The organism is Sphingomonas sp. Leaf21, from assembly GCF_916858675.1.
In the GTDB taxonomy this organism is placed as follows: Bacteria; Pseudomonadota; Alphaproteobacteria; order Sphingomonadales; family Sphingomonadaceae; genus Sphingomonas.
Map to the genome: position 1 here is coordinate 169052 of NZ_CAKASM010000004.1, position 48185 is coordinate 217236.

Annotated in this window: 42 protein-coding genes and 1 pseudogene (1 of these 43 cut by a window edge); 21 read left to right on the forward strand and 22 right to left on the reverse strand. The window is 67.0% G+C overall.

Annotated features, from left to right (window positions below; genetic code table 11):
- Positions 1–2659, forward strand: the 3' portion of a protein-coding gene (locus tag LRP66_RS06050; RefSeq protein ID WP_230481613.1) for an ATP-dependent DNA helicase. 77 nt of this gene lie to the left of the window's left edge; only the last 2659 of its 2736 coding nucleotides appear in the window; the start codon falls outside the window, past its left edge; its stop codon occupies positions 2657–2659.
- A complete protein-coding gene (locus tag LRP66_RS06055) occupies positions 2656–3189 on the forward strand; it encodes a SixA phosphatase family protein (RefSeq protein WP_230481614.1) in 534 nt (177 codons plus the stop codon). Before LRP66_RS06050 ends, LRP66_RS06055 begins: the two co-directional genes overlap by 4 nt.
- A gap of 30 nt (positions 3190–3219) precedes the next feature.
- On the opposite strand, the gene LRP66_RS06060 is transcribed toward LRP66_RS06055, so the two are convergent.
- Complete coding sequence (locus LRP66_RS06060) at positions 3220–3744, reverse strand: YceD family protein (RefSeq protein WP_230481615.1); 525 nt, start codon at positions 3742–3744, stop codon at positions 3220–3222.
- Positions 3741–4286 carry a ubiquinol-cytochrome C chaperone family protein gene (locus LRP66_RS06065; RefSeq protein ID WP_230481616.1) on the reverse strand — a complete coding sequence of 182 codons (546 nt, stop codon included), beginning with the start codon at positions 4284–4286 and terminating at the stop codon, positions 3741–3743. The genes LRP66_RS06060 and LRP66_RS06065 overlap by 4 nt, the downstream gene beginning before the upstream one ends.
- Positions 4287–4429: 143 nt before the next feature.
- On the opposite strand from LRP66_RS06065, the gene LRP66_RS06070 reads away from it, so the two are divergent.
- A complete protein-coding gene (locus LRP66_RS06070) occupies positions 4430–4933 on the forward strand; it encodes an outer membrane protein assembly factor BamE (RefSeq protein WP_230481617.1) in 504 nt (167 codons plus the stop codon).
- Positions 4934–5325: 392 nt separating this feature from the next.
- Here LRP66_RS06070 and rho read toward each other — a convergent pair whose 3' ends face one another.
- From rho to hemE, 3 genes are all read right to left on the reverse strand, one after another.
- Entirely contained in the window at positions 5326–6582 is a 1257-nt protein-coding gene (rho, locus tag LRP66_RS06075; protein WP_042486922.1) for a transcription termination factor Rho, read from the reverse strand.
- Between the two features lie 360 nt (positions 6583–6942).
- A complete protein-coding gene (locus LRP66_RS06080; RefSeq protein WP_230481618.1) occupies positions 6943–7404 on the reverse strand; it encodes a CopD family protein in 462 nt (153 codons plus the stop codon).
- The gene (gene hemE / locus LRP66_RS06085) at positions 7404–8423 is read right to left on the reverse strand and encodes a uroporphyrinogen decarboxylase (protein ID WP_268992437.1); all 1020 of its coding nucleotides are present in this window, start codon (positions 8421–8423) and stop codon (positions 7404–7406) included. The genes LRP66_RS06080 and hemE overlap by 1 nt, the downstream gene beginning before the upstream one ends.
- A gap of 319 nt (positions 8424–8742) precedes the next feature.
- On the opposite strand from hemE, the gene LRP66_RS06090 reads away from it, so the two are divergent.
- From LRP66_RS06090 to LRP66_RS06140, 11 genes are all read left to right on the forward strand, one after another.
- Positions 8743–9561: a pyruvate, water dikinase regulatory protein gene (locus LRP66_RS06090; protein WP_230481620.1), complete on the forward strand. Its 819-nt coding sequence runs from the start codon at positions 8743–8745 to the stop codon at positions 9559–9561.
- Positions 9558–10145 carry a Maf family protein gene (locus LRP66_RS06095; protein ID WP_230481621.1) on the forward strand — a complete coding sequence of 196 codons (588 nt, stop codon included), beginning with the start codon at positions 9558–9560 and terminating at the stop codon, positions 10143–10145. The genes LRP66_RS06090 and LRP66_RS06095 overlap by 4 nt, the downstream gene beginning before the upstream one ends.
- Complete coding sequence (gene aroE / locus LRP66_RS06100; RefSeq protein ID WP_230481622.1) at positions 10145–10957, forward strand: shikimate dehydrogenase; 813 nt, start codon at positions 10145–10147, stop codon at positions 10955–10957. Before LRP66_RS06095 ends, aroE begins: the two co-directional genes overlap by 1 nt.
- Positions 10954–11547 (forward strand): dephospho-CoA kinase, encoded by a 594-nt coding sequence (coaE, locus tag LRP66_RS06105; RefSeq protein WP_230481623.1) that lies wholly within the window; start codon positions 10954–10956, stop codon positions 11545–11547. Before aroE ends, coaE begins: the two co-directional genes overlap by 4 nt.
- Positions 11548–11555: 8 nt before the next feature.
- Complete coding sequence (dnaQ, locus tag LRP66_RS06110; RefSeq protein ID WP_230481624.1) at positions 11556–12251, forward strand: DNA polymerase III subunit epsilon; 696 nt, start codon at positions 11556–11558, stop codon at positions 12249–12251.
- Positions 12252–12308: 57 nt separating this feature from the next.
- Positions 12309–12899 (forward strand): ribosome hibernation-promoting factor, HPF/YfiA family, encoded by a 591-nt coding sequence (hpf, locus tag LRP66_RS06115; protein ID WP_230481625.1) that lies wholly within the window; start codon positions 12309–12311, stop codon positions 12897–12899.
- A 65-nt stretch (positions 12900–12964) separates the two neighbouring features.
- Positions 12965–13435 carry a PTS sugar transporter subunit IIA gene (locus LRP66_RS06120; RefSeq protein ID WP_230481626.1) on the forward strand — a complete coding sequence of 157 codons (471 nt, stop codon included), beginning with the start codon at positions 12965–12967 and terminating at the stop codon, positions 13433–13435.
- On the forward strand, positions 13419–13877 hold the full coding sequence (locus LRP66_RS06125) for a PaaI family thioesterase (RefSeq protein ID WP_230481627.1): 459 nt from the start codon (positions 13419–13421) through the stop codon (positions 13875–13877). The genes LRP66_RS06120 and LRP66_RS06125 overlap by 17 nt, the downstream gene beginning before the upstream one ends.
- 3 nt (positions 13878–13880) lie before the next feature.
- A complete protein-coding gene (locus tag LRP66_RS06130; RefSeq protein ID WP_230481628.1) occupies positions 13881–14207 on the forward strand; it encodes a DUF1491 family protein in 327 nt (108 codons plus the stop codon).
- A 155-nt stretch (positions 14208–14362) separates the two neighbouring features.
- A complete protein-coding gene (locus LRP66_RS06135; RefSeq protein WP_230481629.1) occupies positions 14363–15028 on the forward strand; it encodes a cell wall hydrolase in 666 nt (221 codons plus the stop codon).
- A gap of 57 nt (positions 15029–15085) precedes the next feature.
- Positions 15086–15574: an MmcB family DNA repair protein gene (locus tag LRP66_RS06140; RefSeq protein ID WP_230481630.1), complete on the forward strand. Its 489-nt coding sequence runs from the start codon at positions 15086–15088 to the stop codon at positions 15572–15574.
- 67 nt (positions 15575–15641) lie between these two features.
- Here LRP66_RS06140 and LRP66_RS06145 read toward each other — a convergent pair whose 3' ends face one another.
- A complete protein-coding gene (locus LRP66_RS06145; protein WP_230481631.1) occupies positions 15642–17144 on the reverse strand; it encodes a glycoside hydrolase in 1503 nt (500 codons plus the stop codon).
- A 207-nt stretch (positions 17145–17351) separates the two neighbouring features.
- On the opposite strand from LRP66_RS06145, the gene LRP66_RS06150 reads away from it, so the two are divergent.
- From LRP66_RS06150 to LRP66_RS06160, 3 genes are read left to right on the forward strand one after another with little or no spacing between them, the layout of a single operon-like run.
- Positions 17352–20561 carry a glycoside hydrolase family 2 TIM barrel-domain containing protein gene (locus tag LRP66_RS06150; protein ID WP_230481632.1) on the forward strand — a complete coding sequence of 1070 codons (3210 nt, stop codon included), beginning with the start codon at positions 17352–17354 and terminating at the stop codon, positions 20559–20561.
- A gap of 57 nt (positions 20562–20618) precedes the next feature.
- Positions 20619–22184, forward strand: a complete 1566-nt coding sequence (locus LRP66_RS06155; RefSeq protein WP_329959242.1) for an alpha-N-arabinofuranosidase — start codon at positions 20619–20621, stop codon at positions 22182–22184.
- Entirely contained in the window at positions 22184–23533 is a 1350-nt protein-coding gene (locus LRP66_RS06160; protein ID WP_230481633.1) for a family 43 glycosylhydrolase, read from the forward strand. The genes LRP66_RS06155 and LRP66_RS06160 overlap by 1 nt, the downstream gene beginning before the upstream one ends.
- Positions 23534–23626: 93 nt before the next feature.
- Here the strand turns inward: LRP66_RS06160 and LRP66_RS06165 are convergent, their stop codons facing one another.
- A complete protein-coding gene (locus LRP66_RS06165; RefSeq protein WP_230481634.1) occupies positions 23627–25993 on the reverse strand; it encodes a membrane-bound PQQ-dependent dehydrogenase, glucose/quinate/shikimate family in 2367 nt (788 codons plus the stop codon).
- A 142-nt stretch (positions 25994–26135) separates the two neighbouring features.
- Here LRP66_RS06165 and LRP66_RS06170 point away from each other — a divergent pair, with 142 nt between their 5' ends.
- Positions 26136–27098: an alpha/beta fold hydrolase gene (locus LRP66_RS06170; RefSeq protein ID WP_230481635.1), complete on the forward strand. Its 963-nt coding sequence runs from the start codon at positions 26136–26138 to the stop codon at positions 27096–27098.
- A gap of 9 nt (positions 27099–27107) precedes the next feature.
- Here the strand turns inward: LRP66_RS06170 and LRP66_RS06175 are convergent, their stop codons facing one another.
- The 6 genes from LRP66_RS06175 to LRP66_RS06200 form a co-directional block, all read right to left on the reverse strand.
- Entirely contained in the window at positions 27108–27839 is a 732-nt protein-coding gene (locus tag LRP66_RS06175) for a GIN domain-containing protein (protein WP_230481636.1), read from the reverse strand.
- Between the two features lie 241 nt (positions 27840–28080).
- Positions 28081–28833, reverse strand: coding sequence for a head GIN domain-containing protein (locus LRP66_RS06180; RefSeq protein ID WP_230481637.1), 753 nt, complete (start codon positions 28831–28833; stop codon positions 28081–28083).
- A 121-nt stretch (positions 28834–28954) separates the two neighbouring features.
- Positions 28955–29488 carry a CarD family transcriptional regulator gene (locus tag LRP66_RS06185; protein WP_042486954.1) on the reverse strand — a complete coding sequence of 178 codons (534 nt, stop codon included), beginning with the start codon at positions 29486–29488 and terminating at the stop codon, positions 28955–28957.
- A gap of 354 nt (positions 29489–29842) precedes the next feature.
- Positions 29843–30184, reverse strand: coding sequence for a ferredoxin FdxA (gene fdxA / locus LRP66_RS06190; RefSeq protein ID WP_230481638.1), 342 nt, complete (start codon positions 30182–30184; stop codon positions 29843–29845).
- Positions 30185–30213: 29 nt separating this feature from the next.
- Positions 30214–30537, reverse strand: a complete 324-nt coding sequence (locus LRP66_RS06195; RefSeq protein WP_230481639.1) for a S4 domain-containing protein — start codon at positions 30535–30537, stop codon at positions 30214–30216.
- A gap of 187 nt (positions 30538–30724) precedes the next feature.
- Positions 30725–33220: a helicase-related protein gene (locus tag LRP66_RS06200; RefSeq protein WP_230481640.1), complete on the reverse strand. Its 2496-nt coding sequence runs from the start codon at positions 33218–33220 to the stop codon at positions 30725–30727.
- 229 nt (positions 33221–33449) lie between these two features.
- Between LRP66_RS06200 and LRP66_RS06205 the strand changes: the two genes are divergently transcribed.
- Positions 33450–34925, forward strand: coding sequence for a M23 family metallopeptidase (locus tag LRP66_RS06205; protein ID WP_230481641.1), 1476 nt, complete (start codon positions 33450–33452; stop codon positions 34923–34925).
- Here LRP66_RS06205 and LRP66_RS06210 read toward each other — a convergent pair.
- A complete protein-coding gene (locus LRP66_RS06210) occupies positions 34922–35191 on the reverse strand; it encodes a hypothetical protein (protein WP_230481642.1) in 270 nt (89 codons plus the stop codon). The genes LRP66_RS06205 and LRP66_RS06210 overlap by 4 nt on opposite strands.
- A 128-nt stretch (positions 35192–35319) precedes the next feature.
- On the opposite strand from LRP66_RS06210, the gene LRP66_RS06215 reads away from it, so the two are divergent.
- Entirely contained in the window at positions 35320–38355 is a 3036-nt protein-coding gene (locus tag LRP66_RS06215; RefSeq protein WP_230481643.1) for a TonB-dependent receptor domain-containing protein, read from the forward strand.
- Between the two features lie 56 nt (positions 38356–38411).
- Here the strand turns inward: LRP66_RS06215 and LRP66_RS06220 are convergent, their stop codons facing one another.
- From LRP66_RS06220 to LRP66_RS06245, 6 genes and pseudogenes are all read right to left on the reverse strand, one after another.
- On the reverse strand, positions 38412–40049 hold the full coding sequence (locus LRP66_RS06220) for an ATP-binding protein (RefSeq protein ID WP_230481644.1): 1638 nt from the start codon (positions 40047–40049) through the stop codon (positions 38412–38414).
- A 126-nt stretch (positions 40050–40175) separates the two neighbouring features.
- Positions 40176–40940, reverse strand: coding sequence for a TIGR02186 family protein (locus tag LRP66_RS06225; RefSeq protein WP_230481645.1), 765 nt, complete (start codon positions 40938–40940; stop codon positions 40176–40178).
- Positions 40937–41851, reverse strand: a complete 915-nt coding sequence (locus LRP66_RS06230; protein WP_230481646.1) for a sulfite exporter TauE/SafE family protein — start codon at positions 41849–41851, stop codon at positions 40937–40939. The genes LRP66_RS06225 and LRP66_RS06230 overlap by 4 nt, the downstream gene beginning before the upstream one ends.
- 45 nt (positions 41852–41896) lie before the next feature.
- Entirely contained in the window at positions 41897–42427 is a 531-nt protein-coding gene (locus LRP66_RS06235; protein ID WP_230481647.1) for a hypothetical protein, read from the reverse strand.
- Between the two features lie 473 nt (positions 42428–42900).
- Positions 42901–43662, reverse strand: a pseudogene (locus tag LRP66_RS06240) (glycosyltransferase family 2 protein); the annotation flags it as partial.
- Positions 43663–44242: 580 nt separating this feature from the next.
- Positions 44243–44956, reverse strand: coding sequence for a glycosyltransferase (locus tag LRP66_RS06245; RefSeq protein WP_230481649.1), 714 nt, complete (start codon positions 44954–44956; stop codon positions 44243–44245).
- 333 nt (positions 44957–45289) lie between these two features.
- Here LRP66_RS06245 and LRP66_RS06250 point away from each other — a divergent pair, with 333 nt between their 5' ends.
- Entirely contained in the window at positions 45290–46495 is a 1206-nt protein-coding gene (locus LRP66_RS06250) for an MFS transporter (RefSeq protein WP_230481650.1), read from the forward strand.
- On the opposite strand, the gene LRP66_RS06255 is transcribed toward LRP66_RS06250, so the two are convergent.
- Both LRP66_RS06255 and LRP66_RS06260 read right to left on the reverse strand, forming a co-directional pair.
- Positions 46449–47672 carry a dipeptidase gene (locus LRP66_RS06255; RefSeq protein ID WP_230481651.1) on the reverse strand — a complete coding sequence of 408 codons (1224 nt, stop codon included), beginning with the start codon at positions 47670–47672 and terminating at the stop codon, positions 46449–46451. The genes LRP66_RS06250 and LRP66_RS06255 overlap by 47 nt on opposite strands.
- Positions 47666–47944, reverse strand: coding sequence for an acylphosphatase (locus tag LRP66_RS06260; protein ID WP_230481652.1), 279 nt, complete (start codon positions 47942–47944; stop codon positions 47666–47668). The genes LRP66_RS06255 and LRP66_RS06260 overlap by 7 nt, the downstream gene beginning before the upstream one ends.
- Positions 47945–48185 lie beyond the last annotated feature (241 nt).

The window sequence follows — 48185 nt, forward strand, 5'->3', positions numbered from 1 at the left end:
CGTCTCGCGCGGCGAGGCGATCGGCCTTGCCTCCGAGACCCCGGTCATCCTGCTGAACGCTCTGCTGATCGGCCAGCGGCTGGGCTATGCCGAGCTGTCGGGGCTCGACATCCTCGAACTCTTCGCCTTCCTCCGCCCCGCGCGTTTCGCTGTCCCGACGCCGCACGGGCTGGCGCGCGCCTGTGGACTGGAGCCACCGGAAACCGACGCCGATGTCGCGGCCTTCCTGCTACACGCCACGACGACGCTCCTCGCCATGCCCGATGGCGCCTGGCCCGAACGGGAAGGCGCATGGACCGCCGCACAAAGCCTTGCGCGGATACGCTGGCCCTGGGCGCCGCTGATCGGGCCGCGCCTGACGCGTCCCGAGCGCAACGAGCGCTGGCTTTTCAGCGCGCTGCCCGAATGGGAGGAGGACGCCCCCCGCCCCGCCCCCCGCACCATCGAACTGCCGCCGCAGGATGCCGAGGACCGGCTTCGTCACCTGACCGGCGAGGGCGCGGAAGAGCGTCCCGGCCAGCGCGCCTATGCCGCCGCGGTGACCGCCGCCTTCGCACCGCGCGCCGTCCGCGACACGCCCAATATGGTGCTGGCTGAGGCGGGGACCGGCATCGGCAAGACGCTCGGCTATCTCGCCCCGGCCAGCCTCTGGGCCGAGCGGGCGGGCGGCGCGGTGTGGATATCCACCTATACCAAGGCTTTGCAACGTCAGCTGAGTGGCGAGACCGCGCGCATCTTTCCCGACCCCGTGCTGCGCAAGGAACGCGTGGTTACCCGCAAGGGGCGTGAGAATTACCTCTGCCTGCTCAACCTGGAGGACGCGTTGCAAGGCGGATTCGCGGGGCGCGCGGCGGTGCTGGCGCAACTGGTCGCGCGTTGGGCGGCCTATAGCAGCGATGGCGACATGGTTGGCGGCGACCTGCCCGGCTGGCTGACCACGCTGTTCCGCCGCAACGGCTCGGCCGCGCTGACCGACCGACGTGGCGAGTGCGTCTATGCGGGCTGCCCGCATTATCGGAAGTGCTTCATCGAACGTGCCGCGCGCGCGTCGGTCCAGGCCGACATCGTCATCGCCAATCACGCGCTGGTCATGGTCAATGCCGCGCGCGGGCGTGAGACGCAGACACGGCCGACCCGCTATGTGTTCGACGAGGGCCATCACCTGTTCGACGCGGCGGATTCGATGTTCGCCACCGCGCTGACCGGTGCCGAGACGATCGAATTGCGCCGCTGGATCCTCGGCCCCGAAGCGGGCTCGCGCGGGCGACGGCGTGGCCTTGCCGCGCGGCTGTCGGACGTCGCCAGCTATGACGAGGGCGGCAATCGCGCGATCGGCGATGCGGTGCAGGCGGCCCAGGCGCTGGCGAGCGAGGGCTGGCTGGGGCGGCTGGCGGAGGGCCAGCCCTTCGGCCCGATCGAGACGCTGTTGGCGGCGGTGCGCGGCCTGGCTTTCGCGCGTGCCGACCAGCCGGGCGATGCCGGCTATGGGCTGGAAACCGAACTCGCCGATCCGTCGCCCGAGCTGATCGATGCCGCCGGGCCCGCCGCCCATGCGCTCGACGCGCTGTTGCGACCGCTCGTCACCCTGGGCCAGCGACTGGAAGCGGTCCTCCACGAAGCCCCCGACTGGCTTGACGGACCGGCCCGCGCGCGAGTGGAGGGCGCGATCGCCTCGATCGCATGGCGGGCGGAGACGGTCGCGGCGTGGCTGTCGCTGCTCGCGCGGATCGGCGGGCCGGTCGATCCCGATTTCGTCGACTGGCTGGCGGTCGACCGGGTCGAGGGGCGCGAATATGATATCGGGCTCCACCGTCACTGGCTCGACCCCACCCGCCCCTTTGCCGAGATCGTGCTCAAGCCCGCGCATGGCGCACTCGTCACCTCCGCAACGCTACGGGCTGGCGGCGACTGGGACGTGGCGGAGGCGCGGACCGGCGCACCGCATCTGGCGCGGGGGCCCGCCCATTTCGTCGCGGAAAGCCCGTTCGATTATCCGGGCCGTGCCGAAGTCCTGATCGTCACCGATGTGAAGCGCGGCGATATTCCCCAGCTCGCCAACGCCTATGCGCGCTTGATCGCGGCGGCCGGGGGCGGAACGCTGGGGCTGTTCACCGCGATCCGGCGCCTGCGCGGGGTCCATGGCCGGATCGCCGATCGGCTGGCACGCGACGGGCTAGCGCTCCATGCCCAGCATGTCGATCCGATCGATACGGGCACGCTGGTGGATATCTTCCGCGACGATCCCGCCGCGTCGCTGCTCGGCACCGATGCGCTGCGCGACGGCGTCGACGTGCCGGGCGCCTCGCTCCGACTGGTGGTGATGGAGGGCGTGCCCTGGCCAAAGCCCACCGTCCTCCATGCCGCGCGCAAGCTGGCGGGGGGCGGCAGCGCCTATGACGACCGGATCGTGCGGGCGCGCCTCGCACAGGCGTTCGGCCGGTTGATCCGGCGCGCGGACGATCGAGGCGCGTTCGTCCTGCTGTCCGCCGCCATGCCGTCGCGGCTCCTCGATGCCTTTCCGCCAGGGGTCGCGATCACCCGGGTCACGCTGGATGAAGCGGTCGCGCGCGTGTCGGCGCGGCTTTCCTCAGACGCCGGGATCGGGCATGGGAGGGATGCCATCCTGCCAGCCGCCGCCACGGAGAGCCCGATCCGATGAAGACGCTGACGCTACTTCGCCACGCCAAATCGAGTTGGGACGATCCGGTCACGCGCGATTTCGACCGCCCGCTCAACGCCAAGGGTCGGCGCGCGGCGGCAATGATCGGGCGGCAGTTGCAGTCGCAGGCCTTCGCGTTCGACCATATCCTCGCCTCCCCCGCGATACGCGTGATGGAGACGCTGGACGAGGTCTGGAACGGCTATGGCCGCAGGCTGGACCCGATATGGGACAAGGCGCTCTATCTGGCGTCGGCCGCCAGTCTGCTCGACCTCGTCCACGCGCTCCCCGACGGGGCGGACCATGTGCTGATGGTCGGGCATAACCCGGGTCTGGAGGATCTGGTGCTCGACCTGACGATCGATGGTGAATTGCGCGAGCGGGCGGAGGACAAATATCCGACCGCGACCGTCGCGCAGATGACCCTGCCGATCGACCATTGGGCCGATGCGCAGTCGCACAGCGCGACGCTGGTGGCGTTTATCCGGCCGCGCGATCTGGATCCGACCCTGGGCCCCGATACGCCTTGATCCGCCGCGCCTTCTGACACCGCCTCGCGGTCATTTTCCTTCCAGCTTGGCCTTCAATCCGGCGAGTGCGCCGAAGGGGCCCGCTTCGTCCTCGCTGATGACGCCCGCTTCCTTGAGAACGGTGGCCGCGTCGGGACTACGTGGGAAGGGATCGAGCGACAGCGCCATCGTCTCGGCCGCGGCTTCGCCCAGGTCGATCGCACCACCCTCGATCTCGATCGTGTCGAGCGACTCCTCCGACAGCTCGAGTTCCTCCTCCGCACCGGCGCCGCTGGGTTCGACGAAGCGCAGCGCCACCGGCTCATCGACCTTGGCGGGAACCGGATCGCCGGTCACCGAGCAAGGCTGTACCACCGCGCCCCGAACCTTGCCGGTGACGAGGATTCCCGCCGCATCGCGCCGCACGACGAGCTCGGCCGACAGCGAATCCACCGACAACAACCCGAACCGCCCGGCCAGCGCCCGGCGCTCGTCGGGGGTGGTGTCGATCGACACCGGCTTCTCGCGCTCGCCGATCGTGTCGATCTTTTCGGGGCGGCTCCATTCGGGGGTCACGGCAATTCTCCAAGGGTGAGGCGAGCGAGGGACAGGCCCGCCAGCCGCTCATGTAGGGTGCGAAGCGCCTCCCGAACATGGGGAACCGCGTGCGCGTCGGTCGGTGCCTCCGCGCGATAGAGATTGCGGACCAGCGCGGCGTCCATCGCCGCCGGATCCCCCGCCAGCCCCCCGGCCAGTCCCTCGCGATAGGCGGTCAGGCGGCCGCCGAGCATCGCCATCATCCGGCCGATATGCTTGCCGACGACGATATCGCCGATGCCGAGTTCGCGCAGTTGCCCGTCCATGTCGGTCACGAAGCGCTCGGTGATCCGCGCGGCGGGCCCCGCCCCCTCTGGCTCGCGCTCCAGCCGGATCAGCACGATCGACAGGACGGCCGCGATCATGTCGAACCGGCCATCGACCGTATCGGGCACCGCACCGTCCAGATACCAGTGCGGTTCGCGCGCGCGAAGCGCCACCGCATTATAGAGTGGCAGGGCGTCATCCGCGTCCCGTCCGAAATAGCGCGCGATTCCCCGCTTGAACCAGCCTGAGGCCACCCGCCCCTCCCTTTCCCTGCGCGACCGATGCCAGCGCGAATTGCTTGTATGCGCCTTTCCCTTCGCATATCGAGGGGGCGACGGTCGAGCAGCTCGATCGCCTGTGCCTACCCCGCGTGTGCGGCCGACGATGCGGCCCGGAGATGATGATGAGCGTTTCTTCCACCCGGCTCGCCGCCCTCGGGCTCGGCCTGGCGATGGCCGTGGCCGCGTCCGCCTGTACGCCGCTGCGGTCGCATCAGGGTTATGTGGTCGACGTCGATCTCGTCAACTCGATCCAGCCGGGCGTGGATAATCGCCAGTCGGTGCTCCAGACGCTGGGAACGCCGACGATCAGCAGCCAGTTCGGCGGGACCGACTGGTATTATGTCGCACGCGACAGCCGCAATCTGGGCTATACCCTGCCGCATCCCTCGTCGCAGATCACGCTGCAGATCAGCTTCGACCAGGCGGGCAACGTCACCACGATCCGCCGCGCCGGGATCGACCAGGTCGCCGACATCTCGCCCTATGGCAAGACGACGCCGACCTTGGGTCGCGAGCGCGGCTTCTTCCAGGATCTGTTCGGCAATATCGGCGCGGTCGGTGCTCCGGGTGCTGGCGCCGGTCCCGGTCAGGGTGGCGGCGCGGGGCGTACCCGGCCGTAAGGGCCGGTCGCCACTCACCATATTCGCAGGCACGGAGGACGCTTGGTCAAATGAACAGCGTGCGCTTCGACGTCGCTCAGCGTGGACGGCTGTTCGGGCGCAACGCGGACTGCGATCTGTAAAGTCACCCGGACCTTGGATCCCAAGTCCGTTCAGCCTGAACGCGGTCGAAAGCCAGGGAAATCGGCCGGAATGGTTCCAAGCAGCCACCCCCCGTTTGGCCGCGTCGCGTGATAAGCATCGACGCGGCCGTGCCGTGCTTGGGTCGGCACGATCCCGAAAGGGGGTGGGATCGGGCCTGCTAACGCCCCAAATGCGAAATGGGTTCGCAAACGGGCCTATTTCCCGTCGGCGAACCCATCGATCGTCCGTGTCGGCGGAGCCGAGGCCCCTTACTGGTTCATCGAGTCGAAGAAATCCTCGTTGGTCTTCGAGTTCTTCATCTTGTCGAGCAGGAATTCCATCGAGTCGATCGTGCCCATCTGCATGAGGATGCGGCGCAGCACCCACATCTTGGACAGCTTGTCCTTCTCGACCAGCAGCTCTTCCTTGCGGGTGCCCGACTTGCCGACGTCCATCGCCGGGAAGATGCGCTTGTCCGCCACCTTGCGGTCGAGGACGATTTCCGAGTTGCCGGTGCCCTTGAACTCTTCGAAGATGACTTCGTCCATGCGGCTGCCGGTATCGATCAGCGCGGTGGCGATGATCGAGAGCGAGCCGCCCTCCTCGATATTGCGTGCCGCACCGAAGAAGCGCTTCGGCCGCTGGAGCGCATTGGCGTCGACACCGCCGGTCAGCACCTTGCCTGACGACGGGACCACGGTGTTGTAGGCGCGGCCCAGACGGGTGATCGAGTCGAGCAGGATGACGACATCCTTCTTGTGCTCGACCAGGCGCTTGGCCTTTTCGATCACCATCTCGGCGACCTGGACGTGGCGCTGCGCCGGTTCGTCGAAGGTCGAGGACACGACCTCGCCCCGCACCGAGCGCTGCATGTCGGTGACTTCCTCCGGACGCTCGTCGATGAGGAGGACGATCAGGAAGACTTCGGGATGGTTGTCGGTGATCGCCTTGGCGATGTTCTGCAGCATCACCGTCTTGCCAACGCGCGGGGGCGCGACGATCAGCGTGCGCTGGCCCTTGCCCTGGGGGCTGACGATGTCGATGACGCGCGCCGACTTGTCCTTCTGGGTCGGATCGGCGGGGTCGAGGATCAGCTTCTGCTCGGGGTAGAGCGGGGTGAGGTTATCGAAGTTGACGCGGTGGCGGACCGCTTCGGGATCATCGAAATTGACCGAGGTCAGCTTGGTCAGCGCGAAATAACGCTCGCCGTCCTTGGGCGCGCGGATCTCGCCTTCCACCGTGTCGCCGGTGCGCAGGCCGTGCTTGCGGACCTGATTGGGCGAGACATAGATGTCGTCGGGCCCAGCCAGGTAATTGGCTTCCGGGCTGCGCAGGAAGCCGAAGCCGTCGGGCAGAACCTCGATCGTGCCCAGCCCCATGATCTGGTCGCCCTTCTCCGCCTGCTCCTTCAGGATGGCGAACAGCAGGTCCTGCTTGCGCAGCGTGGACGCGCTCTCGACCCCCAATTCCTCGGCCAGCTGCACGAGGTCGGCGGGGGTTTTCTTCTTGAGGTCTTTCAGATGCATGGTCGGTCCGGATGGTCGGAGGGCGTCGGTCGGCGAGGATCGCGGCGAAACGAGGCTGTCGATAAGGAAGCGTACCCGACGCGAGGACCGCGCCGTACAAGGGCGGAGTTAGGATTGGGGGTGCCTCAAGTCAATGGGGAAAGGCCATCGCTCTTTGTGTCTCACGCCCCTCCCGCAGGCGGGAGGGGATGGGCGAGGGAAAGGCCGCAGGCGACGGTCTCGGTGAGACTCCCTGCCCTCCCCCAACCCCTCCCGCCTGCGGGAGGGGAGTAAGAAAGGAGCCCCTCCCGCCTGCGGGAGGGGAGTAAGAAAGAGGCCCCTCCCGCCTGCGGGAGGGGAGAAGAAGGGGAAAGAAGAGGGTCAGAACGGCTTGATGACCACCAGCACCACGATGATCGTCGCGGCCAGCGCGGGCACCTCGTTGATCATGCGAAGCTGCTTGCCGCTGAGCTTGATCTGTCCCCGCGCCAACCGCTTGGAATAGCCGACCATCCAGCCATGATAGCCGCTGAGCAACAGCACGAAGAACAGCTTCGCGTGCAGCCAGCCCAGCCCCGGCACCCCCGAGAACAGCCCCAGCGAGGCCGCCAGCAACAGTCCCAGCACCCACACCGCGATCATCGCCGGGGTCAGGATGATGCCGCGCAGCTTGCCCTCGCGTTCGACCCAGCGTGCCGCGTCCACCGCATCGCCCGCGACCAGCGCCTCCTGATGATAGACCAGATAGCGCGGCATCATGAACAGCCCCGCCATCCAGAAGATCACGAAGATGATATGCGCCGCCTTCACCCATTCATAGGCGGCCCCCAGCAATCCGGTCATCACGCGCTCCGTACACGGGCGATCAGCCGCTCGACATGCGCGATCGGCGTGTCGGGCAAGATGCCGTGGCCCAGGTTGAAGATATGCGGCCGCTCGCCAAAGGCCGACAGGATGCGATCGACCGCGCCGTCCAGCGCCTCACCGCCCGCGATCAGCGCCAGCGGGTCGAGATTGCCCTGCACCGGCAGGTCCTTCGGCAGACAGGTGTCGGCCCAGACCGGATCGACCGTCTCGTCCAGCCCGACCGCGTCCACGCCCGTTTCGCGGGCATAGGCGGGCAGCTTGCCCCCCGCCCCCTTGGGGAAACCGATCACCGGCACGCCGGGGCAACGCGCCCGGAATCCCGCCACGATGGCGGCATTGGGGGCGATCACCCAGCGTTCGAACTGCGCCGGGGACAGCGAGCCCGCCCAGCTGTCGAACAACTGCACCGCCTCGACGCCGTTCGCCACCTGCCCCGCCAGATAGTCGATGGTCATGGCGACGATCGCATCGATGATCGCCCCGAAACCCGCCGGATCGGCATAGGCGAAACGCCGCGTCTCGCCCTGGTCCTTCGACCCCTGCCCCGCGACCATATAGGTGGCGACCGTCCAGGGAGAGCCCGCAAAGCCCAGGAAGCCGGTTTGTGGCGGCAATTGCGCCTTTACCCGCTCCACGGTGGCATAGACCGGATCGAGGCGCTCGGGGACGCCCCTGAGGGCATCGAGCGCATGATCGACCAGCGCAGGCGACAGGCGTGGTCCCTCCCCCGCGCCGAAGCTCAGATCCTGACCCAATGCCCAGGGGACCATCAATATGTCGGAAAACAGGATCGCGCCGTCGAAGCCGAACCGGCGGATCGGCTGCACCGTCACCTCCGCCGCCGCGACCGGATCGGTGGCGAGGGCCAGGAAGCCCCCCTTCTCCGCCCGGAGCTCGCGATACTCGGGCAGATAGCGTCCGGCCTGCCGCATGAGCCACATCGGCGGCACCGCCTGCCGCTCGCCCCGCAACACGGCGAGCAGGGGTTTTCGAATCGAAACGTCGGTCAGGGAGACCCCCCTTCTTCTAATATAAGAAGATTCAAAGATGGGTTGTTGAAGTGGTTGGCACGTGGGTAGCCGGGATAACCGGGCTCTCCCCGAAAAGCCAACATGTTGACTCGCGGGGAGCGACGGATTCACCGGGATTCGGATTTATCGCCCCCATGACTCACAGGCTGTGGAAAAGTTTCGGGCCTGTGGGATTCGTTGTGAACGAATCATCGCTTATCCACCGCCGAACCGCCGCTTGGCCGGGTGGCCGAGTTACGCTACCGATTCTCGCCATGTTATCCACAGAGTCATTAGCCCGGCCATGACGACGCGGCTCCACCTCCACCTGCTGTCCGATTCCACCGGCGAGACGCTGGAGAACATCGCGAAGGCGGCGCTCGCCCAGTATGACGATGTGGAAACCGTCCGGCACTTCTGGCCGATGGTCCGGACCGAGAGCCATCTGGAGCGTATCCTTCAGGAGATCGCGCAGAATCCGGGGCTGGTGATCTATACGCTGGTCAACCCCACGACCCGGCGCGTGCTCGAGAGCCGCTGCCATGCGCTCGGCCTGCCGACGGTCGCGCCGCTCGATCCGGTCAACGCCGCGCTGTCGGGGCTGCTCGGCGTCGCGGCCAAGATGCGACCCGGTCGCCAGCACGTCCTCGACGCCGCCTATTTCGCGCGGGTCGATGCGATCCAGTTCACCATCGCGCATGACGACGGCATCGCCTGGGAGGAATGGGAGGAGGCGGACATCGTGCTGGCCGGGGTCAGCCGTTCGTCGAAGACGCCGACGTCGATCTATCTCGCCAATCGCGGATACAAGACCGCCAACATCCCGATCGTCGTCGAAAGCCCCCCGCCCCCGTCACTCTTTTCGCTCAAGCGTCCGCTGGTCGTCGGTCTCACCACCAGCGCCGACCGGCTGATCGCGATACGGCGCAACCGGCTGTTGTCGCTCAACCAGGCGCCCGACACCGATTATGTCGAGCAGGAGGCGGTGAACCGCGAACTGACCTTCGCCAGGCGGATGTTCGCCGACAACGACTGGCCGGTGATCGACGTCACCCGACGCTCGATCGAGGAGACCGCGGCGGCAATCATCTCGCTGGTGAATCAAAGAAAGTCCGAAGCATGATCATCCTCGCCTCGCAAAGCGCCTCGCGCCAGGCGATGCTCGACGCCGCCGGGGTGGCCTATGAAGCGCTGCCCGCGCGCGTCGACGAAGCCGGGGTGAAGGCGGCGATGGCGGGTGCCTCGCCTCGCGACCTGTCCGACGCGCTGGCCGAGATGAAGGCGGTGAAGGTGTCGGCGAATGCCGGGCCCGTGCCGGTGCTGGGATCGGACTCGATCGTCGCGCTGGCCGACGGTACGCTGCTCGACAAGCCGGAGAGCCGCGAACAGGCCGCCGGGCATCTCGCGCGGATGAGCGGCGGTAGCCACGAATTGTGGAGCGCGGCGGTCATCGCCGAACAGGGCCGCCCCGTCTGGCGCCATGTCGAGCGCGCCCGGCTGCACGTTCGCCCGCTTTCTCCCGCCTTCATCGACGCCTATCTGGACAGCGAGTGGCCCGAAATCGCCGGCTGCGTCGGCTGTTTCCGGATCGAGGGGCCGGGGGTCCAGCTCTTCTCGCGGATCGAGGGGAGCCATTTCACCATCCTTGGAATGCCGCTGCTGCCCGTGCTCGGCTATTTGCGCGAGCGCGGCTGGATGGCGGCCTGATGGCGAAGCCCTATGCCGAGGTGATCGGCGATCCGATCGGCCATTCCAAATCGCCGCTGATCCACGGATTCTGGTTGAAGGCGCTGGGGATCGACGCCGATTACCGGGCGACGCATGTCACGCCGGACGCGCTGCCCGACTATTTCGCCGAGCGGACGCGCGATCCGGACTGGCGCGGCTGCAACGTCACCGTACCGCACAAGGTCGCTGCCCTGGCGCATGTCGAGGATCGCGGTGACGTTCGTTCGACGATCGGCGCGATCAACACCGTGATCCGTGCCGGGGACGGGGCGCTGATCGGTTCCAACACCGATGCACCCGGCTTCGCGGCGCCGCTAGGCACGCTCGATCTGGCTGGCAAGCCGGTGACGGTGATCGGGGCAGGGGGCGCGGCGCGTGCAATTCTCTATGCGCTCGCACGGCGTGGTGTCGGCGCGGTGACCTTGCTCAACCGCAATGTGGAAAAGGGGGCGGCGCTTCTGTCCGGCTTCGGGCTCGACGGACAGGCGCTGCCGCTCGACGGCGCGGTTCCGGCCTCCGCGCTGGTCGTCAACGCCACCAGCCTGGGGATGACCGGCCAGCCGCCGCTGGCGCTCGACCTGTCGGCATTGCCGGACGACGCGCTGGTCTATGACATCGTCTATGCGCCGCTCGAAACCGGTTTGCTCGCGGCGGCACGGGCGCGGGGGCTGAAGACGATCGACGGCCTGGAGATGCTGATCGGCCAGGCGGCGGTCGCGTTCGAATTGTTCTTCGGCGCCGCCCCGCCGCGCGAGCGGGATGCCGAACTGCGCGGGATGCTGCTCGGATGATCGTCCTCGGGCTGACCGGCTCGATCGGCATGGGAAAGTCGACCGTGGCGCAGATGTTCCGCGACGAGGGTGTGCCCGTGTTCGACGCCGATGCCTGCGTCCACCGGTTACAGGGGCCCGGCGGAAAGCTGGTCTCCGCGATCGAGTTGGCCTTTCCCGGTACGACCGGCCCCGATGGCGTGAATCGCACCGCGCTGGGGCGGGCGGTGCTGGGCGACGACTCGGCGATGCGCCGACTCGAGGGAATCGTGCACCCCGCCGTTCAGGCCGAGCGCGCCGCCTTCCTCGCCGCGCACGATTCGGCGCCTCTCGTCGTGCTCGACATACCGCTGCTCTTCGAGACGGGTGGGGATAAGGCTGTGGATAAGCTGTTGGTTGTATCGGCAGAACCCGCGGTTCAGGAAGCGCGGGTGTTGGCAAGACCCAATATGGATTTGCCCAGGTTTCAAGCGATTGTCGCACGCCAGATGCCCGATGCGGAAAAGCGCGCACGCGCCGATCACGTCATCGCGACCGACATTCCGCTCGCCGAAACGCGCGCGCAGGTTCGGCGGCTGATCGCTTGCATGCGCGCATCGGAAGGCCGATAGTCCCGTTCATGAGAGAGATCGTTTTCGACACCGAAACGACAGGGTTCAAATTTTCGGAAGGTGACCGGCTGGTCGAGATCGGCTGTGTCGAACTGGTCAACCGGGTCGAAACCGGTCGAACCTATCACGCCTATTTCAATCCCGAACGGTCGATGCCCGCCGAGGCGCAGGCCGTCCATGGCCTGTCCGACGCGTTCCTGAAGGACAAACCGGTCTTTGCCGAGGGCGTGGCCGAATTCCTCGACTTCATCGGTGACGCGCCGCTGATCGCGCATAACGCGACCTTCGACTTCGGCTTCATCAATGGCGAGCTGGGCGCACTGGGTTTCCCCCATGTCTGCGAAAAGACGCGGATGGTCGACACGCTGGCGATCGCGCGCAGCAGGCATCCGGGCGCCAAGCACACGCTCGACGCGCTCTGCTCGCGCTATGGCATCGATCGCTCGCACCGCGTGCTGCACGGCGCATTGCTCGACGCGCAGCTTCTGGCGCAGGTCTATGTCGAGCTGATGGGCGGGCGGCAGATCGGCCTGGGTCTGCTCGCCGAAACGGTGGGGGAGGCGGGGCCGGTGATCGTCGCCCGCACGCCGCCCAAGGTCCTGCCGCCGCGCATCTTCCGCCCCAGCGAGGGGGAACTTGCGGCGCATGCGGCGTTTCTTAAGGGGATAACCGATCCGATCTGGGGGGCCGAGGCGTCCGGTTGACGCCATGGGGCAGGCCAAAAGGACCGTCCCGACCAAGTGTGTATCAAGGAGAAGACGATGGATATCCGGATTTCTGGTCATCAGGTCGAAACGGGCGACGCGCTGCGGACCCATGTGACGGACCGGCTTCAGGGTATCGCCGAGAAATATTTCGCCCGCGCCATGTCGTCCGAAGTGACGTTCGGCAAGGGACCGCACGATGTCGGGTTCAAGTGCGACATCGTCATGCATGTGACTCGCGGCCTCGTCATGAAGGGCCGTCACGATGCGCAGGACGCGCATCTCTCGTTCGACGGCGCGGCGGCGAAGATCGAAAAGCAGCTCCGTCGCTATTCGCGCCGCCTGAAGGACCGCAATGCGGGCCAGGCGATTGAGCTGGCCGAGGCGGGCGCCTATGATGCGGGCTATACGCTGTTCGCCGAACAGATCGACGAGGACGATGCGGGCGACGCGCCGCTGATCATCGCCGAAACCCGGGTCGATATCCCCGATGCCAGCGTGTCCGACGCGGTCATGATGCTCGACCTGCGCAATACTGCGGCCCTGTTGTTCAAGAATTCGGGCACGGGGTCGTACAACATGGTCTATCGCCGGGGTGACGGAACCATCGGCTGGGTCGAACCGCAAAGAGCCAATCCGGCGGGATAACCCCTATCGTTCTTCCGCGCGGGCCGCTAATAGGCGGGCCGCGCGGGGGCGCACCGGACATAACCATGAACGATTTCAGCGATCTGTTGCGCCATGACACGGTGCTGGCGGGTGTATCCGCCGCCAACAAGAAGCTCTTGTTCCAAAGCCTGGCGTCCGCGGCCGCCGATGCGGCGGGACAGGATCCCAAGCTCCTGGCCGAGGTGCTGTCCGAACGCGAGAAGCTGGGTTCGACCGGCTTTGGCGGGGGGGTGGCGATACCGCATGGCAAGGTGGTCGGGCTGGATCAGATCGTCGGCGTCTTCGCGCGTCTGGCACAGCCGGTCGATTTCCAGGCGGTGGACGACATGCCGGTCGACCTGGTCTTCGCGATGTTCTCCCCCGCCGATGCGGGATCGGCGCATCTGAAGGCGCTGGCCCGCGTATCGCGTCGGCTGCGCGACAAGAGTTTCGTCGCCAAGCTGCGCGGGGCCGGGTCGCCGGATGCGATCTGGGCGCTGTTGACCCAGGACGAGGCGCGTGACGCCGCGGCCTGAGGGCGAGGCGGCGCATTTTCGGGCGCTGGAAACCCTCTATGCCGAGGCGCCGATCAACCGGCTCTTCGCCTCGACCCTGGAAATTCCCGAGCCCGGCATCGCCCGCATCCGCTTCACCGTGGACGAGCGCCATTATCACGCGGCAGGCGCGGCGCACGGGACGAGCTATTTCAAGATGCTCGACGATGCCGCCTTCTACGCCTGCAACAGCCTGGTCACCGATCGCTTCCTGCTGACGACGCAGTTCAACCTGTTGCTTACACGGCCGATCAAGGCGGGCGAGGTGGTGGCCGAGGGGCGCTGGGTCAGCGGGCGGCGGCGCGTCTTCGTCGCCGATGCGCGGCTGATCGACGCCAGCGGGGAAGAGGTCGCGCGCGGGACCGGCACCTTCATGCGCTCGCAGATCGCGCTGGCGGGCCTGCCCGGCTACCGGACGGCCTGAGCCATGTCGGCGCGCCTGCCGAGCGGTATGCTGGTCACCGCATTGCTTCGCCGGATGAACGACGGCGGCGGCATGGGGATGGTGCTGGCGCGGGGCGATGCCCAGGCCGGCGGCATATTGGTGATCGCCATAGGCCCCGACCGCAGCGAGCGCGTCTGGGAGCGAGGACTGGGTGCCGATGGCCGCCCCACGCTGATCGACGCGACGCCGCGAGAGGATGTGACCGGCTATTGGCGGCGGCGGCGACAGCGCGATCCCGACCTGTGGGTCGTGGAACTGGATGGCGCTGCGGCAGAACGGTTCACCGCTGAAACGATCCTGAACGATTGACGAACGGGTCCGCATCGGCCACGAGCGCCCAGTCTTAATTCGCGTTGTGTCGAACTGGGTGCGATCCGGTCGATTACGCAGTCGGGGGGAAGCCCGGACGAGCGCCATTCGGCAATGCTCGGGTCCGTGATCCAACCGCATGTTTGTTTGAGTGAATGACCGTTCTCAAGCGAGTCGCGGCAACTGCTGCCATGGCTCTTTCCCTGGCGGGCCTGCTCGCCACCAGCACCCCCAGCCTGGCCAGTGTGGCCGTCGACGCTGCGGGCGGTGCTGTTCCAGCCACGGCAATGGCTGTTTCCGGGATCAACGCGGCCGAACTGCCGATGGTTCCGATGAGCGCACGGGCCACCATGTCCGCGCTTCCGAATTTTTCCAAGGTTTCCGAAGCGGATACGGACGAAGACAGCGAGTATGAATCGCTGGCGGACGCCGTCGCGGCCCAGGATGACATGGCGTCGAGCGAAGAGCTCCGCTGCATGGCTGGCGCCATTTACTTCGAATCGCAGGGTGAGCCGCTCAGCGGACAGCTCGCCGTCGCGCAGGTGATCCTCAACCGTACCAAGTCGGGCCGTTTCCCGACCGGCGTGTGCGACGTGATCAAGCAGCGTGGCCAGTTCAGCTTCGTGCGTCACGGCGAAATCCCGTCGGTCAGCCCGTCGCGCAGCGCCTACCGCACCGCCGTCGCCGTCGCGAAGGTCGCCCTCGCCCAGGCGTGGGACAGCACCGCCGGCAAGGCGCTGTACTTCAACACCCCCGGCAATCGTCCGGGCGTGCGGGTTCAGAAGGTCGCCGCGATCGGCAATCACATCTTCTATCGTTGACGACAGGCCCCCGCTCCGGGGCTTTGCTTTGTTCGTCAAATGTTCTAAGCGGGCGGTATGTTGGACATGCCGCCCGCTTCGTGTGTCGAGGATCCCGACTCTCCGCTCTGCGCCGCCGATGTCGCGCGCGGCGTGACGCGGATGCTCCTCCGCCACGACCTGATCGCTATCCCCGAAGTGTCGTTGGACGGCGGCCGCCGCGCCGACCTGATGGCGCTGGACGCGCGCGGCGGCGTGGTCGTCGTCGAGATAAAGGTGTCGCGCGCCGACATGCTGGGCGACGGCAAATGGCCCGATTATCTGGCCCATTGCGACCGGTTCTACTGGGCCGTCCCCGCCGGTTTCGACTGGTCGCCGCTAGAGAGCGCGGCCTTCCTGCCCGAGCGGACCGGGATCATCGTCGCCGACCGCTATGACGCCGCGATCGTCCGGGAAGCGCATAGCGTGCCGCTGCCCGCGCATATCCGCAAAAAAGCGACGCTCAACTTCGCGCGGCGCGCGGGGCGGCGGATGATCGGGCTGGTCGATCCGGATGCGGGGATGTGACCGGGGATGAGGGATTGCCGCTGCCAGACCCTCACCGCGTCAGAATCCCTTACCGGGTCAGAATCCCTTACCGGGTCAGAATCAACGTCACGATCGACTGAGGCGGTGCCACCTCGCCCGCGACCCGAACCGCCTTGTGAGCGGCATCGGTAACGATCAATTCCCTGGTCCACTTCCCCGGCACCGCGACGCTGAGCGGCCGAGGCGACAGCCCCGCATTGACATGCACCAGCACCAGCCGCCGTCCATCCGACGACAGCGCGCCGACCGTGTCCATGTCGTCCACCGGCACCAGCCGGTCGCCGGGCCGGATATAGCGGCTGAACTGCGCCATCGCCCAATATTTGCCGGTGACATGGATCGCATGGGGCTGGTCCGCCGCGCCCATCAGGTCGGCCTTGATGATCCCCCAATTGGAGCCCTTCGCGCCGTTGCGCGTGCTGAGATCCTCGACCGCCTGCCAGAAGACCCAGGCGGCGGGCTCCAGCCGCTTGAGGTCGCCCACGACATGCTCGGCAAAGGCCAAGGGGGTCGTCATGCCGGTCAGGTCCTCGGGATCGCCCGACAGCGGTGTGTCGTTCTCGCTCATCCATAGCCGGATGCCGGACGCGCGGGCGACATCGCGCACCGCCGTCTGGTGGACGGTGCCATAGCTATGGACGTTCAACTGCCCGATCGCCGCGCGCGTGGCCGGTGGGTAGGCGGCCCAGTCGCGCACGAACAGGTTCGACGCGGTCTCGTCAGGCGCGGCGACGACGGTGGACAGGTGGCTGGCCTTCAGCGCGGCGGCGGTCGCGTCGATCATCTGCGCCTGGCGGGCGGGGCTCCAATGCGCGCCTTCCTGCGTGTTGGCGGCGAACCAGTAATTGGTGTTCGGCTCGTTGACCGGCGACAGGGTGCGGAAGGTCAGGTGATGGCGCCGCTGCAATTCGTCGGTGACGCGAACCAGATAGGTGGCGAAGGCGGCCTCCTGACCGGGGCGCAGATTGTCGTCGGTGCCCTTCTCGGCCCCCGATACCCGGCCGCTGACCGTCATGAACCAGGGCGGGGAGTTGGAGAAGGCCTCGAAGATCGGCTGCCTCACGCGGCGGGTGATCGCGTCCAGCCACCAGCGCTGGTTGGCGTCCTGTCCCCAGTCCCACATGGCGGGATCGTCGGCGCGCCACCAGTCCTTCCCCGTCACCCCCGCCGGTTGCCGCCAGAAGCCCGGCACCGCACGCCCGACCTTCATATAGGGCGGCGTGTCGGCCGCATTGCCGCCGCCGATATTGTAGCGCGCGATGGTCCAGCCCAGTCCGTCGGGACCATAGAAGAGATCGGCCAGCCGCGTTCGCTCCGCCTCCGGCCAGCCACCCGTGACATGCGCGAACCAGGCCAGCGCGGTGCCCCAGCCTTCGAACACCGTGGAAGGCCGTTCGATCGCCGGGCGCAAGGTCACGGGAACGGGACGATCGGCGACGGGGCCGGGGCCGGGCTGCGCATCGGCACCGCTCGTGACCGTCGCACCGCAGAAGAGCGCCAGCGAGGCCATGGCGGCGCGGCCGATGCGGCGCATCCGTGCGTTCTTCATCCTATCGTCCCCGCCCGATCGTTTTTCAAACGTCCGACTATAATCGCAATGCCCTCATGCCCGTCAATCCGCTTGGAAAGGGCTGTATCGATCCTGGGTCAGTGCCTTTTCGCTTGTCGGGTCGCTCAACCCTCCATAAAAATCAGACAATATAAGGCGAAATGTCCGGCAGGATGGCATCGCTGAGAGAAGAAAAAGGGGAGTGCTATGAAGTGGCGTTTGGTGGCCGGTGTGGCCACGATGGCTTTGACCGGTCCGGTCGCGGCGCAAGGCGGACCGCAGGTCGCCCCCGTCCAGGTCGATCCCAACCGTCCCGATTGGGAGAATCCCGCCGTCAACGCGCGCGGCACGCGCCCTGCGAGCGCCACCGCCTTCCCCTATGAAAGCCGCGAGCTCGCGCTGGCCAACGACCGGACCAGGTCGAGCCGCTTCCTCAGCCTCGACGGACCATGGTCCTTCGCCTTTTCCCCCTCGGTCGACGCCGCACCCAGGGGGTTCGAGCGGCCCGATTATGACGTGTCGGGCTGGAAGAGCATCAAAGTCCCCGCGATGTGGCAGGCGGAGGGGTACGGCCAGCCCAAATACAACAACATCACCTATCCCTTTCCGGCCAACCGTCCGCTGGTACCGCACGACGACAACGAGACCGGATCGTATCGCCGCGACTTCGACCTGCCACAGGGATGGACCGGCCAGGATGTGATCCTGCAGATCGGCGCGGCGGGATCGGCCTATCGCGTCTGGATCAACGGACAGGAGGTCGGTTACTCCGAGGACTCCAAGCTCCCGACCGAATATGACGTCACCCGTTTCGTGAAGCCGGGGCGCAATGTCGTCGCGATCCGCGTCCATCGCTGGTCGGACGGAAGCTATCTGGAGGATCAGGATTTCTGGCGCGTCTCGGGCATCGAGCGCTCGGTCTTCCTGCGTGCGGTGCCGAAGGCGCGGATCGACGATCTGTTCGTCCATGCCGGGCTGGACAAGGCGTATCGCGACGGCACGCTGTCGACCGAACTGACGCTGCCCGCGCTGCCCCAGGCGATGACCGCGCGGATGACGCTGTTAGACGGCGGCCGGGCGGTGGTGACGCGCGAGGTGCGGGTGGCCAGGGGCGCGACCTCGGCGCGGCTGGAGGCGGGCGTGACCGGCGTCCGCGCCTGGTCGGCGGAGACGCCCAATCTCTATACGCTGCTGGTCGAACTGGTCGACGCGCAGGGCCAGGTCGTTCAGGCGACGCCGCAACGGATCGGGTTTCGCACCGTCGAGATCAGGGACGGGCAGGTCATGGTCAATGGCCGTCGCATCGTCATCCGCGGCGTCAACCGGCACGAGCATGACCCGGTCACCTTCCACGTCATCTCCGAAGAGTCGATGCGCCGCGATCTGGAGCTGATGAAGCGTAACAACTTCAATGCGATCCGGACCTCGCACTATCCCAACGACCCGCGCTTCCTGTCGCTGGTCGACGAATATGGCTTCTACCTGATGGACGAGGCCAATATCGAGAGCCACGCCTATATGGAGGCGGGCAATCGCGACGGTCGGCAACGCGCGAAGTATCAGATCGGCTTCGATCCCGCCTGGGAAAGCGCGCATGTCAGCCGCGTGATGAACATGGTCGAGCGCGACAAGAACCACCCCTCGATCATCTTCTGGTCGCTGGGCAACGAGGCGGGGATCGGCCCCAATTTCGAGAAGGCGGCGGCGGCGATCCGGCGGCGCGACCCGGCGCGGCTGGTATCCTATCTGGGCTGGGGCACGCTCGACTGGAGCCATCAGCCCAATGACTTCGTCGACATCTATGCGCCGATGTACGACGATATCGAGAAGATGGTCGACTGGGCCGAGGACCCGAGCCACACGCAGCCGATGATTCAGTGCGAATATGCCCATATGCAGGGCAATTCGGGCGGCAATTTCAAGGATTATTGGGACACGATCTACGCCCATCGCAAATTGCAGGGCGGCTTCATCTGGGACTGGGTCGACCAGTCCATGTACCGCTATACCAAGGACGGGCGGCGATACTGGGGTGACGGTGGCGAGTACGGCCCCAATCCGGGCGGCGATATCGAGTTCGGCGACGGGCTGAACCAGCCCGACCGGACGCCCAACCCGCAACTCTATGAGGTTCAGAAGGTCCAGTCGCCGATCCAGTTCGAGGGCTTCGATCCAGCGGCCGGGCGGATCGACGTTCGCAACCGGCACGATTTCATCGACCTTTCGGGCTTCGACTTCGACTGGGTGGTCGAGGAGAATGGCGTGCCCGTCGCGACCGGCACGCTGCCCGCACTGACCACCGCCGCCGGACAGGTGCAGACGGTGGTGCTTGCCCCGCAATTCACGCGGCGGCCGGGGGCGGAATATTTCCTGACCGTCCGCGCACGCGCCAAGAACGGCACGATCCGTGCGGTTCCGGCGGGCTATGTCGTCGGCTGGGAGCAGTTCGCGCTCGGCGCGGCACCGGTCGCGACGCAGGCCGACGCTCGGGCAGGGACCGGGCGGGTCACCGTCGCCGATAATGCCGACCGGGTCAGCCTGTCGGCCAGGGGCGCGACGCTGGTCATCGATCGCAAGACCGGCTTGATCGAACGGTACAGTGTCGACGGCACGCTGCTGGCGAAGGGCGGACGACCCAATTTCGTTCGCGCCGAAACCGATAACGACACCGCCGACGGCACGGTGAAGGAGCAGGCCGCCTGGTTCCAGATGAACGATGCGCCGAGATTGCGCGGCGTGACCGTCGATCGGGCGCGCGGCATGGTGATGGTCGATCACGACTATGGCGCGGGTGCGGCACGGTTCGTCACGACCTACACCATGGCGGGGGATGGCGCGGTCGATGTCGAAGGGCAGTTCACCCCGCTCAAGTCCGACCTGCCGCCGCCGGTCCGCATCGGCCTGTGGTACACCATGTTGCCTTCGATGAAGACGGTCGAATGGTATGGCCGCGGCCCGCATGAAAGCTATGTCGACCGCAAGACCTCTGCCGCGATCGGGCTGTGGCGCGGAGCCATCGCCGAGCAGAATCACGATTACATGCGGCCGCAGGACACCGGCAACAAGCTGGACGTGCGCTGGATGGAACTGTCGGGCGCGGGCAACGGCTTGCGGGTCCGTGCGGACAAGCCGCTGATGATGCAGGCGCTCGCCTTCCCCTATGCCGATCTCTACCGCCGTGCGCCGGGGACGTGGAAGTCGACCGACATCGTGCCGCATGGCGAGACGACGCTGATCGTCGATGCCGCGCAATGGGGTGTCGGCGGCGATACGACATGGAGCCATGTCGGCCAGCCGCACATGAAGTACCGGACGAAGCTGGAGCCGACCCGCATCGCCTTCCGGCTGGAGCCGTTCTCCGGCGCGGGCACGACACCCGAAAAAGCGACACCCGCGCGTGCGACCGAGCCGCAATAGGGGCTGTTCTTTACTCGGACAATAAGTCATCATGCCGCATCAGGCAGAGGAGAATCCATGAAAAGGGCAACGAAATTCCTGTTGGCGGCGGCCGTGGCCACGCTGTTCGCGGGCAGTGCGACGGCGCAGACCGCGTCGGCCGCCACCGGCGACACGGTCGAGGTCCATGCCGACCGGATGGGCTCCGTCTATGACCGCCACATCTTCGGCCAGTTCGCCGAGCATCTGGGCACCGGCATCTATCCGGGCATCTGGGTGGGCAAGGGCAGCAAGATCCCCAACATCAACGGCTATCGCCGTGACGTCATCGACGCGCTGAAGGCGATCCGCGTACCCGTCATCCGCTGGCCGGGCGGCTGTTTCGCCGACGAATATCACTGGCGCGAAGGCGTCGGTCCGCAGGCCAAGCGCCTGACCAAGGTCAACACCAACTGGGGCGGCGTGACCGAGGACAACAGCTTCGGCACCAACGAATTCATGAACTATACCGAGCTGGTCGGGGCGGAGGCCTATGTCTCGGGCAATGTCGGCTCGGCAGCGCCGTCCGAAATGGCCGAGTGGGTCGAGTATATGACCTTCCCGTCCAAATCGACCTATGCCGAGGAGCGCCGCAAGAACGGCCGCGACAAGCCGTGGAAGCTCGCCATGTTCGGCATCGGCAACGAGCTTTGGGGTTGCGGCGGCAATATGCGTCCCGAATATGCGGCGGACGTGACCCGCCGCTATTCGACCTTCCTGAAGGTCCCCGCCGGCGAAAAGCTGATGAAGATCGCCAGCGGCGCCAACAGCGACGATTATAACTGGACCGAGGTGATGATGCGCGACGCGGGCTCCGCGTTCGACGGCATCGGCGTCCATTACTACACCATCCCGGGCAATTGGGCACAGAAGGGGGCGGCCACCGGCTTCGACGAGGAAGCCTGGGCGCGTACGCTTTCCAAGACGCTGAAGATGGACGAACTGCTCACCAAGCACTCGGCGATCATGGACAAATATGATCGCGGTCGGCGGGTCGCGCTGCTCGTCGACGAATGGGGCACCTGGTATGACGTCGAACCCGGCACCAATCCGGGCTTCCTGTTCCAGCAGAACTCGCTTCGCGACGCGGTGGTGGCCAGCCTGAACCTCGACATCTTCGCCCGTCACGCCGACCGCGTGCGCGGGGCCAATATCGCGCAGATGGTCAACGTGCTCCAGGCGATGATCCTGGTCGACGGCGCGCGCATGGTGAAGACCCCGACATACTGGGTGTTCGACATGTACAAGGACTATCAGGACGCCACCGTCCTGCCGGTCGACGTCCAGTCGCGCTGGTACAACAAGGACCAGTGGGTGATGAAGGCGATCAGCGCCTCGGCGGTCCGCGACAAGGCGGGGGTCGTCCATGTCGGTTTGACCAATGTGGATCCCAACCAGGCGGCGACCGTCAGCGTGAAGCTGGACGGGCTGAACGCCGCGCAGGTGTCGGGGCGTATCCTGACGGGTGCGACGATGGACGCGCACAACACGTTCGACGCGCCCAACCAGATCGCACCGCAGCCTTTCCAGGGTGCGTCGCTGTCGGGCGGGCTGCTGACCGTGCAGATCCCGGCCAAGTCGGTCGTGATGCTGGACCTGCGCTGATGCGGTTCCGCGCCGGAGCGCTGCTCGCCGCCGCCCTGTTTATCGGGGCGACGGGGTCCGCCGCGCCCCGGCGCGACATGGCCTGGAACAGTCCGGGGGCGGGCAACCCCTTGCTCCCGGGCTATTTCGCCGACCCCTCCATCGTTCGCGATGGGGGGCGTTGGTATATCTTCGCGACGATCGATCCGTGGGGCGACGATCGCCTGGGGCTGTGGACCTCGGACAATGGTCGCGACTGGACCTTCTCCCAGCCGAACTGGCCGACCAAGCAGGCGGCGACCAGCCCGACCTCGGGCGATTCCAAGGTCTGGGCGCCGTCTGTGGTCAAGGCGCCCAATGGCCGCTGGTACATGTACGTCTCGGTCGGCAGCGAGGTATGGGTCGGCTCCGCGCCGTCGCCTGCCGGGCCCTGGGCCGACGCCAATGGCGGCAAGCCGCTGATCGCGCGCGACTTCGCGCCAAAATATCACATGATCGATGCCGAGGCGTTCATCGACACCGACGGCCAGGCCTATCTCTATTGGGGATCGGGGCTGAACTGGGTCAACGGCCATTGCTTCGTGGTGAAGCTGAAGCCCGACATGGTCCATTTCGATGGCGAGCCGAAGGACGTGACCCCGGCAAACTATTTCGAAGGCCCCTTCATGGTGAAGGAGAAGGGGCGCTACCTGCTCACCTATAGCGACGGCAACACGACCAAGGACACCTACAAGGTGCGCTATGCGGTCGGTTCCTCACCAATGGGTCCGTTTACCGAGGCGGCGAACAGCCCGATCCTCCAGACCGACGCCAGCAAACAGATCATCAGCCCCGGCCACCACGCGATCTTCGCGGACCAGGGGCGGTCGTACATCCTCTACCACCGACAGGCGCTGCCCTTCGTGCCGGGGGGCGACCGGGTGCTTCGGCAGGTGTCGATCGACCCGCTGACCGTGAAGGCCGACGGCACGCTGGAAACGGTGGCGCCGAGCCATGATCCGGTCATTCCGGCCTTTGCCGCGCATCGGACGCGGGGATTGCGCTGGACGGGGAAGGGGGCGGATGCGCTGGCGGCCGACGACAATTACGCGACCGCCTGGCGACCGGAGGCCGGGCGGCCGCCGGTGCTGACCGCCGATCTGGGGGTGGTGCGGACGGTCACGGAGAGCCAAATCCGTCCGGCTTTCGCGATCCAGTCGCAGGGTTTGCGGATCGAGGCGTCGGAGGACGGCAAGACCTGGCGGCAGGTCGCGGCGGAGACGGGGGTCAGCGGCTCGCCGATCACGCTGCGCCACGCGGTGAAGGCGCGGTTCCTGCGGATGACGGTGCGGGCGAAGGAGCCCGCGATCCTGGAATGGTCGATCTTCTGACTTGATAAGCCCCTCCCGTTTACGGGAGGGGCGTGCCCGGGGTGCGCTTTACGTCTCGCCACCCCGGTTCGGCCTGCGCGACGTCGAAAGGCCTCACCCCCTCGGCAGCGCAAATGCCATCGTATAATCGCCGTACCGCGTGCCCAGCGCGCCATGCCCCCCGGCGGTGATGACGACATATTGCCGCCCGTCCCGCCCGCGATAGGTCATCGGCGTCGCCTGCGCTCCGGCGGGCAGCCTTGCCTTCCACAGCACCTTTCCGGTCTTCAGATCGAAGGCGCGCAGATACTGGTCGGTCGTCGCGCCGATGAACACCACGCCGGATGCGGTGATGATCGAGCCGCCGAGATTGGGCACGCCCGTCTTGATCGGCACGCCCAGATGGCTGCCGAACAGCCCGGTGTCGCGCGCGGTCCCCAGTACCTTCTTCCACACGACCTGCCGCGTGTTGAGATCGACCGCGGTCAGATGGCCCCAGGGCGGCGCGTTGCACGGCGCGCCGAACACGCCGATCCAGGCCGCGACCACCGCGACATAGGGGGTGTTGTACTGGGTCTGGAGATTGGGCTCGCGCGCATTCTCGCCGCCCTTTTTCTTTTCCATATAATGCTTCACGCGCGGATCGTCGCGACGCATCAGCCAGATCTTGAACGGCATCTCCATCGTGTTGACGGTGAAGATCTGGCGCACCGGGTCGAGCGCGGCGCCGCCCCAGTCGGTGACGCCGTCAAAGGCCGGATGGCCGATGATCGGCTTCAGGCCGGTCGGCTGGTAGATGCCGGTCCCCTGCGCCTGGCGGATGTCGATCCGGCAGAACAGCTGGTCGATCGGCGTCGCGCCCCAGGTCGACGTCTCGGTCGGAGCGGGCGGCGTGAAGGAGGGCAGGCCGACCGACCAAGGCTGGGTCGGCGAAACCTTCACCCCCGGCGTCGCGCCATCCTGCCGCGCGGGACGCTCGACGATCGGGGTGATCGGTGCACCGGTCAGGCGGTTCAGGAAATAGACCTGACCCATCTTGGTCGTCTGGATCAGCGCGGGGATCGTCTCGCCGCCGGGCGCGCGATAGTCGAACAGCGACGGACCGATCGGCAGGTCCATGTCCCACATGTCGCGGTGCACGAGCTGGCGGACCCAGCGCAGCTTGCCGGTGGCGATCTCCAGCGCGACGATCGCGGTGCCGAACCGGTCGTCGAACGGCCGCCGCCAGCCGATCCAGTAATCGGGCGAGGCGTTGCCGGTGCCCAGATAGACCAGTCCATTGGCCGGATCGGCGGTCATCGCGCCCCAGACATTGGGCGTGCCGCGCGTATAGGTTTGCCCCTCGGGCAGCGGCGGGATCGCGTCGGGCGAGCGGCCGACATCCCATGCCCAGATGCCCGCACCGGTGACGGGATCATAGGCGCGGACGACGCCGCTGGGGATGTTGCGGTTGACGTTGTCGACGATCCGCTCACCCACGATCAGCCGACCGTTCGCGACCACGGGGGGCGAGGTGCTGATCTGGTCGGCGGGGCCCGACACGCCCATATTCTGGCGCAGGTCGATGCCGCCATTGGTGCCGAAACCGGGGCAGGGCTTTCCGGTATCCGCATCGAGCGCCATCATCCGCGCGTCGAAGGTCGGCGCGAAGATGCGACGCGGACAGGGCGTGCCCGGAGGCGCCTGATAGAAGGCCACGCCGCGACAGACGAGGTAGCTGTTGCCCTGACGGCTGACCTGATCCTTCCAGCTCCATTTGGTGCGGCCGGTCGTGGCGTCGATCGCCTGGACGATCGAATGCGGGGTGCAGGTGTAGAGCGTGTCGCCGATCTGGATCGGGGTCGCTTCGGAATGATATTCGCGCTTGTGCTCGACCGCCTCCGCGCGGTCGGGCAGATCGCCGGTCCGCTGGGTCCAGGCGAGCTCCAGCCTGCTGACATTTTCGGGCGTGATCTGCGACAGCGCCGAATAGCGCTGGCCCGACAGGGTGCCGCCATAATCGGTCCAGTCGCCCACCGGCGCCTGCGCCGCGATCGGCAGGCTGGCGGGCAGGCCGGGATCCTGCGCCTCGGCCGGGCGGGTCTTCATGACGGGAACGGCGAACAGCAACGCGATGATGCCCAACGCGGCGGGCACCGCGCGCGTCCGTGCCCGGGGCGAGCGCATCGCGTGACCGACCAGGGGTAGCGCGACGAGCAGCAGCAGCACGGTCGGCGCGACGACGCGGGGGACGAGCTGGAGCCAGTCGAGCCCGACTTCCCATATCGCCCAGACCAGGGTGGCGACCCAGATCGCGACATAGAGCCAGCGCCCGCGCGGGTCTCCTCGCCCGATCAGCGCTCCCGACAGGATCATCGCCAGCCCGGTCAGGACGTAATAGGGTGAGCCGCCGATCAGCGCGAGATAGCCACCCGCGACCGCGAAGAAACCACCCAACACGGCCAGGGCCCAGCCCAGAAATTTCGCAAAGGCGCGACCCACCACGGGCTTTCCCCCTCAGACTGTAACGAAAGATTGCTGTTATATGAACGCAAGGATCGCCGCTTGGTTCGGTAGGGGCCTTGCAGGCATGGTATTTTTCGGGCGAAATCGTCTGGTTGCCCGGCACGGAAGGAAGGCAGGGATGGCGTCATCGCCGATCGCATCCATCGACGGTCCCCATTGCCACGGGGCGTCCCACGGGGTATCGCCCTGGCTGTCGCACTGGATCGCGCCCGATGGCTGGGTCCATCGCCGCTTCGATCGGCCGCACATGGAAGACGTCCCACGACGTGGGCGATTGCTGTTCCAGACCGGCCGGGCCGACATGATCGAAAAATATCTGGACGCGATCGATCATTTCCGCGCTCAGGGTTGGGATGTCACCGCGTTCGACTGGCGGGGGCAGGGCGGGTCGGGCCGAATGGCGGCGGACGATACCGGCCATATCGACGATTTCGACCGGCTGACCCGCGACCTGATCGCCTTTCACGCGGACTGGGTGCGACAGGGTGAGGGGCCCAATGTCGTGCTGGGCCATTCGATGGGCGGGTTCTTCACTCTATCCGCGCTGGCGGCAGGCGGAATCGCACCCGACGCGGCGATCCTGGTCGCGCCGATGCTCGCGCTGCGTTCACCGGTCGGCCAATGGGCGGGGGCGCGGTTCGCGCGGTGGCAGGTGGCTCGCGGCGATCCGCGTCGTCCCGCCTGGCAAAGGCTGGAGACCGAGGCCGCGTCCGTCGCGCGGCAGAAGAGGCTGACCCACGATGTGGCGCGCTTCGTCGAGCAACAGGCGTTCCGGCGACGCTCGCCCGAACTCTGCCTGGGCTCGCCGAGCTGGCATTGGGTGGCGGAGGCGTTCCGCGCGACCAGGGCGCTACGTGAGGATCCGGCGCTCCGGCGGATCGAGACGCCGGTGCTGATGCTCGTGGCGCTGGCCGACCGGCTGGTCGATGCACGGGCGGCGGGGCGGGTGGCGGCGCGACTGCCCCGCTGCGAGCTGGTGGCGTTCGGAAGCGGCTGCGCGCATGAAATACTGCGCGAGGCGGAGCCGATGCGGGCCAATGCCTTCGCCGCGATCAACGCGTTTCTCGATCGGCGGCTATGATCCGCTATCCTATCGCCCGCCGCAACGCACCGGGCCGCCGCCGGGATTGACGACGCGGCATTTGGGGCTGCCCTCGATCGAAACGCGACCGAGACCCGAATTGGCGATCGCGGCGGAATAGCGGGCCCGTGCGTCGATTTCGCCGGGACCCTCCAGCGTGACGACCAGATCGCCGGCCTCGAGCCCGGCTGCGGCGATCGTGGCGGGACCGTTGGCGGAAAGACGCGCCTTGCCCACCCGGCCGCCACCGATCGCCAGCCTGCCCGCACCGAGCAGGGTCGCGGTCAACCGCTCGCCATCGGCGCGATCGACGCGCACGTCCCCGGCGCCGCTGAGGTTCAGGGTCAGCGCGTTGCCGCGCATCGCCTGCGCCGTCACCTTCGCGCCGCCCAGCACGGTAATGCTCGATAGCGGCGGCGCGGCGATCGTCAGCGTGACGGGGCCTGTGGAGCCCTGGCCCGTCGTGCCGCCTTCGCGCGTGCGGCGAACCACCAGGGTCGTGCCGCTGATCTGCGCCTCGACCTGGCGGAGGGTTTCGGCGTCGCCGGACACCATGCCGCGTGGCGATGACGCTGTCGTCAGCGTGACGAGGAACGGCCCCTCAACCCGCAACGAGTCAAAGCTGCTCAGGTCGACGCGCCGGTCGGCCGCTCGCACGTTTCCGGGCGACAGGAGTGCGATGGCGAAAAGGGCGCGGGCGAGCATGTCGGTCAGCTTCGCATTCCCCCGGGTCTGCGACAAGCGGGTGAGCGCCCGCCCCTCCAACACCACTTCGCGGCGGTTCTTCTTCCCAAGCAAAGTCAGGCCGGATCGACATTCAGCTTATTCTCCCCTCCACGAGGGGCGAGGGAAGGACAGGCATAGTTGAATGTCGGTCGGCCTTAGAGGAGGAATGGATTTCCCAAATCCTCCTCATCGCCGATGGGGAGGGGGGCCGCCCGGCGACAGTCGGATGGTGGAGGGGCCGGGCGCTACCGCCGGATCACTGCCGTCCGCAGCGCGCGCTGCCCGAGCCCATCTTGCTGACCGTACAGGTCGATTGCGGGCCCAGATCGGCGCTGCCCGAACCCATCAGGCTGACCTTTGCCGGGCCGTTCACCCGCGCCACCACGTCGCCCGACCCGGCGATCGAGACGTCCGCCTGACGCGCCTGCAACCCGGCGCCGCGCAGATTGCCCGATCCGGCGACCGAGACCTTCAACCTGTCCGCCGTGCCGTTGGGCGTGACCGTTCCCGATCCGGCGATACCCAGATCGGCGGTGCCGACCCGCATCGAACCGACCGTCAGATCGCCCGATCCCGCGATACCGGCGTGGAAGCTCGGCCCCTCGACCCGGTCGACCGTCATCTGGCCCGATCCCGCGACGCCGACATCGGTCAGGCGCGGCAGGGTGACGAAGACGCGCGCGCCCTTGCCCGTACTCCAGTGCACGCCCTTCTTGCGACCGACGCGCAGCGTGTCGCCGTCGCGCTCGATGCGCAACTGGTCGAGCGCGTCGGACGGTCCCTCGGCGCGCACCGAAAAGCCGCCGCCGACCCGGACGTCGACCGGGTCGCTGCCGCGCAGGTCGATGCCGGTGAAATCGCGAACCGCAAAGCTGCGCGTCGTACCCGATCCCTGCGCCGGAACCTCCTGCCCGCCGTCGTCGTCGGACCAGCCATAGCTGCACGCCGCGGTCGGGATCGCCAGCGCGAGCAGCGCGACCAGGGGCAGGCGATATGCGGGTGCGGGCATGCGATCCTCCTATTCGTGTATTGCCGATACAATACACGTTCGCACCGGACGCACGCAAATGAAAAAGGGCGACCCCGGATGGAGCCGCCCCTTTTCGGTTCGGTCGAGACCACGTCGCCGATCAGGCGGCGGGCTTTTCCTTGTTGTAGATGGCGGCGGCGGCACGCAGGATCTCGAGGATCTTTTCCTGCGCGCGCGGCTCGTCCACCTCTTCCATCGCGGCGAGTTCGCGGGCGAGGCGGCTGGTCGCCGCTTCGAAGATCTGCCGCTCGGAATAGCTTTGCTCGGGCTGGTCGTCGGCGCGGAACAGGTCGCGGACCACCTCGGCGATCGACACCAGGTCGCCCGAGTTGATCTTGGCTTCATATTCCTGGGCACGGCGCGACCACATGGTGCGCTTCACCTTGGGCTTGCCCTTCAGGGTTTCCATGGCTTCGCGCATGGTCTTGTCCGAGGACAGCTTGCGCATGCCGACGGACTCGGCCTTGTTGGTAGGAACGCGGAGCGTCATGCGCTCCTTTTCGAAGCGCAGCACGTAGAGTTCGAGCTGCATCCCTGCGATTTCCTGCTTTTGCAGCTCGATAACGCGGCCCACGCCATGTTTGGGATACACGACATAGTCACCGACGTCGAAGTGGAGCGCCTTGGCAGCCATTGGGGGCCTTTCCGGATCAAAGGCCTTCGCACGAGCGCCGGACGAGCGGAAATGGGTCCACTGTTCTCATCGGCCTCGGGAAGGAAGGGTCGAACACATCAAGGCGGGCGTCGCGAAAACAGCTAGTCCCGTCGCGGAACCATATAGCATGGTCGCAACAAAATTACCAGCGCGTGTGCGGATAGCGGGAACCATTGAACGCGAACGGCCCAACTCTCCGCCCCTGGAAGGGGAGGGGGACCATGCGAAGCATGGTGGAGGGGGAGTGCCTCTCGGGAATCCCCTTGCGGCGGGCGTCCCTCCGTCACGCCCTCGACCTGCCACCTCCCCATGCCGGGGAGGAGCGATGCCGGCTCAGTCGCCCTTGCCCGGCTCCGGGCTGAAGAACTGGTCGTATTTGTTCTCGACGCCCTTCATCGCATCGGCGTCGGGCGGGGTCTGGTCGAGCTTGCGGGTGACGTTGGGCCACTGCGCCGAGAAGGTGGTGTTCAGCTCCAGCCATTGCTCCAGCCCGCTCTCGGTGTCGGGCAGGATCGCCTCGGCCGGGCATTCGGGCTCGCACACGCCACAGTCGATGCATTCGGACGGATTGATGACGAGCATATTCTCGCCTTCATAGAAGCAGTCGACGGGACACACCTCGACACAGTCCATATACTTGCAGCGAATGCAGGCATCGGTGACGACGTAGGTCATGACAACTCCCAAGGTACGAACGCGTGCTGCTATGCCGCGTGTGGCGATCCGTCAACGCTTGAAACCGGGGAAGTGACCAGATCGCAATAGCAGGCGCGTCCTTCGGCGGGTGGTCCGCGCCGGACGGGCAGCGATTCCACGCGCAGCACGCGGACCTGGCTTCCTTGCGCGAAGGTCAGGATGCTGCCGATCCGCAACGGGGCATGGGCCCGGTCGATCGCGCGGCCGTCCATCCGGAAATGCCCGTCGCACGCCATCGCCTGCGCCCGCTCCCGCGACTTGGCGATCCGCGCCCACCAGAGGAAACGGTCGAGCCGCATCGACTCGGTGGCGGCGGGCGTGCGGGTGGTCATGGGGTGGGACGGTCCTTTCGGGGTGAACGAGGCAAACCTTATTCCTCCCCAAGCTCGGCCTGGGGAGGGGGACCATCCGCAGGATGGTGGAGGGGCTGGGGGCTTGGCGAACCGCGGGACATTGCCCCACCACCACCGGACTTCGTCCGGCGGTCCCCCTCCCCATCGGAGACGGGGAGGAATGGGGTCACGGCGTCCGGCCCCGGTCGGCGAGCGCGGCGAAGGCGTTGCCGGGGCGCGCGGCGACGCGCGGGGCGGGGCGCGCGGGTGGGCGGCCGCGCCAGATCCAGCGGGGCGGCCCGCCTTCGGTCGCGGCGGCGACCTTGCGGAATCCGAGATCGCCCATCAGCCGGTCGAGTGTCGCAGCCTCCAGCCCGATCGAGGTGGCCAGCCCCGCATCCGGCGCAAAGGGACCACGCCCGGCGCGTGCGTCATGCGCGGCGCGTGCGATCCGTTCGACCAGATCGACCCGAACCGCCTGATCGCCCAGCGGCCGGAACCCGGAGGCGACGCTCCGCCCCGGCTCGTCGCGGCGCAAGGTGGTCGCGCCGATCCGTGCCAGCTGGGGGCTCTGCCCCCACAATGTCATCAGCGTCCGCCGCCAGGCCGCCGCCGCTGGCTTGAGCAGGCGCGGGTCGAAAATGTCGAGCGTTCCGATCGTGATGCCCATCGCGCGAAGGCGTCGCCGTTCCTCGACCGACAGCGCGTCGATCATGAGGCGCAGCGGCTGGCGCGGCACGATGCCGCCCGCATCCTCCAGCGCGGCGGCGACGGCGCGCAGCGCGGGAGAGGCCCTGGCCTCGCGCGCCAGTGCGGCCAGCCGGACGAGCGCGGGCACCTGCCGATCGAGCGACCGTGCGACCCAGCCATCGAGCCGCGCCTTGACCCGCTCCCGCATCGACTGGCCCAGGCAGTCCAGATCGCGCTCCAGCCGTACCACCGGCCGCCCCAGTGACGGCCCGGCAACCAGCTTCGCGATGCCGTGCCCGTCCCAGACCAGCCGATCGTCCGCCACCGTGATCGCATCATGCTCCGCGGCGATCAGCATTTCGGCACGCCGGGACCGCTCGGCGCCCAGCCGCTTCTCGGCGGCGGCGAGCAGCAGCCTCTTGTCGTTCGCCCGCGCCCCCGCCTCGACGGTGAAACGGAACCCCTCCAGCCGCCCGATCGGGTGATCCTCGACCAGCACCTCGCCTTCGGGCCCGATGGTTACGGGCAGCGCACCCGCATCCGCGCCGATGCGGCGGATCAGCGCGGTCGTCCGCTTGTCGACGAAACGCTGGGTCAGGCTGGTGTGCAGACCGTCGGACAGCCGCTCCTCGATCTCGCGCGTGCGCTCGGCCCAGTGTTTCGGATCGGCCAGCCAGTCGGCACGCTGCGCGATATAGGCCCAGCTCCGGATCGCGGAGAGCCGACCCGCCAGCGTCTCGACATCGCCCGCCATGCTGTCCAGCCGCGCGATCTCGTCGGCGAACCACTGGTGCGGGACATGACCAAGCCCCTCCGACAGATGCCCGAACACGCGCGACACGAAACGGGCATGGGGGTCGATGCCGACTTTCCGGAAATCGGGAATGCCGCACGCCGCCCAGAGCCGTGCGACCATGGCGGGCCGCCGCACCCGGTCGCGGACCCAGGGTTCGTCGGCGAGGCGTTTCAACACCTGCAGATCGGTGGCGAGCGGCGCGGCGCGGAGCACGCCGGGTTCGGGCTTGCGCTCCAGCGTCCTGATCAGTGTGTCGATGCTCGACAGGTCGGGATCGCCGTCGCGCCAGTAGAGATGGTCGAGTCGGGGGAAGCGATGTTCCTCGATCGCCAGCATCTCCTCGGGCAGGAAGGCGTCGGGGCCTTCCCCCGCCAGCGCGCCGAAGGTGCCGTCGCGGTGGTGCCGCCCCGCGCGTCCGGCGATCTGCGCCATCTCCGCGACGGTCAGGCGACGACGGCGGCGGCCGTCGAACTTGTGAAGCCCGGCAAAGGCGACATGCGCGACATCCATGTTCAGGCCCATGCCGATCGCGTCGGTGGCGACGAGGTAATCCACCTCGCCCGCCTGGAACATCTCCACCTGTGCATTGCGCGTGCGCGGGGACAGTGCGCCCATCACCACCGCCGCGCCGCCACGCAGACGGCGGAGCATCTCGGCGACGGCATAGACCTCCTCCGCCGAGAAGGCGACGATCGCGGATCGCTTGGGCAACCGGCTGATCTTCCTGGCGCCCGCGTAGGAGAGCGTCGAGAAACGCGGCCTGGCGATGATCTCGGCATCCGGCACCAGCGCACGGATCATCGGCTTGAGCGCTTCGGAGCCCAGGATCATCGTCTCGTCGCGCCCGCGCATGTGCAGCAACCGATCGGTAAAGACATGACCGCGCTCGGGATCGGCGCCCAGCTGCGCTTCGTCCAGCGCGACGAAGGCGACGTCGCGATCGGGCATGGATTCGGCGGTACACAGGAACCAGCGTGCGTCGGGCGGCACGATCTTTTCCTCGCCGGTGACCAGCGCGACCTGGCTCGCGCCCTTCAGCGCGACGACGCGGTCATAGACCTCACGCGCCAGCAGCCGCAGGGGGAAGCCGATGATGCCGCTGCTATGCGCGCACATCCGCTCGATCGCGAGGTGCGTCTTGCCGGTGTTGGTCGGCCCGAGAACGGCCGTCACGGCACCCGATACGCGACTGGTCATGAACCCTACATCGGGCTTCGCGCAGTCGGTTGCAACGGCATGAAGCAAGTTGGCGGCAAGTTGATCCCGCCGTGCCGACATTCGGCCCGGTCCGGCCACGTTTTGCCGCAGCAGCGGGGCAGGGGAGCGCGCGGCGTTTGACTTTGATCCCCCGCGCTTTCAACCCGATGGCCGTGCGCCGGGGGGATCGGCGACAGAGATCGACGATAGACGGACGCACCGCTTCACCATGTTCCTGGCCAGTGACGACGCATTCCTCGTATCCGGCGGCACCGCCGCGCGACCGATCGGCGGTGGCTTGCCGCTGGCCCCGATCGGACGACTGGCGCGCTGGCGACTGGCGGCGCGCGGGATCGACTGGGTGCCCGATCTGGGTGCGCGGATCGGCAGCCGCGACTGGTGGCGGGGGCTTGCGACCTGTTCGACGCTCTGCGCCGCGACGATCGCGATGGCGCCCGGCTTCCATCAACGCATTCCGGCCACCGGCCCCGCGCCGCTGACCGGGGAGGCGTGGACGAATGCCCGGGCACAGGCGATCACGCCGCTCGCGCTGGGTGCGGACAGCGGACGCCGCCTGGCGGCGGGCGATCTGGTCGAGCATCTCGCCGAGGCGCCCGAGCGGCCCAGCGTCGAACTGTCCGCCACGGTCGGGGCGGGCGACCAGCTCGCCCGTGTCCTGCAACGCGCGGGTATCGCACGGGATCAGGCACGCGCCGCCGCCGATCTGGTCGACCAGGCAACCGATGGCGAGGCGATCGCCTCCGGCACCCGTGTCGCCCTCACCTTGGGACGACGGCCGAGCCGGACGATGGCGCGCCCACTCGAGGCGATGAAACTGCGCGCGCGGTTCGATCTCGCCGTGACGCTGACCCGCACGCCGCAGGGCTTCGCGATGGCGCGGCAGCCGATCGCGGTCGATCGCACGCCCCTTCGCCTCCAGGGGCTGGTCGGTGCCAGCCTCTATCGCTCGGTTCGCGCCGCCGGGGCACCGGCCAAGGCGGTCGAGGCCTATATCAAGGCGCTGTCCTCGCATGTCTCGGTCGGACGCGACCTGCGTCGATCGGACAGCTTCGACCTGATCATCGAACGCGAACGCGCCGCCACCGGGGAGACCCGGCTGGGCAAGCTGTTGCTCGCGGGGCTCGATCATGGTGGCCGCAAGGTGCAGCTCGCAAGGCTGGCGGGCGATGACGACGACGGTCAATGGTACGACGTCAAGGGCCAGAGCGAGCGGCGCGGCGGCATGGGTATGCCGGTCGCGGGACGAATCACCAGCTCCTATGGCAAGCGGATGCACCCGATCCTGGGCTTCATGCGGATGCACAAGGGCACCGATATCGGCGCGCCCTATGGCTCGCCGATCCACGCGATCATGGACGGCGTCGTCCAGTTCGCGGGGCGCTCGGGCGGCTATGGCAATTTCATCAAGCTGTCGCACGGCGGCGGGGTCGCGAGCGGCTATGGCCATATGAGCCGCTTCGCCGTCCGGTCGGGCGCGCGGGTCAGGCAGGGGCAGGTCATCGGCTATGTCGGCTCGACCGGCATGTCGACCGGCCCGCACCTCCATTGGGAAGTCTGGAAGAACGGGGTGACGGTCAACCCCCGCACGCTGAAGCTGACCAGCGTCGCACTGCTCTCGGGCGCCAAGCTGCGCGCCTTCCGGCACGAGGTGCAAAGCCTGTTGGCGGTTAAGCCCGGGCGTTAATAGCCTCGTCGCCGAGGTCCGCCGACCCCCTGCACGATCATTGCGGAACCGATCGACCCGCGGGCCGCGTCGCCTTCGTTCGTCACCAGCCAGCAGCGGAATGGCACAAGGCCGATCACGCCTTGGGCGGCCGTGAATAGATGGCGGGACGCTCCGATATGCCTGTCGGCGATGACGGTAAATTCGGCGATTGAAGTTAACGATGATGACGTCATCGACATGTTCAGGGTTGTCGTAAAATGGCAACACATGTCATCGATCTGCAATGATGACGTTGTTTTCATTGGTGATGCGGTAACCGGGGACTGATCCTTGCAGCATGTTTTGCTTGCTGAAAGGCCACACCATGTTTCCTGGCTCTCGAAAAATCCTCGGAACGGCGTCGGTCCTCGCCATGGCCTTCGTCGCAGCGACGGCGGCGCAGGCGCAGGAGACCCAGGCGGATACGCCGCCCGCCAACGGCCCGGTGACGACGCCCGACACGCCTAGGCAAGCCGCGCAATCGGGCGATGTCGTCGTCACGGGCACGCGTACCGGCAGCAAGGTGGCGGACCAGCCGATCACCGCGGTCACCGGCGACAGCATCGTCAACCAGGGCTTCACCCAGATCGGCCAGGCGCTGACGCTCCAGCCGCAGTTCGGCGTTCCCGCCAACAGCACGGTCGGGTCGCAGGGCAGCTATGGCGCGGGCCAGTCGTTCAGCAACCTCTACAATCTCGGTGCCCAGCGTACCCTGACGCTGGTCAACGGCTCGCGCTTCGTCTCGGCCGCGACCTCCAGCGTGTTCGGCGCCTCGGTCGGCACCCCGGTCGATCTGGGCCAGATCGCACCCGCCTTGGTCGATCGCATCGACGTGGTGTCGGTCGGTGGCGCGCCCATCTATGGCTCGGACGCGATCGCGGGCACGGTCAACATCATCCTCAAGAAGAACTTCGAGGGGATCGACCTGACCGGCAGCAACGGCATTTCCGAAAAGGGCGATGGCGCGGACAGCAACGTCTCGCTGCTGCTCGGCAAGAATTTCGCCGACGGGCGCGGGAACATCACCTTCAACGCCTATTACGATCATCAGGACGGCATGACCTCCGCCGCCCGGTTCGTGACGAGTGCGGATGCGCCGTTCCTTGGCCGGACGACGAGCTCCACCGGACCGTCCAGAATCGCCTATTTCGGCGGCGATCGCTTCTCGGTGGTCAGCAACACCGGTATCCCGCTCGCCCTGGACAATATTCCGTTCAACGGGACGTCGCCGGGGGGTGCCGCAGACCCGATTTTTGGTGTGCCCTATCAAGCCATCACCAATGGTGCGGGCGCGGCGATGGTATTCAACCGGGCGGGGCAGCTCGTTCCGTTCCAGCATGGAACGGTCGTGGGCAGCCTGACCGACGAGGCGGGCGGTGACGGCTTCCGGGTCGGAGATTATGGTAACCTGCTGACCAACAGCCAGCGTATTCAGGGCGTGTTGCTGGGCCATTATGATTTCAGCGATCACATCCGCTTCCACGCCGAGGCATGGGCTAGTCGCAATATCGCGACCAACACGGCCTCCCAGCCCTTGTACAATACCGCGCTCTTCTCGCTGCCTGGTGGTGCGGGCACGCCCAGCGGGAATTACGTCGTATCGTCGACCAACCCCTATCTGAGCGCGGCCGATCAGGCGACGATCCAGACGTCGCTGGCGGCGGCGGGGCAACCGACAAATCAGTTCTACCTCGCGCGTGCGAATACGGACCTTTACGATGGTGCCTTCACCACGCGGTCCTCGCTGGCCCGCGGCGTGGCTGGCCTCGATGGCGATTTCGCGATCGGCACCCACAATTTCACGTGGGAAGGCACGGTCACCTACGGTCAGGTCAATACCACGTCGAGTCAGCCCGGCCTCGTCTGGCAGAACATCCAGAATGCCGTGAACGCGGTCGTGGGCGCCAATGGGCAGATCACCTGCGCGCCTGGTTATACCAATGCACCGATCGCGACGCTCAGCAGTAGCTGCGCGCCGCTCAACATCTTCGGCACCGGCAATGTCAGTCAGGCGGCGCTCAACTATATCAATGCGCCCGCCATCAGCCGACAGGTCAACAAGCAGTTCGATGCGATCGTCGACATCAAGGGCACCCTCGCGCATCTGCCCGCTGGTGATCTGAACGCCGTGATCGGCGGCGAAATCCGCCGCGAGAGCCAGGCTTTCGATCCGGGTGCTTTTTTCGCCGGGACGTACAGCCAATATGCGGCCGTCGCCCCCGTGCAGGGTTCCTATTATACGCATGAGGCCTTTACCGAGGTCACGGTCCCCGTCCTGTCACCCGACATGCACATCCCACTCTTGCGCGAGCTGACGCTTCATGGTGCGGCCCGCTATACCGACAATTCGCTCAACGGTGGTTTCTGGTCGTATACGGGCGGTGGCAACTGGTCGCCCTTCAAGGGGCTGACCCTGCGCGGCAACTATACCCGGTCGTTCCGCGCACCATCGATCACGGAGGCCTTCGCGCCGATCGCGACGAGCTTCGAATATGGTAACGATCCGTGCGACCCGCAGTTCGTCAACGGCGGATCCAGTCCGGCAACGCGTGCCAAGAACTGCGCGGCGGCCGGGGTGCCCACCGATCCCCAAAAATTCACGTCGCTGATCACCAACGCGACCGTCACCGGACTAGCTGGCGGCAATCCCAATCTCGCCAACGAGGTGGCCAACAGCTGGACCGTGGGCGGCCAATATGAAGCGCCGTTCCTGCCCGGATTCGTGATCAACGCCGACTATATTCACATCGACATCAAGAACGAGATCGTTCAGCCCGGCATCCAGAGCATCATGCAGGCCTGCTACGACTCGCCCAGCTACCCCAACTCGCCATTCTGCTCGTCGTTCACTCGTGATCCGACCAGTCATCAGATCACCGCTTTCACCGACACCTTCCTGAACATCGCGTCGCAAAACTATCGTGCCGCACAGGTTTCGGCCCGCTACACGCTGAAGCTCGATCGCCTCGGCCTGCCGGAGGGGGCGGGCCAGCTGAACCTGAGTTCCAACTATCTGCACGAGTTCAAGAACCAGTCGGTGGTAGGGACCGGCAGCACGCAATATGCGCTGGGTGCGATCGGCGAACCAGCGAATGCGGTGACGTCGATGATCGACTGGCAGACGCCGCGCTTCGACTGGTCCTGGACGGTCGTCTATAACGGACCGACGAAGGTCAATCCCAACAATCCGGCCAGCAACTATCAATATTATGGCGTGTCGCCCTATTGGATGGTCAACACGTCGATGGGCGTGATCGTCAACGATCACTTCCGCTTGCGCGCCATCGTCAACAATCCGTTCAATCTGGGCGTGACCTATGCGGGTCCGGTGCCGGAGTTCAGCACGAACAAGGCATGGGATGCGGTGTTCGGCCGCAGCTATCGCATCAGCGCCGAGGTGAAGTTCTAAGGCGGTTGCTAACTCTTCCCTCTCCCCTCGCAAAGGGGAGAGGGAAGAGCGGGCGGCTATTTCCCCGCCATTCGCCAGCGCGCGACCGTTTCCGTCAGCACGGCCTCGCCGCGTGCCGGGGTGGCCCAGACGGCGGAGATCTTCATGTCGTTGGAGGCGGGGCGGCGGTCCTCCTCCAGATTGTCGAGGCTGGCGCGCATCGGGAACATCACGCCCTCGCCCGACAGGATCGCCTCGCGGTTGCGCAGTGCCGAGATGGTGTCGAGCAGCCCGCGCCCGCCCTCGGGCATCGCCGCGCGCACCATCGCCTGATCGCGTTCGTTGTTGAGTCGCATCGCGATGATCGTGCCGCACTGCGACAACACGCCTTCGGCCAGATCGGACGGCCTCTGGGTCACGAGCCCCAGCGAGACGCCATATTTGCGCCCCTCCTTGGCGATCCGCGACAGGACGCGACCGACCGCCGATTCCTGTTCGGCGCGCGCCGGGATGTAGCGATGCGCCTCTTCGCACACGATCAGGACGGGGCGGCGTTCCTCGGGCGGCGACCAGATGGCATGGTCGAAGATCATCCGTGCGAGCACCGACACCACCACGCTGGTCACGTCGGAGGGCACGCCGGACACGTCGATGATCGAGATGGGACGACCGGCGCCGGGCATGCGCAGGATGCGGCTGAGGAAACTCGCCATCGTGTCGGCGACCAGCATGCCGGAGAACATGAAGGCATAGCGCGGATCGCCCTTCACCTCCTCGATCTTGGCCTTGAGGCGAAGATAGGGGCCGTTGTCGGTGCTGCGGTCCAGCTTGCCCATCTCCTGCGACAACAGCGTGGTCAGGTCCGACAGGAGATAGGGGATCGGCGTATCGACGGTGACGCGCGGCAGGTCCTGCGCGGCGCGGTTGCGCATACGCGCGGCGACCAGACAGCGGGCGAGGACATCGGCATCGGTCTGGCGGTCCGCGGGGCTCGCGGTCAGCAGGATCTCGCAATGCTCCTCGAAGTTCATCAGCCAATAGGGCATTCGCAGGTTGCCGACATCGTGGATCTGCCCGGTGTCGCGAAACGCGCTGGCATACTCGCCGTGCGGATCGATCATCACGATATGCCCCTGCGGCGCCAGTTCGCAGATCCGGTGCAGGATCATCGCGGTCGCGGTCGACTTGCCGGTGCCGGTCGAGCCCAGCATCGCGAAATGGCGGCCGAGCAGCGCGTCGATCGCCAGCGTCGCTGGCACGCTGCGCGCCGGATGGACGGTGCCGATCCGGATCGTCGCGGTGTGGCGGTTGGCATGGATTCCCGCCAGCTCGGCATTGGTGAGCGCGTGGATGGTCGCGCCGGGCAGCGGATAGGCGGTGACGCCGCGACGGAATCCGTACATCTCACCGGTTTCGGCATGGCGCATGCCCTCGCCCATCAGGTCGATATCGGTGGCGATCGCGGCGGCGTCGCTGGTCGGATCGAGCGTCAGCGCGCGGATCGATCCGATGATCCAGCGATCGTCGCGGCCGATCTTGACCGGCATCGCGACCTGCCCCGCCGCCGCCAGCACGGGATCGTCATGCCCGGCGAGCGCGGCGATCGCCTCGCGGTCGAGGACGATCTGTCCGCTTGAGCCGGCGATGCCGAGCAGCCAGCCGATGACCGGCGTGTCGGGGGAGGCAGTGAATTGCTCGGGCGAGGGAGAGTACATGAGACGCGACCGTCCGATCCTGGGAGAAGGATCGTATCCGATATCGGACGAACATTAAAATGCCGTATCCTCAATCGCCTAACCAGGCCGACCGGTATTCGCTCCTCCCCGGCGCGGGGAGCGGCCTCAGATACGCCGGGCGATCCAGCCTGCGGTCCAGCCGAGCAGGATCGACAGCGCCACGGCGGTCAGCCCGTAAGGGATGGCGGCGCGGTCGGCGGCGCGCGCGACGAAGCGTTCGAACCCCGATTTGCGGATGTCGATGTCGCGCACCGCGGCGGCGAGCACGCGGCCGTCGCGGATCAGGAAGGTCTCTGCGGTGAACCGGCCGACCGGGACGCGCGCGGGGATGGTCACGCGCGCGCGGTACAGCACGTCGTCGGTGATCTCGACGGCGCGCGGCGCCTCGACATACAGCCCGGCGCGGCGGCGCTGGTCGACCAGCCCGTTCTGGAACCGCGCCTGGACATCGGCGGGGGCGTTGGACGCCGGCGACAGCTGAAGGCTGTCGAGCCCCAGTTCGTAGATGGCGCGAGTCCGGTCGTCGACGATCCGCTCGATCGGACGCGAGGAGGCGATGGCGTAGAAGGACGGCGCGGACTGATACCGCAGCCGCCCCGCATTGACCCAGAGCCCGGCGATCTTCTCCTTCTCGCGGATCAGGATCGACTGGGTCGGGCCCTTCACCACCACCACGACGTCGGTCGGCCGGTCGCCGCTGGGCGGACGGCCACCGGGATAGAGGATCGCACCGAACAGCAGCAGTTCCGCGCCGGTGAAGCTATAGGCGATCTGGATATCGCGCTGCGATACGTCGGGGACGAGCACCGGCTTGGCCTGCGCCATCAATAGCGGCGACAGCAGCGCCAGCGCGGCGGCGGCGCGCCTCATAGCGGCTGGACCGTGAAGATCTCCTCGGGCCGCCAAACCAGGCCGAGCAGGATTCGCGCGCCGACGAGCAGCACGATGACCGCGAGCGCGAGGCGGAGATATTCGGGCTTGGCGTTGGTGGCGAGCTTGGCGCCCAGCTGCGCCCCCGTCACCGATCCGACCAGCAACAGCCCGGCGAGCACGATATCGACCGCCTTGGTCGTCGTCGCGTGGACCATCGTCGCCGCCGCAGTGACGAACAGCGTCTGGAACAGCGAGGTGCCCAGCACGACATTGGTCGCCATCCCCAGGATGTAGATCATCGCCGGGACCAGGATGAAGCCGCCGCCCACCCCCAGCAGGATGGTCAGGATGCCGGTGAAGAACCCCAGCATCAGCGGCGCCAGCGGCGAGATATACAGGCCCGAGGCATAGAATCGGGTGCGGAAGGGCAGGGCGGCGACGATCGGATGATGCCGCCGCCGCGCCGCCCGCTGGGGACGGCCGCGCCGCTGCGCCAGGATCGCGCCCGCCGCCTCTCGCGCCATCACCGACCCGATCCAGCCGAGCATCAGCACATAGACGATGGCGATGACGGTATCGATCTGGCCGCTCGCCTGGAGCAGGCGGAAGATCCACGCCCCCGCGAACGAACCGACCACGCCACCCGCGACCAGAACGCTGCCCATCTTCACATCGACCCCGCCGCGCCGCCAGTGCGCGGAGACGCCCGACACGCTGGCGCCCGTTACCTGGCTGGCGGCGGAGGCGGCGGCGACCGTCGGGGGAATGCCATAGACGATGAGCAGCGGTGTGGTGAGAAACCCGCCGCCGACCCCGAACATGCCCGACAGCAGACCCACGCCCGCCCCGAGCGCGATGATGACGAGCGCATTGACCGAGAGGTTGGCGATCGGAAGATACAGGTCCACGCCCGCGTTATAGCCGCGCGCACCTTTCCGAACAGTGTCGATGGCTCAGAAATCGCCCGCCAGCGACAGCGCCGGACCCGAGCCCGGTACGGCACGTCCCAATATGCGTTCGCGCCATTCGAGCGACAGCCGTGCGCGCCGCTCGCCGATGGGCAGTGCAAGGCCGAGGCTGGGGCCGATATCCAAGCGCCGTGCGTCGCGCTGCGCCCCGCCCCAGGCGCCGAGCGCGACATCGACGCCGGGTGACAATGCCGTGCCGATACGCGCGGCGCCGTCGGCAAAAGGCTCGAGCCGTGTCCGCATCACCGCCCCCGCCTGCGCATAGGCGTTCAGGGTGACGCCCGGTGCCACGACACGGGGACCGATGCCGGTCACGACCAGCGCGGCGGGGCCGCCCTGCCCTGAATCGAGCGCGATTCGGTGTTCGACCAGCAGCCGAACGGGCAGCGAGCGGATCGGTCGGCATTCGACCCCCAGCGCCATCTCGCGTCCGATACCCCGCCACGGTGCGGACAAGCGGACGCTGGCGGCGATATCACCCCGCGCATCGAGTCGGCGGAGCAGGCGTATCCCCATCTGCGTTCCGCCCAGTTGCCCGCCGGGCAGCAGCGCCCGTCCACCATCTTCGCGAATGATGCCCCAAAGGCTGCCACGCCATCGCGGCGCTGGCGCTACGCGATCGTTGGCTGCGGGAATCGGGACCTCCGCCGCTTGTGTGCCCGGTGTCGGCGGTTCGGTCCGTTCGGACGCAGGGTGCCATGCGTCATCATGGGACCGGGTAAGCGTCGGAACTGAGGCGATTTCCGCGACTCGCCGCGGGGGTGTCCAGACGAGGCTCCGGCGGATCACGGGCTTCGTGCGGGGCGTCGCTGACCAACGAACAGGGCGCTTGGACGTTAGTGGCGTAGCGCGGCTGACCGATCCCGCCGCTGCGCCTTGCGACGCAGGGGTCATGGTGGGGACGCTCGTATCGGGCAGCATCGATCCGACGATCCGCCCCAGCGTCCACAACCCGATCACGCTGCCCAGGAAGCGCAGCGGCCGACCGCTCATGGCTGTGGCGACAGATCGGGAAAATGGTGGCTGGTCTTGTCCCATGCGACATTGCCGCCACGCAGGCTGAACAGATAGCGGTTCATGGCGCGCGGAATGGCGAGCAGCGCGACCAGATTGCCGGTCACGAAGCGCGGCAGCGACCAGAGCGCCTCATGCCAGTCATAGGCGCGCCAGGTGAACAGCATCCGCATCGTCATTCGCCAGCCGAGCAGCGCGGCGTTGGCCAGGAACAGCATGGTCAACGCGGGGTGGATCGTCACGCGCGTGGCACCGGTCGCCCAGGTCCATCCCGTCGCCACGGCGTCGGTGGCCAGCCCCAGATAGCCAGCGACGATCACCAGCACCGCGACCGGTCCGCGCCGGTCGCGCAGGCGCCACCAATGGTCGCCGAACGCCCGGGCCTTGCCCCAGCCGGTGCGATCCCAACCGATCAACGCGATACCGGTCGTCCATCGCGCCTTCTGGCGGACCGCGGCGAGCAGCGCGGCCGGGAAGAAGGCGCGAACCGCCACCACCCCGCCGCGCGTTCCGTCCGCCACACGCGCGAACAATCCCTCGCCGCCCAGTTCGGCGATCTTCAACCCCAGCTCATAATCCTCGGTCAGGCTGGTCGCATCGAACGGATCGCCGCCGCGCAGATCCGCGATTCGATCGAGCATAGCCCAGGACAGGGCACAGCCGGTCCCGGCCAGCGGCATACCCGCGCCGATCCAGGTGCGCACGACCAGTTGCTTGATATGGCTCTCGGCGAACCCTCTGTTATCGCAACGTCCGCTATCGCCCCACTTGCGGACATTCTGTCGCCCCCGTAGGTTGCGACCATGCGACGGGGAAACATTGTAACGCTGGTAATAAGCTTTCCTTGGATGCTTCTGCTGCTAATCGCGATAAGGGCAGTTTCGAGCAGCAGTCCTTGCGTTTCGAACGGATGTCAAACCGTCAACGATAACATCTATGTGGTGGCAGTACCCGTGCTCTCGCTTGCAGTACTTGCATGGACAAGCGTACTTTTTGCAAAACGGAAGAGGTTTTCCGGGTGGCTTCTGGCCACAGCGTGTCTGATCACGCTTCTCATTTGGCCGATTCATCTACTTCAGGTTACAGGCGGCGTTTGATCGCTTTTTGCTGGAACGACCGCTATCTTCCCAATAGCGGACGGACCGCTCACGCCCAATTTCAGACATCTGTCGGCTATGCGATCCCGTGATATGGGCTGGCTCGCAGAATTAATTCTTCAAGGTTTTTGGGAAGGCGCTGTCGAGGTAGCCTATCGAAAATGGGGGTGGCTCGGCGGTAGTGTCGCCTTCCTCCTTCCCCCGATTTTGATCGTACTGATCATTTGGGTCTTAGTCCGCTGACGCCCAAAATCAACATTCCATTGCGATGCATGGCCGAACGCCGAGGGGGCGAGCGATGGCTTTCGGCAAATTCGTCGGCATAATGGCCCGACACCAGGCGCGATCCGGGTACGACCAGCGGCAGGACGGGCAGTTGCACCACCGCCCGCCCCTCGATCAGCGAATCGAACACCGCCAGTTCGTCGGGATGCACCACGTCCTCGGCATCGTGCAGAACGATCGCCTTGACGGGGAATTCCTCGGCCTGCCGGGCTTCGCGCAGCGCGTGCCAGAGCGCGTTGAGGCAATCGGCCTTGGTGGTCGGCCCGTCGCGCGGGCCGATGACCAGACGCACGCGGTCGTCGATGTCCGCCACGGCGGTCGCGGCGGCGATGGTCGCGGGATCATTGGGATAGAGCCCGACATAGATGCGATAATCGTCGTGCCGGAAGCGACGCAGCGCGGTCGCCAGCATATCGCCGATCACCGCCGCTTCGTCCCAGGCGGGCACGAAAACGACCAGCCGTCCGGGCTCGTGCGGCTGCGGCAGCGCAAAGCTTTGAAACTGGCTCGACGGCCCTACCCACAATCGTCGCAAGACATAAAGGCCATCGACCAGGATATCGTCCACGCCCCCGATAAATAATCCGACCGCCGCGAACAGCATCAACTCGCGTGCGACGATCGATATCATCTCTGCGATCACATCCATCCGGCAACCCCTCTTTGCCGGACAACAGTGTAATGTTCAAAACGGACTTATAAAAAGGCAATTAATAACCGTTTTGGTGGTATTAATCGGCCTAATCTCCATACTTGGCTTTGGGTGCCTTTTTTGATGATTCCCGTCATCGCCGGTGGCGGCACTGGCTGGCGGCGGGAGACCTTGTCGATCTTGACCGAGTCGGGACGGTACGGAGACGCTGGAGACGCCCGCAGCGAAGGCGGGGTTTCGAGCGATCGAAGGTTCAAGCGCCGCCCGATACCGTCAGCGGCGGTTGCAGAATTTGCTGCGTTGCAACATATGGAGGGTGAAAGGATCACCATGGCCCGGACATTTTCCCCCGGTATCGTTCATGCCGCGCTGGCGGTGGGCGGCTTTGCGATCGGGACCACCGAATTCGCCGCTATGAGCCTCGAGCCGGATCTCGCGCGCGGGCTCTCGATCGACGCACCGACGGCCGGTCATGTCATCAGCGCCTATGCGCTGGGCGTCGTGGTGGGTGCGCCGATGCTTGCGGTGTTGTCGGCGCGGATGGCGCGGCGGACGCTGCTGATCGCCCTGATGCTGATGTTCGCGATCGGCAACGCCTTGTCGGCGATGGCGCCCGATTATCACTGGATGCTGGTCTTCCGCTTTCTCAGCGGGCTGCCGCACGGTGCCTATTTCGGAATCGCCGCGCTGGTCGCTGCCTCGCTGGTGCCGGACGAGCGGCGGACGGTGGCGGTGGGGCGGATCATGCTCGGCCTGACCGTGGCGACGGTGATCGGCGTGCCGCTGGCTCAGATACTGGGGCAGTGGCTCAACTGGCGCTGGGTGTTCGGCGTCGTCGCCGCGCTGGCGCTGTTGACCGCGACGCTGGTCGCGATCGCCGCGCCGCATGATCGGCCCGATCACGGCGCGACGATCCGGCGCGAGCTGGCGGCGCTGGGACGTGGCCAGGTCTGGCTGACTCTGGGGATCGGCGCGATCGGTTTTGGCGGCATGTTCGCCGTCTATACCTACCTCGCCGCGACGCTGACCGAGGTGACGGGTGCGTCGAGCGCGACGATCCCGTTGGTGCTGGCCGTGTTCGGGCTGGGCATGACGATCGGCAATATCGTCGTGCCGCGCTTTGCCGATCGGGCGCTGATGCCGACCGCCGGGGGGCTGCTGCTCTGGTCGGCGGCGATGCTGGCGCTCTATCCGCTCGCGGCGGGAAGCCTGTGGACCATCCTGCCCAATGTGTTCGCGATCGGGCTGGGCGGCGCGCTGGGGACGGTGCTGCAGACCCGGCTGATGGATGTCGCGGGCGAGGGGCAGGGGCTGGCGGCCGCGCTCAACCATTCGGCGTTCAACACCGCCAATGCCATCGGCCCTTGGGCGGGCGGGCTCGCCATTGCGGGCGGAATGGGATGGACCTCGACCGGCTATGTCGGTTGCGGCCTGGCGCTGGCGGGTTTCGTCATCTGGCTGGTCGCGATGGCGGTGGCGCGCGGCGAGGTCAGCGCGCCAATGGATCGATCGAGTCGTCCGGTGCTGTCGCACTGAGGCGGCTCGCCACCGCCTCCACCTGCGTCACGACGCGCAGGATGTTGCCGCTGGTCAGCGCGGAAAGCTGCGCGTCGCTCCATCCCCGCCGGACCAGTTCGGCGAGCACCAGCGGATAGCCGTCGACGCCGGTCATCCCTTCGGGCCCGGTGCCGTTGATCCCGTCATAATCGCCGCCCAGCCCGACCGCGCCGGGGCCCGCGACCCGCACGATATGCTCGATATGATCGGCGACCGTCGCGGGCGTGACGCGCGGCGCCGGATGGGCGGCATCCCAGGCGATCAGCGGCGCTGGGCTGCGCGCGCCATAGACATTGGCGACGACCCCCACCGACCGCGCATAGGCGGTGCGCGCGGTATCCCAGGCGCGCCAGTCGGACGACAGGAAGGCGGGATAGCAATTCACCATCACCACGCCGCCGCCCGCGCCGATCCGCCGGAGCAGCGCGTCGGGAATGTTGCGCGGCGCATCGGCCAGCGCGCGGGCGTCGGAATGCGAGGCGATGACCGGCGCCTGGGCAATGTCGAGCACCGCCGCCATCGTCGCGTCCGAGACATGCGCCACATCGACGATCATGCCGATCCGGTTCATCTCGGCCACGACCGCGCGTCCGAAGGCGCTGAGCCCGCCCGCAATCGGTGCATCGGTCGAGGAATCGGCCCATGCCAGGCTGTGGCCATGGGTCAGGGTCATATAGGCGACCCCGAGCGCGCGATACTGGCGCAGCACCGACAGCCGTCCGTCGATCTGATGCCCGCCCTCGACGCCGATCAGCGAGGCGATCCGCCCTTCGCGCGACAGGCGGCGAACATCCGCGGCGGTCCGGGCCAGCGCCATCCGGTCGGGATGCGCGGCGACCAGCCGATGGACGCGGTCGATCTGTTCCAGCGTCATCTCGACCGCGCGCGGGCCGGTGACGTCGGCGGGAATCCAGACCGACCAGAATTGCCCGCCGACCCCGCCGCGCTTCAGCCGGGGCAGGTCGGTCTGGAGCGGGTGGGGCAGCGCGGTCGTGTCGACGGTCAGCGCGGGCGATTCGGGCACGACGCCGGTGTCGCGCAATTCCCAGGGCAGGTCGTTATGCCCGTCGACGATCGGCGCGCGGGCGAGGACCGTTTCGACCCGGCGCGTGGTGGCGGCATCGGCGGCCTGGGCGAGGAGGAGCGCGATCAGCATGTGGGCTTCTGGTCGAAGCCGGTAAGCTCGGGATCGACAGGCCGTTCGGTCGTTTCAACCCGGTCGACTCGCGCGGCGGGCGGCCCCGATTCGGCCTGGGCGACCATCTGCGCGACCTTGTCCTCGGGCCCCTGCACCACCGCCTCGACCGAACCGTCAGCCCGGTTGCGGACCCAGCCGGTCAGTCCCAGCGAATCGGCGTGGGTCAGGAACCAGTAACGATATCCGACGCCCTGTACGCGCCCGGTAATGCGAAGATGGCTGCGGATCATGTCCGCAATTGTCGCGCGGACGGATGCGAAAGGGAAGTTTCCATTCCTCCCCTTGCAGGGGAGGAATGATTGGTTCGCGCGGAGGCGCAGAGAGCGCGGAGAAGACGGGTACATCGTCTCTGCGTCCTCCGCGCCTCTGCGCGAAAAAAGGCCTTAGACCTTCGCGGTCAGCTCCGGCACGACGGTGAACAGGTCGCCGACCAGGCCGATATCGGCGACCTGGAAGATCGGCGCGTCCTCG

Excerpts from the sequence above, each read along its gene's own strand:
- hpf (WP_230481625.1), top strand. The coding sequence starts at position 12,309 with ATGGATATCCGGATTTCTGGTCATCAGGTCGAAACGGGCGACGCGCTG.
- dnaQ (WP_230481624.1), top strand. The coding sequence starts at position 11,556 with ATGAGAGAGATCGTTTTCGACACCGAAACGACAGGGTTCAAATTTTCG.
- LRP66_RS06225 (WP_230481645.1), bottom strand. The coding sequence starts at position 40,940 with ATGAGGCGCGCCGCCGCCGCGCTGGCGCTGCTGTCGCCGCTATTGATG.
- LRP66_RS06055 (WP_230481614.1), top strand. The coding sequence starts at position 2,656 with ATGAAGACGCTGACGCTACTTCGCCACGCCAAATCGAGTTGGGACGAT.
- LRP66_RS06145 (WP_230481631.1), bottom strand. The coding sequence starts at position 17,144 with ATGAAGAACGCACGGATGCGCCGCATCGGCCGCGCCGCCATGGCCTCG.
- LRP66_RS06130 (WP_230481628.1), top strand. The coding sequence starts at position 13,881 with ATGTCGGCGCGCCTGCCGAGCGGTATGCTGGTCACCGCATTGCTTCGC.
- LRP66_RS06215 (WP_230481643.1), top strand. The coding sequence starts at position 35,320 with ATGGCCTTCGTCGCAGCGACGGCGGCGCAGGCGCAGGAGACCCAGGCG.
- LRP66_RS06185 (WP_042486954.1), bottom strand. The coding sequence starts at position 29,488 with ATGGCTGCCAAGGCGCTCCACTTCGACGTCGGTGACTATGTCGTGTAT.
- LRP66_RS06070 (WP_230481617.1), top strand. The coding sequence starts at position 4,430 with ATGATGATGAGCGTTTCTTCCACCCGGCTCGCCGCCCTCGGGCTCGGC.
- LRP66_RS06080 (WP_230481618.1), bottom strand. The coding sequence starts at position 7,404 with ATGACCGGATTGCTGGGGGCCGCCTATGAATGGGTGAAGGCGGCGCAT.
- rho (WP_042486922.1), bottom strand. The coding sequence starts at position 6,582 with ATGCATCTGAAAGACCTCAAGAAGAAAACCCCCGCCGACCTCGTGCAG.
- LRP66_RS06255 (WP_230481651.1), bottom strand. The coding sequence starts at position 47,672 with ATGCTGATCGCGCTCCTCCTCGCCCAGGCCGCCGATGCCGCCACCACG.
- LRP66_RS06140 (WP_230481630.1), top strand. The coding sequence starts at position 15,086 with ATGTTGGACATGCCGCCCGCTTCGTGTGTCGAGGATCCCGACTCTCCG.
- LRP66_RS06195 (WP_230481639.1), bottom strand. The coding sequence starts at position 30,537 with ATGACCACCCGCACGCCCGCCGCCACCGAGTCGATGCGGCTCGACCGT.
- LRP66_RS06205 (WP_230481641.1), top strand. The coding sequence starts at position 33,450 with ATGTTCCTGGCCAGTGACGACGCATTCCTCGTATCCGGCGGCACCGCC.
- LRP66_RS06220 (WP_230481644.1), bottom strand. The coding sequence starts at position 40,049 with ATGTACTCTCCCTCGCCCGAGCAATTCACTGCCTCCCCCGACACGCCG.
- LRP66_RS06155 (WP_329959242.1), top strand. The coding sequence starts at position 20,619 with ATGAAAAGGGCAACGAAATTCCTGTTGGCGGCGGCCGTGGCCACGCTG.
- LRP66_RS06170 (WP_230481635.1), top strand. The coding sequence starts at position 26,136 with ATGGCGTCATCGCCGATCGCATCCATCGACGGTCCCCATTGCCACGGG.
- LRP66_RS06245 (WP_230481649.1), bottom strand. The coding sequence starts at position 44,956 with ATGGATGTGATCGCAGAGATGATATCGATCGTCGCACGCGAGTTGATG.
- LRP66_RS06260 (WP_230481652.1), bottom strand. The coding sequence starts at position 47,944 with ATGATCCGCAGCCATCTTCGCATTACCGGGCGCGTACAGGGCGTCGGA.
- LRP66_RS06235 (WP_230481647.1), bottom strand. The coding sequence starts at position 42,427 with ATGGGGATACGCCTGCTCCGCCGACTCGATGCGCGGGGTGATATCGCC.
- LRP66_RS06090 (WP_230481620.1), top strand. The coding sequence starts at position 8,743 with ATGACGACGCGGCTCCACCTCCACCTGCTGTCCGATTCCACCGGCGAG.
- LRP66_RS06150 (WP_230481632.1), top strand. The coding sequence starts at position 17,352 with ATGAAGTGGCGTTTGGTGGCCGGTGTGGCCACGATGGCTTTGACCGGT.
- LRP66_RS06095 (WP_230481621.1), top strand. The coding sequence starts at position 9,558 with ATGATCATCCTCGCCTCGCAAAGCGCCTCGCGCCAGGCGATGCTCGAC.
- fdxA (WP_230481638.1), bottom strand. The coding sequence starts at position 30,184 with ATGACCTACGTCGTCACCGATGCCTGCATTCGCTGCAAGTATATGGAC.
- LRP66_RS06160 (WP_230481633.1), top strand. The coding sequence starts at position 22,184 with ATGCGGTTCCGCGCCGGAGCGCTGCTCGCCGCCGCCCTGTTTATCGGG.
- coaE (WP_230481623.1), top strand. The coding sequence starts at position 10,954 with ATGATCGTCCTCGGGCTGACCGGCTCGATCGGCATGGGAAAGTCGACC.
- LRP66_RS06200 (WP_230481640.1), bottom strand. The coding sequence starts at position 33,220 with ATGACCAGTCGCGTATCGGGTGCCGTGACGGCCGTTCTCGGGCCGACC.
- LRP66_RS06135 (WP_230481629.1), top strand. The coding sequence starts at position 14,363 with ATGACCGTTCTCAAGCGAGTCGCGGCAACTGCTGCCATGGCTCTTTCC.
- LRP66_RS06180 (WP_230481637.1), bottom strand. The coding sequence starts at position 28,833 with ATGCCCGCACCCGCATATCGCCTGCCCCTGGTCGCGCTGCTCGCGCTG.
- LRP66_RS06120 (WP_230481626.1), top strand. The coding sequence starts at position 12,965 with ATGAACGATTTCAGCGATCTGTTGCGCCATGACACGGTGCTGGCGGGT.
- LRP66_RS06250 (WP_230481650.1), top strand. The coding sequence starts at position 45,290 with ATGGCCCGGACATTTTCCCCCGGTATCGTTCATGCCGCGCTGGCGGTG.
- aroE (WP_230481622.1), top strand. The coding sequence starts at position 10,145 with ATGGCGAAGCCCTATGCCGAGGTGATCGGCGATCCGATCGGCCATTCC.